Genomic DNA, 45025 nt, shown 5'->3' with positions numbered 1-45025 from the left:
AAGGATTATGTTATGTTTTCATAAGTTTAAGTTTAAAGGTTTTGAAAATGAAATAGCGGCTCAAGCTTCTTAGCTTGAACCGCAAATATTATTATTTTCTTCATCAACACTATTTGACAAAGAGCCGTATTAGTTTCCACTAATTTTAATAGTCGGTTTGTGTTTTTAAATAAATATTTCTGGTTCTTTTCTTTTTGCATTATCTATTTTAAATTTTTCATAACCTATTTTGTATTGTTCCATATGGTAAGTCCTAGAACCAGTTGGGCAATTGTAAATACAGGCTGTGCAATTAATACATTTGTCTTTATCGGTTTCTCTTGGATTATTTTTTGAAATAGCTTCTACAGGACAAATTCTCACACATTTACCACAGTTTATACATAATTCATCTCCTGTTGGCATTAACGGCTTCTTATTTCCTTCCTTGTAAGGTCTATTTCCCTTAATTTCTAATTCATTTATTTCTAGACTTTCTAATTTATTCTTACATTTATTGGCAAAATCTTTTATTTTAATTTCATCTTCTTCGTCTGGTCTATTTTCCGCTACTTCTGGAAAAATTGAATGTCTTGTTATAAAAGCTGCTGCTCCTAAGATTTTAAAGCCTTGCTCTTTTAAAATATCTGACAGTTCCAGTAATGCATCGTCATAGTCCCTATTGCCATAAGCTACAAGAGCAATAGCCGGTGTGTTATTTCCTTTAAATTTTTTTAATTTATTTACGCATATTTTTGGAATTCTACCGGCATAAACTGGTAGTGTTACAATTAACAAGTCTTCTTCCCCAAGGTTTTGATTCTTAATTTCATCTTTTAAGAAAAAATCAAATGTTTTTTTATTACCATTAAAATTATCTACAAATAGTTCCGATAATTTCTTTGTCCTACCACTTGGACTAAAATATATTTCTCTTATATTTTTATTCATAATTTCCCCCTGTAATTAATTTAAATAAAAAAGCCCTTTATGATAATATTTATATCATAAAAAGCTATTTTATCATAATGAATAATCTAAATTTCTACTTGAAATCCAACCATCATAGGAATTACCTGTAACTGAGCTAGTTATAATTGCTCTACACCAAGTTCTTCCAATGTCTTCAACAGTATCATAAATATATACAGAAGAGCCTTTCGATACATAAGTTATAATAGAGGCATTTATACTAGGACCTGAACGAATATTTGCTTTGTTACTTGTAACATAGTATAGGTTTCTATAGTCTGGGTTTGCCGCTAAATTTTGTTTACTTATTCTTGTTACTTCTTTCATTAATTCTTCCAATTCAGCCTTTGCTAAAGCTAATTCTTCTTTTTCCTTTTGTTCCTCTTGTACCTTTTCTTCCTCTTCTTTATTTTTTGTAATTTTTTCTTTATAGGTTAATACTGTTTCTTCATCTAATATGTCTTTATATTCTGCTAATTTACTTTCAGCATTTTCAAAGTCCAAATCTTCTATAGTAGACTCTATTTCAGAAATATATATTTCCTTTATGCTTTTAATTCTATCCTTTGCAGCCTTGTAATTGTCCTTATCCTCTTCTAATACTTCAGAATAGGAAAGTATTGCCTTACTATAATTACTGTTTTTATATTGTTTTTCTCCCTCTTGAAAACTTTCATCAGATTTTTTTAATTTTTTTGCTAAATCTAGTTTTTCAATGTACTCAACATCATCTCTTTTAAGAATAAGTTTATTATAGGTAGCAATAGCATTCTCATAATCACCTATTTCTATATATTTTTCAGCAGTTTTTTCCATTTTGCTAATTTTGAAATGCTTCTGTCCAAAAACAAAGGCAATAATACCAACAATAATTACCGCTATTAAAACGATGCCTATTATTATTTTTTTATTATTATTCTTCTCCATACTTCCTCCCATATAGAATAATTATATTAAATAAGTTTCATTCTTTCAAATTTATAATATAACTTTTCTTAATGATAGATTGTAAAATTAAATGCAACACCTAAAATAAAAAAACTCATAACAAATTCCGATATTTGTGTAAAATGTTAATAACCACAAAAACACACAGGTCGGAGAATGTTATGAGTCATAAACATCTTACCATGGATGATAGAAATAAAATAGAAGTTCTTAAAAAAGAAAACTATTCTGACAGGAGAATTGCTACACTATTAGACTTTATCAATTCGACAATAAGCAGAGAAGTAAAGAGATGTAAGGGTGAAAATTCAGCAAAAATAGCTCAAAATGATTATGAAGAAAAATCTAAAATAAAATATCCTGTTTTTTTATAAACGTTTTTGAAAAAATAAAAGTTTTGCCTCATATAAATAAAAAAATAGGTGAATTTTATAAATAGTATTCACCTATTTTCTGGGTAATCTTTTTCACGAAAAATTTAATAGAAAAAAATTAATATTACATTTTTTAAATATTTTATTTTTTCCTTCTTCTTAAATAAAAACTAAACAACAATACAAATATAGATAAGGCTGCAAAAAATATCATAGATTGAATAAAGGGTACAAAGTTATAACTTTCTCCTAACCAAACTTTATGAAAATCCTGGGCTACATAGTAATAGGGAATTGAATAGGCTATATTTTGCAAAAACCTAGGAAAAATATTTACTTGCAGTCCCATAAGTCCAGCTAGAGTTTGAGTTAAGAAAAAAACCGTCATACTAACTGCAAAAGTAGATCCGAATTTTTGAAATATATTGGCAATTCCATGACTAAGTAAAAAAATAATAATTGCTAATAAATATAGTGAAACATAATAGACTATTGCTCCAGTAACTGTTGGTGTTTTAATTTCTATTAAAGTGAACATGGCTAAGGAATAAATAAAAAATCCCAATGTTAAAATAATAAACTGAGATATTAATTTCCCTAAAATAACAGTTTTTTCAGAAAATCCAAATAATTTTAACCTTAATATTGCTTTTTCAGATAATTCCACACTAAAGTTTGCCCCGTAACCAATAAGAATTATTGCGTTACAAATAATTAATGGCATGCCTGTATATAGTACAGTGCCAAAGGTTGAATGTATTTCTTTTGGCATATCCTTAATTCCACCTATATATATTAAATATCCCATAAAAATTGGAAATATTATACCAAAGAACAATTGCATAAAATTACTAAGGGAGTTTCTCAATTCATATTTTATTAAATTTATAGACAATCCTTTTTCCATTACTGTAAACTCCTTTTCTTAAAACTCTCTTTTGCATTAATAGATAAAAGCTCAATGTCCTTACTACTTCTTTTAAAATCGATGTTTTGGTTAATTAATAAATCTACCACTTTCTTTTCTTCTTCTTTGTTCTTTGTACTAACGGCTATGGAATGTTCCGGTGAGAGAATTTTTCTAAACTTATTGGTAACTTCTTTATTTTTTTCATTGTTTGCCAATATTATTAAATTATTACCACAGTACTTTTTAAATAATTTTTCAGTATAATCAAAGGCTACAACCTTACCTTGGTCAAGTATTAAAAGCTTATCTACTAGATTTTCCAGTTCGTCATAATAATGGGAAACCATACAAATTGTAGTGTCCTTATGTCTATACCATTGTTCTATTTTCTCTACTAATCTTTCCCTTGTAACAAAGTCAAGTCCTGTTGTAACCTCATCAAAAAACACCAAAGGCACATCTTGGTACATAACCAAAATCAAGGTAAGCCTTTGTTTTTGTCCTCCTGAAAGATTTTGAAATCTCTTATTTAAACTGTCTTGAAATTCAAAAAAATCAATTAATTCCAATAATTTCTTGTCACTTTTTATTTTTGTATTACATATCATCTCTATAATATATTTTATTTTCATGGTATTTACATAGTTATTAAATTGAAGATGAACTGCCATTTGATTATGGGAAATATCTGTATCAATAATTCCTTTAAAGGGTGCTAGTCCTAAAATAGCATTTACCAAAGTTGTTTTACCAGCACCATTTGAGCCAATAATTCCAATTCTTTCCCTACTCTTAATTACTATTTCTTCATCTATAGAAAGTACTGTCTTATTTTTATAAGTTACAGACATATTTTTTATTTTTATCATATTATTTCCTCCTACTAATATAATAAATTAACCATATGTATTTCATATGAATTTATAATGAGGATTTAATATACTTACCGGAAAAATTAATTTCTGCAAGTACCCCATTATCTATATTTCTTACAAGTAAATTAAATCCTAGTAATTCAGAATAATACAAGGCTAAGTAAAGCCCTAAACCATGTCCTTTCCCCTGATTATTTGAACTTACAAAAGGTTCAAATATGCTGGCTTCCAATTCCTTTGGAATAAAGGTATTTGTATTTGTCACCTTTAGGCTATTGTTTTCTATTTCAAATATAATGTCGGCCTTATTTGGTGAAAATTTAATAGCATTTCCAATTAAATTATCTAGAATCTTATACAGTATTTCATAGTCTGTAAATATAATCTTATCTGTAGTTAAAGGTCTTATATTTAAATTCCTCTGCTCTATAATAACGGAATATTTATCTAAAATAGTACTTATAAGTAGAGTCAAAGAAATATTATTAAACTCTAAATTCTCATTAATATGATTTAAGTCCAATATTTCTAAAATAATATTATTCATTTCCAATAATTGTTTTTTCACCTCAAGTAAATACCTATCCCTATCCTTATATTTTCCAATATTGTCTATCATTCCATTAGTTAATAGTAAGGCAGAAGCAACCGGTGTTTTTAGCTGATGGGAGGAAGCTCTCATAAATATTTCCTTCCTTTTATTTTCATCCCTTAGCTTTTCATAATTTTCCCTTAACTGTTGGTGAAGTTCATTAAGTCTTTCTGATAGTTGTTCAATTTCATCATTGGTTTTTATTTCCAAGGGTTTAATATTCCAACTTTCGCTCTCCTTTATATGTTCTGATATTTTTAATATAGGGTTTACTATTTTTCTTGAAAAATATCTTGAAGTAAAAAAGGCTACAAGCAATATAATAAGAACAATCATGGGAATACTTGTATATATTGCTGATTGAATATCGGTAATTAAAGGAGTTAATAAGGAGAAAAACGACAGATACATTCCGTCATCTCCCTTAGTAATAATCATATAATTTGTATAGGCATTTTTATCTATATCGGATTTGTTAATTAATAGAAAGGTATTTTCTCCTAGGCTTTTAACTTCATTATAGCTTTCAATATTATTAAAATAATTCCTTGCAAATTCTGAAGTTTTTAAATTTACATGTGCATAACTGTCTAAATTTTCATTTATTTCATCTACTACTTTTTTAGGAATTTTAAATTCTTTAGTATTTTTGTTAATTTCTTCAAATTTAAAGTCCTTTGAATATAATTTATTTCTAAAATCATCAATTTCTTTTTTTAATTTCTCATCTTTAATACTAATGTCACCTTCAAAGAAAAAATTATTAAATTCAAATTTATAGCTATTTTCCTTTAAAAATAAACTTAGGGAATTAATAGGATTATTTCCTAGTTCATCTATATATTTTTTATTTTCAAGATAATCAAAATGAACTTTTAAAATATCCCTTTCATTTTTCCTACTGTTCTCCTCTACATAAAGAGAAGGCAACATTAAAAGCATATAGCCTAAAAATAGAGTTATTATTATAATTGAAAGAACAAGACTGTATACAAAGGTCTTTCTATTGAGTTTCATCTTCTTCCTCCTTAAAGGAATATCCTATACCAATAACTGTCCTTATGTAGTTCCTTGGTAATTTCTTTCTTAAGTTCTTTATATGGGTATCAATTACCCTATCGTTACCTATGTAGTCCTCATTGAAAATCTTATAAATCAACTGTTCCCTAGAAAACACCCTTTCAGGATATTCATATAAACAATCTAAAATTAAAAACTCTGTTAAGGTAAGTTCTAGGGATTTTTCGTTGTAGTAGGCTTGGTATTTATCCTTATTAATATATAACCCATTTTTATAATCCTCTTTTGCTTTATTGTAATTTAATCTTCTTAAAAGAGTCTCTATTCTTTTAAGTAATAAAATAGGCGAAATAGGCTTAACTATATAATCATCGGCATAGTTATTAAAGGCTTCTAATTGAGTTTTTTCATCACCAAGTGCCGTTAACATAATAATTCCTATTTCAATATTTTTTTCTTTTATATAATTTAAAACCTCAAGACCTGAAATTTTAGGAACCATAATATCTAAAATAGCAATATCAAACATATCTGTATTTAATTTTTCCATGGCCTCTTCTCCACTTTCCACTGCTACGACTTCCATTCCTGCCATATTCATATATTCAGATAAAACTTCTCTAATATTTAGTTCATCTTCCATAAACAAAATCTTTGCTTTCATATACTCACCCCACTATGTAAATTATACAATTAAAGTATGTATTTAATATGAATAATTATTTTAAAAGCCTATTAAAAAATAAAATATTACAATAAACTATAAAATTAAGGGTAATATAATAAATATAGGTTACTAAAATAAATTAGGAGTTTACTATGTGGACAAGGAATGAATTAAAGTTTGATGCAAAAGTTTTTCTAAGGAAAAACATAAAAAATGCTATACTAGCATGTTTAATATTTCTTCTATTGGCAAATATTTTTTCATGGTATGAAACCTCTGTTAATGTAATAACAAAAAACAGTATTTTACAATTTGATGAAGATATTATAGTTGAAGATTTTTACAATAATGATTTTTTATACAATACAGAAAATGAAAGATTATTCTATGAAACCTTAAAGGAAAATGATGAAGTACTTACTATAAACCTATGGAGTAGTTTATATTTTTTTAATTTAGACGGTAATTTTTTTAACAATAATTTATATATAGATTTTACCAATGGTAACTTTAACTTTAAAATGCCCTCTGTAATAATTTCAGGAATAGTTTCATTGTTTTTCATTTTAAATATATTTTTTATTCAACCTCTTAATATAGGAGTTAATAAATATTTTTTAAGAGCATATAATAATGAAAACAAACTTTCCACTATGTTTTTACCTTTTAAAGATGGTACCTGGTTAAAACTTTCCGGGAAAATTTTTTTAATGAATCTTTATTTAATGTTGTGGAGCTTTTTATTCATAATTCCGGGAATTATAAAATATTTTCAATACTTTTATGTAGAATATATTCTTGCAGATAACCCTACTATGTCCCTTTCGGAAGCTATAAAACTAAGTAAAGAAATGACAGATGGGGAAAAGTTTGAAATTTTCATTTTACAACTTTCCTTTATTGGCTGGGAAATATTGTCCTTATTAGCCTTTTCCTTGGGGCATTTGCTATTAATTCCTTACACTAAGGCAACTTACGTTAGATTATACCTGTTTAAAAAAGAACAATTTCAAACGAAAGTTACAAATGACTATTTTGAAGAAATAAAGAATTAGATTAAAAAAGCTGTACTAAAAACAATTGTTTTTAATACAGCTTTTCTTATTAAGTTTATGCAGTAACTAAATTGTCTAGAAACCCATCTAAACCCATTTTGTTTAAATCCATATTTCCTTGTGTGTATAGGTTATAATAGTAACCTTTTTTCTTCATTAATTCCTTATGATTACCTTGCTCAACAATTCCATCTTCAGTAAGTACAATAATCTTATCTGCATTTTGTATTGTAGTTAGTCTGTGGGCAATTGTTAAAGTAGTTCTTCCCTTAGCAAGTTTTTCTAAAGATTTTTGAATAATCTTTTCACTTCTATTATCTAAGGCTGATGTTGCTTCGTCTAAAATTAATATTGGTGGATTTTTCAAAAATACCCTTGCTATTGAAATTCTTTGTTTTTGTCCTCCTGAAAGTTTTACTCCCCTTTCACCAACATAGGTGTCAAAACCTTTAGGAAGTCCCATTATAAAATCATAAGCTCCTGCAAGTTTTGCCGCTTCTATTATATCTTCTTTACTTGCTCCCGGCTTACCATATTCAATATTGTCAAAAACAGTACCTGAGAAAAGATAAACATCTTGTTGTACCATTCCTATATTAGAACGTAAACTTTTAAGAGTTAAGCCTCTTATGTCCTTTCCATCTATAGTAATTCTACCTTCATTAACATCATAAAATCTTGGAATTAAATTACATAAGGTGGTTTTTCCCCCACCGGATGGTCCCACTAAAGCAACATTTGAGCCACTCTTTATATCTAAGGTTAGATCATTTAATATAATGTCGTCATTGTCATGGTATTTAAAAGTTACATGGTCTACTAAAATATCACCTTTTACATCTTTTAATTCTACTGCATCAGGTTCATCAAATATTTCAATATCTTGGTCCATTAACTCTATAAATCTTTCAATACCTGTCATTCCTCTTTGGAATTGTTCTGCAAATTCAACAATCCTTCTTACTGTTGCCAGTAGAGTATTAACAAATAATACATAGGCTACTAGGTCCCCTGGAAGTAAGCTTCCTCTCATCATAAAAATCCCACCAAATACTATAACAGCTAAATACATTAAGCCATCAAATATTTTTGTTATCATTTGATAACCTGCCATGTGAGTATAGGTTTCTTTTTTAATATCTAAAAATTCTTGATTTCCTTCTTCAAATTTTTTAATTTCCTGTGCTTCATTAGCAAAGGACTTTACAACTTTTACCCCTAAAAGGCTGTCTTCTATTTGTGAATTAATTTCACCAATATGATTTCTTTGAGCCTTAAAGCTCTTTCTCATTCTTTTTCTATATTTTCCTGAAGCAATAATCATCATTGGAATTATTGCAAATATAATTAAAGTTAAAGGAACATTAATATTAATTAAAAGAACAAAGGAAACAATAATTTTTATTGCACCTATAAAATATTCCTCAGGACAATGATGGGCAAATTCCGTTACATCAAAAAGGTCATTGGTTATTCTTGTCATAATTTGACCTACTTTTGTATCATTAAAATAACTGTCAGATAATTTATGAAGATGGTTAAATACATCTTTTCTCATATCTGTTTCAATTTTAGCCCCCATTATATGTCCGGTTTTTTGCATATAATAACCTGAAAGTACATCAATAACCTTTAAAACAAAAAATAAAGCACCTAATTTCCCTATAGTACTTAAAGTAATTAAACTTACGTCCTCCATTCCAGTATTGGTTAAATATCGTAAAATTAAAGGAAGTACCATTTCATTAACAGTAGTTAAACTTGCACAAAATAAATCAAAAAATAAAATTGACTTATAATTACTAAAATATGGAACAAACCTTTTAATTAACGTCATATTAGAATGAGTCTTAACATTACTACTATCATATGCCATTATCTCTTACCTCCTTTTTCGCATTATTACAGTCTATCACATATTTGTAATGATATCAAATAACAAGAATTAAGTTAACGTCTAGTTTATTTTAGACGTTTTCCTTATTTCCTTAGGCTTAAAATTATTGTCAACTGAAACCATTACAAATGTTCCTGATGTAATTAAAATATTATCTCTTTCTTTTATTCTATTTTCCACATAAACTTCCATAGATGTTCTTCCTACCTTTATAATTTCACCTTGAGATATTATAGTTTCACCTAAATAAGAAGAATTATGATACACTACTTCTTTTGCTGCTTTCGTTACGGTTTTTCCATTAACAAATTCCCTACTAATATAACCTGCCGTAGAGTCCATAATTTTAAAAGCCTCTCCACCATGTAGTAAGTCATAATAATTTAACATATTTTCACTTATTTTCTTTTCAAATTTATTATTACTTATTCTATTCATACTTCACCTATTTTTTTAAACTAATTCATATTTTATTATAATATAAAAACTTAAATATTTTATAGGACCTAGGCAACTTTTCAAAAATTTTTCTTAAAATAAAAAAAGGAGATAAACCATCTCCCTTAAGGTAAATCTATTTCATGAAAATCTGCCAATTTTTTAATAGCTTCTTCAAAGGTTTTAACATCTTGTTTTCCAGAAGCTCCGTACCTTTTATCAAAAAGGAAAAAAGGTATAGACTGGACTTGATATTGGAAGGCATCGTATTTATCCTGGGCTACATCATCACTAAAATCCTTTGAATCAATAATTTTTTTTGCTTCTTCCCTATTTAATCCCACTTCTTCAATAATCTTTAAAAGTTCTTCTTCCTTATTTAAGTTTAGACCTTTAGTAAAATAAGCTTCAAAAACCTTATTAATAAATTCTTCTTCCTTACCCTTAGTTTTAGCATATTTTGCTAATCTATGGGCTGTATTTGTATTTCCCGTAAGCATAATATCGTAGTTTAAATCAAGTCCTAAATCTTTTCCTTGGTCAATTACCTCTCTTGTTTCTGCCATAATAAGTCCCAATGGTTTGTTAGGCTCTTGTTCCTGCATATAGTCATATTTTAATACAGAGCTATTTTTTGAAGCATTTTCATCTAATTCATAGGCCCTGTAATTAATTTCTACAATATCCTTAGCATTTAAATTATTTATTGCATCATATAAATTTTTCTTTCCCATGTAACAAAAAGGACATGTAAAGTCAGAAAAAATATCTACTGTAATTTTTTTATTTTCCATAATATCACCTTTCTTCGCTGTATCTATATACCCTTTTAATTTATAAATAAGCATTTCATATTTTCCACCATTTTTAATATTTTTTAATATTTAATCGTAAAAAAAGTCCTGTGTCCTTGAATTAATAAAATATTAGAGTTAACATTTTATTGTAGTTATTACACAACTATCTCCTCCTGACTTTTAAATGCCAGTGAGATATTTAAAGAAAAAGGAGAATAAAATGAAATACGATTTAATTATTATTGGAGCAGGACCTGCAGGTGTTAGTTCTGCCTTATACGCTACTAGTAGAGGTTTAAAAACCCTAGTTTTAGAAAAAGATGAAAATCCAGGTGGAACCTTAAAAAAGGTTTCAAATATTACACATTTTACAGGCTTTAATACTGGAGAAGCCGGAACTGTATTTTCAAAAACATTAAATTCACAACTAGAACAATGTGGTGCTAAAGTTTTACAAGGAAAAGTTACAGCTGCTTCTTTAAAAGGAGAAGAAAAAGAAATAATCTGTAATGGAGAAAAATTTACTTCAAAAACAGTAATTATTGCTGCCGGAACTAGTCAAAATATTCCTGATTTTGAAATACTAGAAGAATTAAAAAACAAGCATTTACTTAACGATGCTAGAAAATATTATAAGAATTATGAAAATGTTATTGTAATTGGTGGCTCTGATGGAGCTGCAAAAGAAGCTTTGTTCTTCTCCCAAAATAATAAACACGTTGACTTAATTATTAGGGAGGAAAAACTTGCTGCTGTTCCAGAATTTTCCCAACCTATTTTAAATGCAAAAAATATTAGCATTCACTATAATTCAGTTATTTCTAAAGTAAACGGAAATGAAAATATTGAAGAAGTTCTACTTGAAAATACCACTACTAAGGAAAAAGAAACCTTAAAATTTAATAATTGTGGAATTTTCTACTATATTGGCTCAAGTCCAAATACTGAAATTTTCAAAGAAGTAGAATTAAATAAGGGCTATATTCTTGTAGATGAAAAAATGAAAACCAATATTGAAGGCGTTTACGCCGTTGGTGATATTAGGGTAAAGGAAGTACGCCAAATTTCTACAGCAGTTTCTGATGGTGCTATAGCTGCCATAGATGCAGCAAAATATATTAATGCAAAAAAATAAAACCTCCTTTGAGGTTTTATTTTAATTTTATGGTAAATGGCTCTCCTATATTTTCGATTTTTCCATCTTCTCCTTTATCAATTTTATAAAATTGTAATTTAAGCTCATCAACTTTTTTATAAAAATCCTCATCTTTTAATTGAGTTTCAGTATTTGTAAAGTGATATTCTTTTCTAAAATAGCCGTTTTCAAATGCAGTATATGCATAATTTTCTACACCGTAATCATCGATTAGTTTAAAAGAATAGTAATACTTCTCTTTATCTTCTTTGTTTTTGTATTTTAATTTACCACTTATATTTATATTAATTGGATTTACTATAATATTTTTTACCTTAAATATAAATTCATCAGTTTCTAAAGACTCATTTACTTTATATTCTTTTTGTTTAGAATAAAGTTTATTTGTATCTACTACTGTATTAAATTTTACTGTTTCATCTATGGAACTTTCAATATTATCTTTAACAAGTCCATCTAAACCAATATATTCTATTTCTAAATCTATTTTACCCTTTGGAAGCTTTTTTTCTAGTTCGATTTCGTAATATACAACATAATAATTTTCCATTTTATTATTTGTTTGTGATACTGTAGAAAAATTCTCTATATAGTCAAATTTTTTTCCATTTATCTTTAATTTTATATCTTTAAATGCAGGTATTTCGTCTTCTTTTTCATTATATCCCTCAGGTAGTTGAATCAATGTATTGAGACTTATTTTCTTATCGTATAATAAAACATCTATTAACCTAACTTCTGCTATTCCAAACTCTACTGTATCATCTACTTTGTTGGCATATTTTGCTACTTTTGGAGCACTATATATTTCAGATTCCATTATAAATACATTTTCCAAATATAGTTTAGCCTTAGCATAAACCTCTTTCCCTATATTTGTCTGACCAAAAACCACAAGGCCAAATACTGCTGCAATCGCTACAGTGGTAACTTTTTTCCATATATTTTTCTTTTTACCTTTTATGCTATTAAGAATCTTCTTCTTTTCTATATCGTTTATTTTAAAATTTTCTTTGTCTTTTGAAGATATTTCATAGTCTTCTAAATTTACTATCATCTTATTAAATTTTTTATAATCACTCATTCTTCCTACCTCCTTGCTCTAAATATTCTCTAATCTTTTTCTTCCCTCTCAAAACCCTATTATAAACTGCACCTTTTGATAAGTTCATTTTTTGAGAAATAATATCATATGAAATTTCGTCATAGAATCTATTTCTAAAAATTTCCTTATCTTCCTCATTTAAAGGAGAAATCAAATCTTCAAATTCTTCTATTAATTCTATTTCCATTTTTTCTGGCTCTACTGAAATATTCAGTTCCTCTATATTTTCAGTTTTGGACTTTTCCAAATATTTTCTTAAGTAGTCTATTGACTTATATTTTGCAATAACACAAATCCAATTTGTAAAACTAGAAATTTCTGAATCAAAATCTTCAATATTTTCCCATATTGCTAAAAACACTTCGTTTAAACAATCCTCTTTATAGTTTTCTAAATAAAAAAGATGTTTGTTTATGATTTTCTTAATTAAATAACCATAGTTGTCCATAACAAATATAAGAGCTTGTTCATCTTTATTTATTAGTTTTTTAATAAAATTCTTTTCATTTATTTTCATTTCAACCTCCTAACTTTCTGTTATAAGATACTACGTAACGGCAATCATGTTTCTAACCGAAACAAAAAATAATAAGTTCTTTCTACATTTTATATTATATTGAAAATAAAATTTACGTATAATTACTTTAAAATGTTCAAATTCTGCTTTTAGATTTTCATTAAATACTTTTACTTTAAATTGGAAGTCGTATTTTACAACAAAAAACCGACCTTTTATTATTAGATTTTTAGTCTAACCTTCCAAGGCCGGCATAACTCCATCACACAATATATTCTATTTTAATTTTATGGTAAATGGCTCACCTATATTTTCATCTCTTACTATTATATCTGAATCTAGTTTCTCTCTCTCCTTAATTTCTTTTTCTAATTCCTTTCTAAGTCTTTCGTTCCGCTCATCAATAGGCAAATTATTTAAACCTAATGCCTCCGCTTCCTCATCACCATATTTATTTAATACCATATTTACAGTCTTCTTTATCTCTTCTTCAGAAAGATTACTAATAAGTTCACTTTCTACTATATTAAAGTTCAAGGTAATTTCTTTAGCATTCTTTAATTCCTCCATGGATACGATACCATTCCTACCCTCATATTGATACATATCAATTTCAAAAACAATTTTATTTGTCGTTTGATAATTTTCATCTACAGTATAGTATCCATTAAAAGAAACTTTTTTACCATTATCTAACTTTCCATCTAATGATATCTCCCTAGAATTTAATCTATAAGACTCATTGTCTATATTTTTAATATCTTCATCTGATTCTGCATATATTTTTGTTTTATAAGGATTATACTCATATCCTGTTATTCTATAATTAACATTATTTTCTTCATCTTTTAACTTTATATCTAAATCTATTTTATTTGACTCTTCTTTAAGATTTTCCAAATCCACTTCATCTAAGACTAACTCAAACTTTTCTCCATGTGCTTCCGGTACTCCATTTACTTTTAAAACCAATCCATCTCCACTTAAAGTAATTTTTTTACTATCTTCTAAAAGCTTAGCTTCTTCATTTTTTAAAATATATTCAAAAACTTCATATTTCACCTTAGGATTTTCTTCTATTGGACCGCCGCCACCACCTCTTTTAGTAATGTCAATATCCTTGTCTCCAATTTTCATTCCAGTCATCCATAAACCTTGAATATAATGGTTTTCGTTTTGCTCTTTATCATATTCAATTAAAAAGGTTATATTTAATTCATTACCATATAACATAACTGAGTTGACTTTTATTTTATAATCTTCTCCATAAATGGTTTTATCTATATGTTGGGCATATTTATCTAAATCGACCTTACTATCAAATGCTTCCTCCTGTTTAAAATTAAAGGTTTCAAGTACAAATTCTTTTGTTTTAGCATAAACCTCTTTTCCCATATTGGTCTGTCCAAAAACCACAAGGCCAAATACAGCTGCAACAGCTACTGTGGTAACTTTTTTCCATATATTTTTCTTTTTACCTTTTATGCTATTAAGAATCTTCTTCTTTTCTATATCGTTTATTTTAAAATTTTCTTTATCTTCAGGAGTTATGTTAAATTCGTTTAAATCAATATCTATATCGTTAAATTTATCGTATTTATTCATTTTTATATCCTCCATTTTCCACATATTCCTTAATTTTACCCTTTCCTCTTGAAACTCTTTTATATACAGCTTGTTTGGACATATTAAACTCCCTAGCTGTGTCTTCATAGGAAATATCGTCATAGAATATTTTTCTAAAAATAGCCTTGTCCTTTTCTTTTAATGGAGATATTAATTCTTCAAACTCCTCTTTTATTTCCAACTCCAATTTTTTTGGTTCTTCTGAAATATTTAACTCATCTATATCTTCGGTTTTAGACTTTTCCAAATATTTTCTTAAGTAGTCTATTGACTTATATTTTGCTATAACACAAATCCAATTTTGAAAAGTTGAACGATTTTCATCAAAGGATTCAATATTATTCCAAATTGATAAAAATACTTCATTTAAACAATCTTCCTTATAATCTTCTAAATTGAAGAGATATTTGTTAATAATTTTCTTTAAAAGCCAGCCATAGTTATCGATAACATATATAAGAGCTTTTTCATCTTTTTTTCTAAGCTTTTTTATAAAATTTTTCTCATTTACTTTCAATTTTTTCCTCCCTTATTTTATTACCGGTTAATATATACTACGTAAGGCTATATGATTTTTTGACATAAAATTTATTTTTTCATAATTTTACTATAAAGCAAAAAATTAGAAAAGCCTTTTATAGCCTTTCTAATTTAAAACAATTTATATGTTAACTATCTATAAAAATCTCATAGCCTATAAGAAAAACTCCCAATAAAATAAACATTATAGTTATATCTTTTCTGTTTTTTAGTACCATATTACTTGGTCTGTCCTTCTCATAAACTATATCAACTATATCTCCTACTTCCTTATTCATTGAAACTTGAATTGATTTGTCAGAAATATAGGTTTTTCCTTTTACATTTATTTCCACTGTTGCAAATTTACTGTTATTTTTCTTGGTTTCTTCCTTAATGGTTATGTCTATTTTTGTAATTCTTCCTTTTACAGTTTTGGGATTCTTAATTTTTATTTTTTCTAACATTCCATAATATATACCAATGGCAATAAATATTAAGCCTAATAAAATAGTAAAAATTCTTTTTGGATTATTCATTTCACGTTCCTTTAAAATTCCTTATTTTTAAATATTTTAATTGATACTATCATAGACAAAATATATAAAAATAGTCCTATTCCAATACTTAAAAATATTACTCCAGTTTCATTTATTGAATTAAATCTATAGAAAATATTTTGAAACATTTCTTTTACTAAGGGCAACTTATTGTATAAAAATAAAATTGTTAACACCATTACCCCAATAAAAATAAATAACATAATTGTAGATTTCTCCATACCATATTTAATTGCAATTAAAATATATAGGGAAAAGAATATTAAATTTAAGCCTATTACCATTGCTACTATTGATAAGGTATTAATATTAATTGAAAAATTATTAAAGAGCATTAAACATATTAGACCTATTAAAATAGATACTATAATCGTGAAAAATGTTAATAGGTATTTACTCATTACTATTTCACTTTTATTTATAGGCATGGTTAAAGAGTATTTATTCCAGTTGTTTTTTTCTTCCTCATAAATTGTCTGTATTGACATTACCCCATTTATGTAACTTATCATTAAAAGAGATGCAAAATAATTGGATTTTGTCATAAAATTCAAAACCCAAAGTCCCATAAATACTATTAAAGCATTTTTCATACTCTTTAAATAATACAAATCCTTTAATATTAAACCTTTCATTTAATACTCCTTATTTTTTGTAAATATATAGGACAAAACCATAGAAGCTAACATGTAAATTATAAAAATAATTGTAGCAACAACTAAACTCAAGTATGGTTTATTTTCAATTAAAATATTTATACTACTTAATATATTGGGAAAAATTTCTTTTATTCCAAAGTATAAGGCAAATATTACTATTACACCTGAAAAAAGATACACTTGAGATTTCCTAAATCCAACTATTAGGGTAATTGTTAAATAGTAATTTAGCATAAACAATATTATTATTGTACTTTTACTTCCTAAAAAAATATTATTAAAATTCAATGATTTAGATAATACCCCAAATACAAATGAAGTTACAAAATATGTTAATAGGGTTAAAATATTTAGTACTAAATATTTTTCTACTATAATATTTTTTCTACTAATTGGACTTATTTTAAAATACTTCTTCCAACTTCCTCTTTCTTCTTCTAAGGTTGTTGAAACTATATTCATACCTACTAGAAAAGGCAACATAAATTCAATTACTCCTGTAAAGCTTGAATCTTGTTTCAAGGATAAGACTCCCCAAAGTATTGTAAAGGGTATTAAAATCTTCAAATTGTTTTTAATATAATATAAATCCTTTAATATTAAACCTTTCATTTAATACTCCTTTCTATTTATTGTCTTGATGGATAAAAAGTAAAATAATAAGATAAGTAAAACTGCTATAAGAGCAAAAACTATTCCTACTATTGTCATATTAAGTTTAGGAATTAATTCTATAGATTTATTTATTACTTCCGGAAATATTTTTTGAATACCAAATACTATTACAGCTATTCCGGCTATTATTCCAAAAATATAAATCATGGCTTTTTCAGCTCCAAATTTTATTCCTATAAATATATTTAAATTCAAAAATACCAATACTGCTAAGAGAAACAGAAATGATTCTATTAGTAAATTAATTTCAAATTTCTTTAAAATAGTAATGGAAATTCCAAAAGTAAGTAAAAATGTTAAGCTACATAATCCATTTATAAATAGGAACTTCTCCTGTACTAAATTATTTCTACTTAAAGGCATAGTTAAAGCATACTTATTCCAGTTGTTTTTTTCGTCTACAGTAATAATTCCCAAGGTCATAAAGCCCATTAGCATAGTCATAACTGCAGGAAAAAACATAAAGTTTTCTTTATTCATAAACATTATCCCATAAAGTAAAAATAACCCAGCTAATAACTTAAGATTGTTTTTCATATAATATAAATTTTTAAGTAGTAAACCCTTCATAATAATCTCCTAAACTATATATTTTCACCATTGGTAAATATAACCATGTAATCATCTATATTCATTTTCTCTGTTACAAGATTTGGATACTCTTTTCTAAATTCCTCAATATTTTCTATTATTACATCTATATAATTTGAGTTTTTTAAGTATTTTACTACATATTTTCTGTCTATTTCATATAAATCCTTTAAGGTGCATTTGCAAATTCCATAGGAATAAATAAAGTCATCTTTCTCCTTTGAAAATATTATTTCTCCGTCATCTATAAAGGTTATATAATCTGCAATTTTTTCTAAATCCGTTGTTATATGACTGGAAATTAAAATTGAATTTCTTTCATCCTGTATAAAGTCTAAAAACATTTCCAAAATTTCATTTCTAAAAACAGGATCCAGTCCACTTGTTGGCTCGTCTAATATTAGTAATCTTGGGTTATGGGAAACTGCTATGGCAAAGGATAATTTCATTTGCATTCCCCTTGAAAAATCCTTAATTAACTTGTCATCAGGAAGTCCCATTTTATTTAAATATCCTAAATATTTTCCACTGTCCCAATTTTTGTAGATGTTTTTTAAAATATTTCCTATTTGCTTTGCATTGTACTGTTCGCTAAAAAAACCATCATCAAAAACTATTCCAATATTTTCCTTTGCTTCCTTATTTAAGGCTCCACCAAAAACTTTAATTTCCCCGCTATCTATTTTTATTAAATCCATTATGGACTTTATTATTGTTGTTTTCCCTGCTCCATTTCTTCCAACGAGTCCCATAATTGCCCCTTCTTCTAAATTAAAGGACACATCTTTTAGTTGAAATTTGTCATATTTTTTATTTAAATTATTTATTTCTAATATTTTAGTCATATTAATCACCCTTGTATAAAATCTCCAGTATTTCTTTTAGCTCCTCTAAGGATATTTTTGATATTGTAGCTATTTCTATTATTTCTTCAAACTTCTCTTCTATAATCTTTAACTTTTCTTCCCTTACAAGTTCTAAATTTTTACTTGCAACATAACTTCCCTTTCCTACAATTGTTTCAATAAAACCCTCTTGTTCTAAGTCATTGTAGGCTCTTTTTGTTGTTATTACCGAAACTTTCAAATCCTTTGCCAAGGCTCTCATACTTGGAAGGGCGTCCCCTTCTTTTAATTCTCCTTTAAGAATTTGATTTTTAATTTGTTGTGTAATTTGCTCATAAATAGGCAAATTACTTGAGTTACTTATTATAATATTCATTTTATACCTCTTCTAGAATAGTGTATATGCTGTTTATATACACTATATACCCTTATATACACTTTGTCAACAAAAAAATAGCCTTGAAATAGAAAATCTATTTCAAAGCTATTTTTTTTCGTAAATTTCTATATATTCATTACTAAATTCAGATAGTTTATATCCGCTTTCTAAATATTTTTCCTTAATTAAAATTTCTTTTTCCTCATATAATTCACTTGGTATTACTAGATAATCAATTTCTTTATCTACTTCTAAATTATTATGGTATTGTAAATCATATAGTTCAAAAATATTTTTACTTAAATAGCTTGTATACAATGTTTGGCTTAATACTTTTGAATTATGAGGAATTCTATCTAGAGAATTTTCAATTTCCTCATATTTTTCTCTATTTTTTAAATCTACAATTCCATCGGATTTATTATAATCAATATTAAAAACTATGACAGTTGAAAAAATAAATGCGGCTAAAAGTAATACTTTAAAATTCCTATTTGTTTTCATTTTATTTTTTGTTTTTTCTTCAAAATAATTTATTGATAGTAATAACATTATTATTAACAATACAGAAGTTCCATAGTTATATTGGAAAACCAAAGAATGTTGGTAATGATAGTCCGATAATAAATTTACAATTATTAAGGGACAAAGTAAAAAATAATTATACCATCTACCTTGTAATACTGGTAGAAAAGCCATTGAGCCTAACACTACTAGTAAATAGTAAACCTTATTTGTTTTAAATATTAAGGAAATATAGTAGCTAAAATTCTGTAAAAAACTAATTATAATTCCCATAATCCCCATATTTTCATAGGCCGATAGATTTGCATACCTATTAAGCATTGCTCCATCACCAAAATTATTTAAATAATTTATTAAAATAAAAAACACTATTATAGGAATAATAATTAATACTATTAAATTGAAAATTTTATCCTTTACTCTTTTTTTCTCATTATCCCTAAATAAAAAATATAAGCCAATAAAAACTATATAAAGTCCTGCATCTTCTTTTACAGCCAAGGTTAAAACTGTAAATAAAATAATTAATAGTTTCTTATTTTTTAATCCTGCGTAAAATAGCCATAATAATAATGGTGCTAAAAAACAATTTTCATGTAAATCATACATACTGCTTCCGTTTAAAGAAGGTAATACTAAATACAGACCAATTATTAAAAGGGACAAACTTTTATTAACTTTTAATTCCTTAGCTATTTTATATAGTGGTATTATTCCGGAAACCACTATAATAATTTGTAATATTTGTAATGTAATTGCTGAAGGCCATATTTTAAATATTGGTAACATTAAGTAATAAATTGGTGAAACATGAACTTTAAAATGGGATAATAAACCATCCCTTTCTACAGTTGTTACTGGACCTAACCCTTTGTCCATATTATGAAACATCTGTGTAAAAATACCCATATCATATGTAGGTATTTTAAAGGTTAAAACTCTACTTACCATTATAGTTGTTAAATATAATACCTGAGCTACTCCTATTAAAATCACAAAAACCAATATGTATTTAAAAATCCTATCTTCATTTTTCCAGAATTTTTTTCTTAAAGTTAAACATAAGAAGGAAAAAATTAATACTGCTATTATTCCTAATAAAATATAGTTAGAATTTTCATAATTTAAAAAATCTATATTAAAATAATCATTTACAATATTATCAGTAAATTTACTCTTATCTGTTACAAAAAACATAAAGACAATTTTAATAATTGACAATATTATCACTACTATAGTTGAGTGTCTAACAAAGGTCTTGTTAATTTCCCCTTTTATGAAAAATAAAACTACTCCAATAATAAAAACCAAGCCTAAACTTATTATTGGAATATTAACCTTTAACATAAAAATTGTTAAATAAACAAGTAGGGTTATGTAAAATATAGTCCAAGAGATTTTTACTTCATTTACTCTAATAGCAATTATTATAAATAACATAAATAAAAATATTGATATCCCTTGCATTATTAAAGAATTTAAGGATAAATTTAAGGTATAAAGATTCTCTACCGGATTATTTAAAACATATATAATCTGAAAAAAGAAAAAGGCGGTAAAAAAAATTGGTGCTATTTCATTTTCTATTGTTTTTAAAAATTTATTCATATTACCACCTATTACAATATTTATAAATTAAACTTAATCCATTTTTCCTCATACTCTTTGTTATTTAATAACTTTAAATCATTTATAGAAAAAACTTTGTTTTCTTGGCATAAGTCAATATATTTAAAAATCCAGCTTTCACATTCTTCCTCGTAGATATAAACCTTATTTATTCCTTTTTCTAACAAAACAAATAGTCTACTGTGACCATCTAGGATATAATAATTTCCCTTTACTTTTTTTACAGGTATATAGACTATTTCATTATTAATCCTTTTTGAAATATTCTTTATTTTTCTTTTATTTAAATATAATTGACTAGGATATAAATCTAAAATTTCTTTTTTTATAAACTCTTTTTTAGGAAATTCCGCCAAAATCTTTCCTGATTTACTATATATTTTATCAACAAATCCATTATAAAATTTAAATTCACTAATAACATCTTCAATATATTTTTCATTAGTAAATTCTAGTTGTGCATGGGTTTCATTAATACGAAATACGTATTTGAAAATTTCCTCTTCATTTTCTACAATAAAGCCTAGGTTTTTATTTATAGTATCTGTATCAAATAAGTCCTTGTATTTATCTCTTACTCTTATTACTTCCATTTACTTTGTCTTTCTTCCCAACTACTTATTAGCATTAGATAGATCTACTTTCTTTCCCTAATTGTAACCTTTATTGTGTCGCCAGCTTGTTTATTAATTTTCTTTCTTATATCTTTTCTTATACCTATAATATGATTAACGGTTTTCATTCTAACAAGGCTACCATCATATGGTTCTCCATCAAAAGTAGCATGAACCTTTACTCTTCCTTTTCCAAATTCTTCTTTTACATTATAGGGAAATTCTACATATGCACCGTCAATATCCGGTACTTTTTGTATTATAGCTTGAAATTCATATATTTTATCCACAATATTTATCCTCTTAAATCGTATATTTAAAGCTTTCTTACTGATTATACAATATCTACAAAATATTTTACACTTTTAAGCATTAAATAATCCTGTCTATTAAAGTGGATTATTATTAAATGCTTAAAAATTGTAGCTATTATTTCCAAAAATAATGAAGATATAGGTAAAAGGGACTTTCGAATTTTATTTAAAAGCCCTTCTATACCATTTATATTTTTGTTTTTTAATTCTATTTCTAAAGATAATATATATAGTTACAAGTATAAAATAATACCTAATATAGATTCTACTATATAGGTCGGTAGCAATCTTGTAAATTATTGTTTCATAAATTAAATAAAATCTTCCCTCATTGCCAAAAAATAAAAAAACCTAGGACTTATTACTAACTCCTAGACTTTTCCAACGTATCCTTACTTACTGTATTAATAATTAGTATGTGTTTTACCTTGAACTAGACTAATAATTATATTACAGAATACTAAAAAACTAATATTTATTTAATTAATGCCTATTCTAGCACCACTATAAAAACCAAGCCTACTTATGAAAGATTATTTTTTTAATAATCTTCCTAAGTCCTCTTTTAGTCTAACATGAAAACAACTATCCCAGTTTCTTGGATGTACTAGTAATAAACTCCTTCTATAGTCGTTTTTTAAAATTTCTCTTGGATTACCTCCTACCCATTTAGTTGGATATGGATTATCCATTATTCTAAAATCTAAATTGTCCTCTATACTATAAGCTTCAATAATCTTAAATTTTTTTAATAGATTATCATCTACTAGTTCTAAATTTCTAATATTTAATTCCCTATTTTTCCAATCACCATGGGAGGAAATTGTTCTTACTTCTATTCCTAAATCTTTAAAGTATGAAAGATTTCTTTCAAACTCCTTGACTATATTGTCTAGATTAGAATAGACCTCCTCCTTAGTTTTTAATTTGTTTTTTTTAGCAAATGTAGCTATTTCTTCAAAATGATAACCTACTTCTATATCTTTTTTATTAAGATATTTCATAAAATCTATATCTATAGTTTTTAACCTAAAGTAATATGTAGACTTTATATTGTATTTATCCTCTATTTCAAACATTTCTTTTGCAATTTTTAAATCACTATCAATATCATGACGTAAAATTATTATTTTATCTTCAGTATTAAATCTATTATTATAATAATCATCTATTGTTATGAATTTAAAATCATTGTTTATAAATTCTTCTAACATATTATTATACTCATCTAATCTACTAGGCATAAAATAATCTGCATATATTCTATTTTTTATTGATTTTAAGTTCATTTTCTCTCCTACTGAATTATATAAAGTTTCTTTAATTTGTTTTTTATTCTTCTCTTATTTAAAAACAAGTATATTATTATATTTCCTGTTATATTTAATATATAATCATCTATATCCATAAAGCCTGTCATTGTTAAAATTTGCAAAAATTCTACAAAAATTATAATTATAGACATAGTTAAAAAATAGTTTTTAAACTTTTTCATACTATCAAATAATATATACATAAAAAATCCGAAGGGCATAAATATTATTAAATTACCAAATATATTATAGAACATAATTGAAAAATTTATAGTACCCTTACTAAATCCTAAAAGATAGTATTTAATAATTGCAAAAGGCTTTAAATTATAGTTGTTTTTTATGTACAAAATAAAGTCGTCTGTATCATAAAATACTCCCATGCCCTTTTTTAAAAATATGGCTATAGTTAATATTAACAAATACTGTATAAATAACAATATTATATTTTGTCTTACAATCCTTAACTTACCTGCCCTACTATCCATATCTTTTATATAGGACCAAGAGGATATTATAGTAAGAGAACCACTAATTAATCCAATTAAAATAAGGTTTTTAAATTCTACAATATATTCAAAACCACTTATTATTATTTTAAAAATTAAAAGAAATGTTAACAATATTAATCCGATAATTAATATTCTAAATAATTTTCCTATTTGTTTATTCATTATGCTACCTTGTTATTTTTTAGTTTAGTATTACAACTATCTCTTATTGTAACAGAAAACCTCAATAGTAAGACTATTAAGGTTTTATATGTTTATTCAACAGCTTTTAATGCTTCAACCATATTTATATTCTTAAGCTTTCTATGAACTACAAGCATTACTACTACAGCAAATAATATTGTAATTACACCTGAAGTAATGAAGTTTGTTAAATATAAATGAGGATCTAACATAGCTGTATCTGGTATTAAATTATTTATTATTATATAGTGCATTAAAAAACCTATTAAATATCCTGCAAAAATACCGAATATTGTTAATATAAATGTTTCCCTATAAACATAGGCTGTTACTTCTTTATCGTAAAAACCTAAAACTTTTATAGTTGAAAGTTCCCTAATCCTTTCCGACACATTTATATTAGTTAAATTATACAGAACTACAAAGGCCAATATACAGGAACAACTTATTATTACAAAAACCAGTACATCTAATGTTCCTAGTAGATTGTCTATCATATTCTTTAATTGGTTGTTGTTATAAACACTAAGAACTGCATCGTTGTTATTTATCTCTTCAGTAATTTCGCTTTTCTCTTCTTCTTTGTTGGTGTTAAATTGAAGTATATTTCCATTGACTTCATAATCTTTATTAAATATATTTTCATAGTATCCCGATGTCATATACAAATAATGACCTGCATAATTTTCTGTTATATCTACAATTCTAATTTTAAACTTATCCCCATTTTCGTCTTTAACAGAAATTTCCTCACCGGCCTTTATATCTAATAAGTCAGCTAATTTTTCAGAAATTACAGCTCCCTTATCTGTTAATTTGATTTTCTTTTGGTTCTTTCTTCCTCTTAACTTTATAAATTCATCTAGTTTATTGGATTCCTTAGGTGTTATTAAGGTAACGGAATTATCGGGACCAACTTTTGAATCCACCGTTAAAATATTTAAATTAACAGGAGTTTCTTTTTTAATTTTTTTCTTATTAGCTATAATCTTTTCATATTTTTCAAAACCTGAAGGACTAAAATCTTCGTTATAAACAGAAATAATATCGTAATTAAATATTTGATGATACTGTTTATTTTCCATACTGGTTATTGAATCCTTAATTCCAAATCCCATAAAAATTAGTCCAGTACAGCCGGAAATACCAATTATAGTCATGAACATTCTTCTTTTGTATCGGAATAAATTTCTCATAGTAACTTTATGCATAAAGCTTAGACGTTTCCATATAACTGTTATTCTTTCTAAAAATATTCTGGTACCACTTCTTGGAGGTTTTCCTCTCATTAAAATTGCAGCATTGTCCCTTAAACTATCTCTAGAAGCTATAGCTCCTGCAACTGCTGTACATAAAACCCCTATTAAAAACGCCAGTAGACTATATTTAAAATTAAATGGAATATTAACTGTATCAAAAACATAATTAGAGGCATAGGCTGTAAATATTAAAGGTGATATTAGTTTATGTCCTAAAAATATACCTAAAATAGAACCTAATACCGAGGCCACTCCACCATATATGAAATATTTTTTCATAATTTGGGAATTTGAATAGCCTAAAGCCTTTAATGTACCTATTTCTAGTCTTTGTTCATCAACCATTCTGGTCATAGTAGTTAACGATACAAGTAAGGCAATAAAAAAGAAAAATACCGGAAACACATTACTAATTATTCCAAGTCTTTCTGCTTCATCATAAAAAGTGTATATATTTGAATTACTTTCTCTAGAATCTACTGTATATCTTGGTGCCATTAAAGCATTTAGGGCTCTTCTTGCCTCATTTAACTTTTCTTCTGCTTCTGCAATCTCTTTTTCAGCCTTTTCTTTTTCCCCTTTAAAAAGTTCCTCGTTTTCCTCTAATAGCTTTTCATTTTTCTCTAACTCACTAAGTCCTTCTTCTAGCTTTAATTCTCCCTTAGACTGCTCTTCATCTAATGACACGTAAGCCGAGTCTATTTGAGCCTGAGCCTCAATTAAAGCTTTTTCTCCTGCTTGAAACTCCCTTTTACCTGCTTCAAACTCAGCTTTTTTAGCTTCAAACTCCTTTTTACCTTCAACAAAGGTTTTTTCCTGTTGTTCTAGTAAGGATTTAACAGGTTTTAATTCATCTAAAGATTTTCTAAAATCCTCTATTTTTTCTTGTTCTTTCTTTATTAAAGATTTTAATTCTTCTATTCTACTATTATTTACACCAGGTAAATTAGAAATACCATCTAATAGTTCTTGAATATTATTATTTATTCTTTCTATTTCCCCATTACTAATGGCTATAAGACTATTTAAATTATCTACCTGACTGTTGTATATTTCCCAAGCAGAATCCAATTGTACCCTTCCAGAATCAATTTCCGCCTGAGCCTTTAATATTTCCGTTTCACCATAAGTTAGCTCTGCTCTTTTACTTTCAAGTTCTGTCTTGTTTTTCGTAATCTCAGATTGAGCAGCAATTAAATCCTGTTTAGCTTTGGATATTGAAGAAATTAACTCTAATTTTCCTTTATTATATTCAGAATAACCATCTTCAATTTTTTTCTTGGCATCCTTTAATTCTTTTTCTGTATCTGAAATTTTGTTTTTTGCATCGAGGATTTCATTTTCCCCTTCTTTAATTTTTTCAGATACTTCTGCCTTTTTATCATCAAAGGCTTCTCTTTTTCTTGAAGATAATGCATCTTCTAAATTATTTTTATGCTCCTTAGCAATTTTTTTATAGTTCTCATTACTGAAATTTAAATTCTTTAAATCCTTAAAAGTTATTTTAGCTACAGAATAATTATCTAAATTAAAATTATCTTCATTAATAAATCCTAAACCCTTTATTATTCCATCACCAATTAAACTATTACCTAAATTTATACTGTCAACATAGTCAGGACTTGTAGCAAAACCGACAATTTTATATTTATAGTTTTCTAAAGAATATTCTTCATCCTCTTCTACATATTCTTTAGCAAAAGATATATAGTCTCCAATTGAATATTCATCCTTTAAATCATCATTTAGAACTATTTCCTCATTTGATTTAGGTAATTTACCCTCTGTGATTTTTATTGTATTTATTTTTTTAGTAATGGAGTTTAGTCTAATTAATTTCTCTTTGTCCTTAGTTTCTACATCATAATTATAGGCCGTTTCAATATTATCTATATTAGAAGAGTTTTTAATTATTTCAATATCCTCATCTTCTAAACCATATGTAGATGAAACAATAATATCTACTCCATTTGTTTCCCTAAAATAATCATCTGCTCTTTCAGCCATAATAGGACTTGTTATTTTAAGTCCTACAAAAATTAAAACACCAATTGAAACCATTAGCAGTATGGATATAACCCTTCCCTTGCTCTTTCTTATTTCCCTAAGAATATCTTTATTTAAAGCTTTCATACTACCACTCTATTTCATCAATTGAAACTGGATTTTCATTTATGGTAATATTTCTCACAACAGCATCATTGATTTCTATAACTCTATTAGCTATTGGAGCAATAGCCTTATTATGGGTGATTATTACAACTGTAGTACCTGTTTCTATACATGTTTGTTGTAATAATTTCAATACTGACTTACCTGTTTTATAGTCTAGTGCACCAGTTGGTTCATCACATAAAAGCAATTTAGGGTTCTTAGCTATAGCCCTGGCAATTGCAACCCTTTGTTGTTCTCCACCGGATAATTGAGCAGGGAAATTATTAAGTCTATTACCAAGGCCAACATCTATTAAAACGCTTTCGGCATCTTTAGCATTTTCAACTATTTGTGAGGCTAACTCTACATTTTCTAAAGAAGTTAAATTTGGAACTAAATTATAAAATTGAAAAACAAAACCTATTTCATAACGGCGGTACTTTGTTAACTGTTTATCGTTATAACCTGAAATATCCTTACCATCTACTATTACCTGGCCCTTGTCGTTTTTATCCATTCCGCCTAATATATTCAACACAGTGGATTTTCCAGCACCACTAGGACCAACTATTATTGCTAATTCACCTTTTTCAATAGTAAAATTAATCCCCTTATTAGCATATATAGTTGTATCTCCCATTTTATAAGTTTTATAACTGTCTATCATTTCAACAAAACTCATATTTTCACATCCAAACATATTTTTTCATACTATTAAAATTATACACCATATGACTGAAAATAATCCTAATATAAATATATTCTCTACATATTAAATATTTTATATACTATAATATTTTCTCCTTTATTTAAATAATTAAATAAAATTAGCTACAGTATAATATAAAAAACCAGAGCAAAATTTCCGCTCTGGAAAAAGTTCAACTTTTTATAGTCACCTTAGTTTACTACATTCTAATTATTTTTTATTTACAAATAGACTAAAACAGGCTCTAGTAGTATAATGTTAAGGAAATGAAAGAAGGTTTTTATGGCAAATACTTTAACTTACACAAGTATTCGAAAACTTAATAGCAAAATACTTATAGATGTACGAAGTCCTTTGGAATTCCAAGAGGGAACAATTCCTAACTCAATAAATATTCCGGTTTTATTAAATGAAGAAAGAAAAGAAGTTGGTACTTTATATTCTAAAGGTAAAATAGACGAGGCTAAATTATTAGCAGTAGAATCTATTTCAAAAAGACTACCGGATATTTTTAGTAATTTTTTAGAACTGAAAAATAAATTTGAAAATATTGTTATTTTTTGTGCTAGAGGTGGTTACAGAAGCAAGTCACTTTCCAGTTTTTTAAATTCCCTTGATATTTCCAATACTCGTATTGAAGGTGGATATAAAAGCTATAGAAATTATGTTATCAACAATATGAACTATTTTATATCTAAAATTACACCTATTGTATTATATGGGAATACAGGTTGTGGCAAAACTGAAATTTTACAAAATTTAAAATTAAAGGGCTACCCTGTAATTGATTTAGAAAATTTAGCTGGTCATAGAGGCTCTATTCTTGGAGCAGTAGGATTAAAAGAACAACCTAAACAAAAAATGTTCGAGTCCTTACTTTTTGAAGAAATTTCCAAATATGAAAACAAATATGTTTTTATAGAAGGAGAATCAAAGAGAATTGGTAAAATTTCCATTCCTGAACTACTTTATAAAAAAATGGCAACTTCCATAAATATAAAAATAGATGCCCCTATTGAAGAAAGAGTAAAAAGATTAGTTAAGGAATATGCTTTACCACAAAACAAAGAGGATATAAAAAACTCTATAGACTATATGAGAAAATATATTTCAAACAAGGCTGCTAACAGTCTACTAGAAGCTTTAGATAGAAATGAATATGATTATATTGCAAAAGAGCTTTGTATTAATTACTATGACAAAAAATATAGAAATAGAGTAAGTAACTTTGATTTTCAATTTACAAATAATAATGCCAAAGAAGTTACAGAGGAAATTATAGAAAAAACTAAATACTTATTTAAATGATTTAATAGATTATATAGCAATATTGGGAGATTATTTTTTAATAAACTTCAGATATTGCTTTTTATTTGTCATCCTTATTTACTTCTATAAAATCTCTTATATTCAAATTTTATTCATAAAAATTAATTATTCCAATATTTGTATCATTTTTACTATATACTTAAAATAAATGTCACAAAAAGTACTTTTTACCAGTTTATATTCATAAGGAGGGTAAATATGATATTATTTCTGCTTAATCTTATTGAAGATAATATTAAAAAATTTAATAAACTATATAAAATATACGAGAATTATGTTTTTGTCATATGTAATAACATTTTAAAAGATACTAATCTGTCAGAAGATGCATTACAGGAAACATTCCTAGCTGTCCACAATAATCTAAAGAATATAGACGACTATAATTCCAATAGAACAAAGGGCTATATTGCTATTATTGCAAGAAATAAATCAATAGATATTCATAATAAGAACAAGAATATTACCTTTGTTGAAGATGAATTTTTCCAAAACAATAGTATTGAGATTAATCCTTTAGAAGATATGTATTATGAAAACTTGCTTAATTTAATTAGAAACTTAAAAATTGAATACAGTAATATTTTAATGTTACGTTATGTTCATAATATGGAATATAAGGATATAGCAGAAACTTTGGATATTTCCGAATCAAATGCTCGAAAAAGAGTTGAAAGAGCAAAAAAAACTTTAAGGGATAAATTAGAAGGTGAAAATTATGACTAATAAATTTGACGAAATATTAAAAAAGGCCTTAAATGAATACGAAAGAGAAATTGTTGAAAATACAGAGCAGATTTCCCAAAAAAATAATAGGCTACCTTTAAAAAAGAATTTTAGAAAATATGTAGCAGCTGCCGCTGTTATAATAATATTGATTCCTTCTATCTTTGTTGGTTCAAATATCTATAACAGCCAAAATAAAGTTTCTGAAAATGAAATACTATTTGAAGAAAAAAAAGAAATGGCTAAAAGTGATGAGTTAGAAGGAGCATATATAGATAATTTAAATATAACTTCTGAAACCTTGGATTTTAATAAGACCATAAAGGACACTGAAAAACTAATTACAAAATATAAGGGTAAAGTAGAAAATCAGGATATTAGCAATTTAAAAACTGAAAATACAGGAAGATATGCTACCTATTTCATAAAAATTCCAGATGAAGAAGTAAATAAATTTATAGACGATTTTGAAGAATTAAATATTAATATAATCAGTACAAATAAATCATCCTATAATGTAACAGATGAAGTTGAAAATGTTGAAGATAATTTAAATATTGTTAATACAAAATTAGAAAGACTTAAGGAACTTCTAAAAGAAGCTAAAACTCTAAGTGAAATTACAGAAATTGAAGGAAAAATACAGGAAGCAGAAGCTGAGAAAAAATCCTATGAAGACAATTTAGAATATCTTGGTAAAGAAGTAGACTATACTACTGTAGTTTTAAATATAAATGAAGTTACAAAATATTCCGGTACTGAAAATATTAACGAAGGATTTAGCAAAAGAATAACAAATGCCTTTAAAAATTCAAAAATCATATTTTTAAGAACAATTCAAAATATTATTTTAGGATTTATAACCCTACTTCCTTTTATAGTAATAATATCTGTAATACTTATAATAGTCTTTGTATTTTTTAGAAGAAGAAAGTAAACTACTATGAACCTACCCTTAATTTAATAAGGGTGGGTTCTCTTTAAGTAGATACCTTTTTTTTAACCAATGGTTCTTAAATATATAACAGAAATAATAAAATTTATTCTAAGTTCTTACTAGGCTTTGCATAAAATTTTACAATCTGTCATTTTATAAATATAAAGTATATTTTAATCAACTCCTTGACTATTACAGCCTTTTAGCTTATAATAATAGTCTGTAACATGGAGAATTGTCCGAGCTGGCTGAAGGAGCACGATTGGAAATCGTGTAGGCGTGATGAGCGTCTCAAGGGTTCAAATCCCTTATTCTCCGCCATGCACTAGACGGGGAACTAGCGATGCCCTGTAACCTGCAATCGCTACAGCAGGGTTGAATTCCCAGCCTAGGCGTAATAAATCTTAAGCCTGCCCTAAAAAAGTGGTGTTGACAAATGGGTCTTGCGCAACAGGAACCTATGAACCTGGTCAGATCAGGAATGAAGCAGCCATAAGTAGTCATTCTTGTGTGCCGCGAGGAAGCCTGTTTCGAGCTAACTATTTAGGTAACGTTAAGGTTTGTTATGACAAAGCTGGGTGTGCTTACATAGTAAAAAACCTTTGAGATTAATCTCAATGGTTTTTTTATTATTGTTATTGTGAAATTTTTCCCTAAAAGATAATTTCATATAATTGATTTATTCCTGTAATATCTTTAAGCAATATCTGTACATACTTGGATTATTTAATATATTAATATAAATTTTATTTTTTGCCCTTGTTGCTATTTGGTAAGCCATTTGAATTGGATTATAATACGGTCGCCTTCCCGGACTTGTATATTTCAAATTTCCTTTATGATCATACTTAAAATTCTCATCAATATTTAAGTATATGTTTTCAAATTCCTGACCTATAATACTATGAGCTGATTTTTCCGATTCTATATTTAATTTTGAAAGTGGGTCTTTTTCAGAGTATGTTGTATAAGAAATAGCTTCGCAATTCCTCTTATCTTTTAAATATTTGCAATAATCCAACATTTCTTCCAAGTGATTAAAATAATTTACAATTATATTTTCAAATTTTGTATTTTCTTTTTTGTGTTTTTTATTATTGAATAGTACTTTTATAAACTCCTCTATTTCCATATTACTACGTATGTTAGTTGTTAAAATTCCTTCCCTATAATTAGGATTAATATCTTTTATTTTTTTAACAATATATTCCAATATATTTTTTTCTGAAGTATTAGTTTTTTCCATAGTCTGCTTTGGATCCATAGAAAATATACAGTTTACTTTATTTCTTTCACTATATTCAATAATTTTATCAACTTCTTCCTTTTCTAATCGTTGAGATTCATCTATAATTAATACATCATACTTGAAATTTAAAACCTGCTCCAAGTCTGTAATTTTTCTAATATTCCAATTTTTTTCTATTAATTTAATATGGCCATTGTTTAATTGCCCTGTATGAATAATGCAATATAATTTATTTATTTTCCTTAGAGATTTTACTATGTCATATACTAATAGAGATTTTCCCGTTCCTGAACTTCCTTCGATATATGAATAAGTGTATTTTTTTATTAATATGTCCCTTAAGATAATTTTCTTAATATAATCTTGATGATTTGTTAAAAAATAATTACCTTCTAAAAATTTATCTGTAGAATTAAATGGTGATACTAAATAATTTGATGGATTAAAAAATATATTAATATCCTTAAATAAAATGTCATCTAAATTTATCTTTAAAATATTTCTTAATTCCGCTAAATCAGTTTCTATTAATTCTTTATTTTCCAGTTTGTACAATTTATTAGTTTTCTTTACATAGGAAAACAAGTATGAATCTTTTGTTAGAAAGCTTAAATAATATTCATTTTGTAAGAATTGTTTATATATTCTTTCTTTTGTAGCTTTCGTTTTAAGTTCAATATTAACAACTCTATTTTTTTCAATTCGTAAAAGATCAAACTCCTTTGCTATTTGTGGAATAGTATAAGATATATGAAACCCCTCTAAATATCTGTGAGATAATTTTAATTTTCCCACTAGAGATTTTATACTTTCAATTTCTACTTTTTTTATTTTAGGTGTTGCATTTAATTTTACAATCTATCAATTATTAAAACTTATCTTTCTAATTTATTTAGCCCTATCACTTATGTTTTATCTAAATATCAATATCTTTATTTTCTTATACCCAAAACCAAAAACATATATAAATTCTATGTTATAAAATAAAATTCATTGCTATATTTATTTATATATGATATTTCTTTTACTGCTAATATACGTTGCTATAAAATATAAAATATAAATTCCCCCATAAATTAATAAAGAACCTAGAAAAAATGATATTACTGGTATTTTTAACCCTGTATAATATATAAAATTATCACTTAAATAAATAATTAGGCCTCCACTTATAAGTACTGAGGTTATAAATGGTAATGAATAATAGTATCCTATTTGCTTAAATATTATTTTTTTTAATTCCTTACTATTCATTCCTAATTTATTTAATAAATTATAACTGTATTTATATTTGTTAAACTCACTTAACTGTTGAGTTGAAAGTATTGCCAAGGCTACAATTGAATATACTATTCCTATATACAATAATGGAAAAATAACAAAGGATACAAAGCCTTTCATTTGACTTATTTCCACTTCCTTAACTGCTCTTCCTTTCAATCCACCACTTAAGATCATTTCTGAACCTAATCCCCTACCTTCATAATATTCTTTTTCATATTCATCCCATTCATCGTCAGTTTTTATTTCAGGTTCTTCTAATTTTTTAAGTTTATTTAAATCCTTTTCATCGCTACTTACCATAACTAAAGAGTAATAAGGCGTTAAATTCTCTATAATTTTATCGGAAACAACTATAATATAGTCCGCTCCATTAAAGCCTCCTTGTTGAAAAGGCTCTGTTTTATAACCTGCAAGCCGAACTTTTTTATTTGAAATATTCACTTCAATATTTTTAAAGGATTCAATATAATTATCTAGCTGTTCCTTTATATGAATATAATATTCATCATCATTTAAATTAATCTCAGCATAACCTAGCATATTTCTTAAATAATTATAGTCAGATAATTTCATATATGTATCATATTTAAAATAAGCTTCCTCATATGCTCCCGGAAAGTTCTCAAGACATATTTGGTTAAATTGATCCTTTCCGTTTTTATATATTTTATATTCATGTACATCTGAAATTTCTATGGTATCTTTAATTTTATTTATTTGTTCTGTAAAATCATATTCAGGATTTTTATTATAAATTCCAATATCAAAAACAAATTTCTCTTCCACATACCTTTTTTGTAATTCATTTATCATAAATCCACAGGAAGAACCTATTAATGCAACAGAAAAAATTACTGCTAAGGTTCCTAATGTAAATTCCATAGTTCTTATTTTAGATGAAAACTGCCTTAATAAAAATATGTTGGAACCCTTCCATATTTTCCTACCTCCCCTTTTTAAATATTTCACTAAAAAAGAGGAAATTCCCATATATAGAAAATACATGGATAATATAAAACCAAATGTTAAAATCCAAATATTTATTATATTTATCTTTCCTAAAAATAAGAGTGAATAAAATACAACAAAAAATATTATGGCTAGGTAAAAGAAAACACTTCTCCAAGTTTTATTGGAGTTTCTCTTTTCCTCCCCCTTTCTTTCTAAATTCATCATGTTTAAAATATCCAGTTTCCTTATTTTTCTTCCTGTTCTATACAATCCAATAATATAGGATATAAAAAATATTCCAAAAGTTAAAAAAAGATTTTCAATTTTAATATTAAAGGCAAATTTATATTCCATATCCAGAAAACTATATAGTAAAATATATAACATTTGCTGTATAAATACTCCTATAATAACTCCTAAAATAAAAGAAATAATTCCTAGTGATATATTCTCAATAAAAAATATCTTTATTATTTTATTTTTCTTAAATCCAATTAAGGAATAAATTGAAAATTCCTGACTTCTTTTCTCAAATATAAATCTAATCATATAATTAATAAGCCAGATAAATATTATTACAATAAAAAAAGTTGCAACCCCTATCATTGCAGCAATAAAAGATGGTTCTTCTATAATTATTTTCAATTTATCATCAAATATCATAGAGTTAAATGAAAACATTAAAGAAACAATAAATACCATTGTAAAAATATAGACAAAATAATCTCCTATAGAACGTCTAACATTTCTTAATGCCAATTTTTTAAACATCTATATCACCTCCTGTTAAGGATAGAACGTCCAATATTTCATTTAAAAAATCCCTTCGATTTTTCTCCCCCTTATATAGTTCATGAAAAATCTTTCCATCTTTTAAAAATAAAATTTTATTACAATAACTTGCTGAAAATGAATCATGGGTAACCATTAATATTGTCGCCTTCATTTCAACATTCATCTTAGTAAAAGTGTCTAAAAGCACTCTAGCCGACTTTGAATCCAAAGCTCCCGTTGGCTCATCTGCAAAAATTATTTTAGGCTTGTTAATTATAGCTCTTGCACAAGCACATCTTTGTCTTTGACCACCGGAAACCTCATAGGGAAATCTATCCTTTATACTTGATATTTCTAGTATTTTCATTATTTCATTCGTTCTTTTATTTATTTCATGTTTGTTTTTATTAGATAAAGTCATTGCTAAAAAAATATTTTCCTTAATTGTTAAAGTATCTAATAAATTAAATTCCTGAAATACAAAACCTAAATTTTCCTTTCTAAAATCTGCTCTTTCATCATCAGTAAACTTTGTAATATTCTTACCTTCATAATAAATATGACCTGCTGTTACTGAATCTATAGTAGCAAGCATATTTAATAAAGTTGACTTTCCTGAACCACTTGCTCCCATTATTCCTAAAAATTCTCCCTTATTTATAGAAAATTCTACTTTGTCTAAAGCCTTTACTATATTTGTTTCACTTCCATAATATTTTTCTAAACTCTCCGTATATATTAACTCAGTCATTTTTATTCCTTTCTAAAATTTATTATTAATATTTAATTTCATTTAAATTATTTTCTTTTTTCATGAAAATCACAGCATACATAATCATTAAAAGATAACCTACCATTGCAAAAATTGAAACCTCAATTCCAAATTCTCCACCAGTTAAAATAAGATTTACATCTTCTAAAAGATAATATGAAATAGCATAAGAATCTTTCACTATTCCAAAATTACATATACCACCTATTATTATCATATTCCAAACAGAATGGACCAAGGCACTAAACCAAATGGAATTACTATAATATGTTAGTAGTGAAAACATAATTCCCACAGTTGTTCCACCTAATATTAGTAAAACCATACTAAAAAAATCTATTTGCCCATTAAAAATATGAAGAAGTCCAAATAATAAAGATGGTATGATTATAGCTATTTTAATATTGTATCTATCCTCTAGAATTTTCATAATTATTCCTCTGAAAATTATTTCTTCTGTAACTCCTGCAGATATTCCTATGGTAAAAATTCCTTGTAAAATAATGGATATATTCTTTGTTGCAGAATAACCATTATAATAAAACTTTCCCGGAATAAATATATAGATACATGCTACAACAAAAATAGGCAATATTATAGAGACTATAATCCATTTTAAACTAATATTAAATTTTCCAATCCTAAAACATTCTAGTTTTTCTTTTAAAATTTTTTCAACAAATAATTTTAATAGTAAATATACCAGTCCTATATTCGTAAACATAAAAAATATATTTTCCATGCCATATAGATCCAAATAATACCAAAAGCTTGCTATAACTTGGCATAAAACTAAAATTAAAATGCTAAAAAAATAAATCCCTATTATTTTCAATAGGGACATTTTACTATTCATAATATTTTCATTCCCCTCTTGTGATTTTCTATATTTATAGATTATCACAGGGGATTTCTTTATCATATAAACCTTATTTACATTAGTCTTACATTTATGAAAGATTACCTTGAAAAATGTTCACTTCCATCCGGAAACTCAATTATTACGCGGGTGTAGGAATCTTTCTTTGATTGAATATCCATAAAAATACCAAGCTTTCTACTTAACTTTTTGGATAAATACAGTCCTATTCCTGTGGAATTACTATTATTTCTTCCATTTGTTCCTGTAAATCCCTTATTAAATACTCGGCTTAACTCCGACTTTTCTATTCCTAAACCATTATCTTCAATTATTAACTTAGTTTTACTTTTTTCTCTTTTAGCATAAAAATCTATTTTTGGATTTTTGATATTTTTGTATTTTACAGAGTTTAATATTAATTGTGTTAAAATAAACTCAATCCATTTGTCGTCTGTATAAACATATTCCTCATTAATATCAATATTAATATTCATATTATTAGAAATTAAAAAGTTTCTATTTCTTTGGATAACATTTAAAACCATGTTCTTCAAATTAATTTTTCGTATAATATAATCCTTGTAGACATTATCCGATCTTGAATAAAACAAAGCTTTTTCCACATCATTTTCAATATTTGCCAGTTCATATTTTATTTTTCTTGTTATATTTGATTTATTATTATCACAAATTAAATTAATTGCTGTTATTGGTAGTTTTACTTCATGAATCCAACTTTCTATAAATTCCTTATACTCCTCTTTATCTTTTTTAAAATAGTTAATTTCATCTATTACTGATTTATTTGAAATCTTTAAAATATCCCTATTTAAATTATCCTCAAGGTTATAGGATTTTGGCATTATTTCAGAAATTAAATATGATTTATCCAAATCTTTTAAAATTTCATATATTTTATTAAAATATTTTCTCCTTTTTATCCAATTAACAAAAAGATACAAGAATAAAACAAAGATCCAGATTACTAAATAAATTAAGATTTCATTTTTAGAGACATTACAAAAATATAAGTACACTCCAGATAAAATCATCAATCCTATATTCAAGATAATAATTAATAATTTATCTTCTAAATAATCTTTTAATTTCATATTTTATATCCAATCCCCCTTTTAGTTTTTATTAAATCCTCTACTCCTATATCCTTTAATTTTCCTCTAATTCGAGTAATATTAACTGAAAGGGTATTATCATCTATGAACATTTCATTATCCCATAAATCTTCTATAATATACTCTCTTGGAACAATTTGTCCACATTTAGAAAAAAGATTATAACAAATTCTAAGTTCATTTTTAGTAAGTTCTGTACTTTGTCCATTATATGAAATAGTAGAATCCAATAAATTCAATTTACACCCTTTGCAGATATAACTTGTATTATTTTTTCCTTTACCGTATCGTTTTAAAACCGATGTTATTCTAGCCAGTAAAACAGCAGCATTGTATGGTTTTGTAATATAATCATCTCCACCAATTAAAATTGCATTTAATTCTGATTCCGTTGTAGCTTTACTAGTTACAAATATTATCGGAGTATCATTTTTTTGTCGTATTTCTCTACAAATATCTATCCCATTTATATTCGGCAATATTATATCCAATAAAATTAAATCCGGACTGACTTCTTCAACTTTTTTTAAAATATTTGCAAAATCCGTAACAGCTACTACTTCATACAAATTATTTTCTAACAAGACAACTAACTCGTCTCTAATTGAGGAACTATCCTCTACTATTAGTATTTTATACACTATATTTCCTTTCATTTTGTTTTCTATATTTTAAGTTTTAATTACTATTATTTCCTACAATTACTCCTATAATTATATAGAATAATTTAAAAGTCATATCATAATTAAGCATTAATAGTTTAGAGAAAATTTCCGGAAGATATATAAAGGCTCTAGTAAAAAATAAAATGGAAATTACAAAAAATATTAAAAACTTTATAAGGTCTAAGATTTTTAAATTTTTTATTTTTTTATATCCAAATATTAAATATCCGTATATAAAATATATAAGACCCATAAAAATGGGATAGTATCCCATTTTAAACGTTTTACCTACATGCTCACTATATTTAAAATCTATTTGAGCCAATATCAAAATACCTATTATTGCAATTACATAATGCAATAGTTTTTTTGCTTTTGACATATACTACACCTCCTAATGTATCTTCTTCTTAATTTCATCTTTTATAGTATCCAAATAATATACCTGTTAAAAGATAAAATATTTTAAAGAGTTTATCCATATCTAATATTGTTGAAAAGGATGGATAAATAAATCCTTTAACTATAATAAATAATGATACAATGTAAAAAATTCCAAATCTAATAACCCCTATAGTTTCTATACTGTTAATTTTTTTATACCCGAAAACTAAGAAACCATAAATAAAATATAATAAGCCTATAATTGCAAAATAAAATCCTGAATTTATACCATTTAATACTTTAATATTCCATTTAGCATCTATCCATAGCACTATTAGTAAACCTAATATTACTACTAAATAATGTAGTAGAGGATTGCTTTTCTTTATTTTTTTATTCTTTTTTCTTTTTTTCATAATTTTCACCATAATTAATTTAAAAGGTTATAAACAATATGCTTATAACCTTAAATTTTACCAATTTTCTATTGTTGCACCACTTATATTTCTAACTACTTCACATACTAATTTAAGGGCGTTTTTATAGTCATTAATATTTGCATAGCAGTGGTGTGTATGAACATATCGTACTGGAATTCCTACTATTAGGCAAGGAATACCTTGTTCTACTAAATGAATATTTCCTGCATTTGTTCCACCACTTGTTCTTACTGCAGTCTGATATGGAATATTGTTTTTTTCTGCAATTTTTCTTGCAAAATCTACAAATTTATAACTAGTAATATAGGAATTGTCCCTGTATCTTAATTGTGGTCCTCTATTTAATCCACTTTGTATTTTATACTCTTCACTAAAGTTGTCATCTCCCGGACTTCCTTCTATAATTATTGCTAAATCAGGCTTAACTGTTTGTGCTGTTACTTTTGCACCTCGTAGTCCAACTTCTTCTTGAACCGCTAATGCACCTACAAGATTTACGTCTAAATCCTCTTTAGATAATTTTTTCATCGCCTCAATAACACAGGCTGTCCCAAGTCTATTGTCAAAGGCCTTTCCTAGCATTGTTCCATTTCTTTCATTATATTCAAAATTAACAAAAGGTGTGATTGGATTTCCAACTTCAATTTTAAAATCATTTATAACTTCTTCTCTTGAGTTTGCTCCAACATCTATAGATAAATCTTCAATAGTTAATTTTTTCTTTCTTTCCTCTTCTGACATAAAATGTGGTGGTTTTGAAGATACAACTCCTTTAATGTATTCTCCTTGGGAATTTTTTATAACTACTAGCTGAGCTGGAATATTTTCAACTACCCATCCACCTATTGGAATAAATTTAATTAAACCTTTTTCATCAATAAATTGAACCATAAATCCTACTTCATCTAGGTGACCATCTAACATAATTGTGATTTTATTAGGGTCTTTTTTATTGTTTTTTAAGTATGTATTAAATAATTTGTCTGTAGTTACTTCTAAATCCCCTGCGTATTTTTTTACAATATTTGTAATTTCGTCCTCATAGCCTGAAATTCCATACGCATTTGAAAGTTCTTCAATTAATTTTAACATTTTGCCTCCTTGAATAATTAAAATATAGTTTTATAAGAAAAAAGCAGTAGACTTGCTTTTATACTTACATTATCGTATTTTAAAATAAAAATCTACTGCTTTATATTTAATTTTTTATATATGTTGAAAAATTATTATTTCCTTAATATTTTATCTAAGGACTTTCCTTTAGCTAATTCATCAATTAATTTATCTAAATAGCGAATTTTTTGTGTAATATCGTCTTCTATATTTTCCACTCTAATTCCACAAACTACTCCTTTTATTAAGGAAATATTTTCATTGATTCTTGGAGCATTTTTAAAGAAATTTTCAAAATCCACATCTTGGTTTACCTGTTCTTGTAAGGTTTTTTCATTATAACCGGTCATCCAAAATATTATTTCGTCGACTTCAGCCTTTGTACGCCCTTTTTTCTCAGCTTTTTGTATATAAAGTGGATATACTTTATTAAATTTCATTGTATATATTTTTGGTTTTTCCATGTTTTCCTACTTTAATTAAAATTTTTTATAATTTTTATTTACTAAAATTATTCCCGTAATTGTAAGCAAAGTTTTAGAACTTATTATGTTAAGATATATTAACCCTGTTTTTCAAAATTATCTTTCAATATTCAATAATAATTTCCTCTTATTTTAACCTATATTATTAGAATTTCTTTACATCATTATTCTTATATTTTAAAAACCTATACTTTATGCCGTTATACTCATGTTCTTGAGATTCTGCTACGACCTCCCAATTATCTTTTTCATCTAAATTCGGATAGAATGTATCTGCATTTAAATCTTTGTCTATTTTCGTAACTAAACTATAGTCCATATAATCTAACATTTGTTCAAATATTTTTCCACCGCCGATATTATAGACTTTGTCAGAATCATGTTTTTTTAACTCTTTAAGTAATTCCTCTACTGAATGAACTACAATTAAATTTTCCATTTCTATTTCCTTGGAAGTTAATACTATATTTACTCTATTTTTTAAAGGCTTACCTCCAGGAAGTGAATCTAAGGTATTTTTTCCCATAAAAACTATATTTCCTACTGTTACTTCTTTAAAGAATTTAGTATCTTTTGGAATTCTAATTAATAAATCATTGTTTTTCCCTATACCCCATTTACTATCAACAGCTACTAAGTCAAACATTGAAAACCTCCCTAATTAAACCACTATTCGAAAATATAGTAATTATTTTATTCATAGATTTACCTTTAAAAATATTCTTTTTTCATATATTTAAAATTTATTTCTTATACATAACATCTTCATCTTCCGGATGTTTTTCAAAATATTTAACAGTATATGAGCAAACAGGATTAACTTTTAAACCTTCTTTTCTAGCATAGTCTATAACATACTTAGTTATATAGCCTGCTAAACCTTGCCCTCTTTTTTCAGGATCTACCTGAGTACTTTTTACATTAATGCCTTTTTTCCCTATACTATAATGTATTTTAGCGTCAGGATTTTCTTCATTTCCTATATAAAACATCTGTCCATTATTTTTTACTTCCATAATATCCTCCTGTTAATCTTTAATTTATTTGAAGCAATAATTTTTCCCTCATGTGTAGTTGTATATAACACTAATTCATCATTTGTAAAACTATTATGTCCTAATTCCTTAAAAAAACTTATATCTAATTGAAAGTCTGTATTCTGAAAAGAATAGTAGTTATTTTCTACTATAAATGGTCCATTTTTCTTCAAAAGATTATAAGCTTCTTTAGAAAAACTTATTTTTACTATTCTTGCTTTTTCTTCAGACATAGTTCCTGGCCAACTATTACTATATTCATCTAATAATATATCTTTTTTAAAATTATTAATATAATCATTAAATTTATTCTTTAATTCCCTATTCCAATATGAATAAGTATTATCTGCAAGTATAAAGTAATCACAATATTCGTACAGAGATTTTAATATTTTATTATAGTATTTGTTTTGTTTTTCCAAAGAAATTTCCACATTATTTTCACTATCTAAAAACATTTTACATCTATATTTTTATAAATTAAAAATTTATAATCTATTCCTTCATAATTATATTTTTCCGATTCTTCTATTAATTCCCAGTTACTTTTTTCATCTAAATTGGGAAAAAATGCGTCTGCTTCAAAAGTTTTATTAATTTTTGTCACAATACATTTTTCACAATATGGTAAAAGTTGTTTATAAACCGATTCACCGCCAATAACAAAAACATCTTCTTCGTTAAATTTCTTGCTTTCCTCTAGGGCTTCTTTAATTGATGAAAGCAGAATAATATCCTTGTCTATTTTTTCTTTCCTACTTATAACAATATTTTTTCGTCCCTTTAAGGGATTTCCTCCAGGAAAAGAATCTAATGTATTTTTACCCATTATTACAATTTTATTCCTTGTGTATTTTACAAAATGTTTCATATCATCTGGAATTGAAATTAATAATTCATTATTTTTTCCTATTCCCCAATTATTATCAACTGCTACAATAGCCTTCATAAACCCTCCTAAGCCTTAACCCTTATTTCTCTAAGTTCTTGTGGAATTAAAGCATCTTCCTCATCTTCATTATCGATATTTCTTTTAATATTTTTTAAGGCTAATTTCTCAGCTCTTTTAGATGGTATATTAATTGAATTATACAATTCGTTACGACTTGTAATAAGTTTTTCCATTTTCTTTTGAATAATATCTTGATTTTCTAAATTATATGTAATATCAAATAAAATAGATATTGCTTCTTCTTTTAAACATTCAATGTTTAAAGCATCTTTATAGCTAATAGAATTTAATTTATAATTAGAAAAAGTATTATCTAATATTGACAACATTAATGGCACCACTGCAAATACAGATGTGAAAATCCTTAACATACTTGCATCTATAAAAATTGATAGGATTATACCAACTAAGGTTAAAGATGTAAAAATTATCTTACATGCCTTTACTGCCTTTATTTTCCCTATATAAATTTCCCCTTGTTTAATTTGTACTTCATAATTCCATTGTAGTTCTTGAACAATTTTTTTCACTTCATTATGTTGTTTTAATTGTATTTTTTCTTCCATAATTCACCTCATACTAATATCCAATTAATAAAAAACCGGGTAATTAATAATTACCCAGTTTTTAATAATTCAATATAATTACAAGCAAAACCCTACAATTACATTATTGACCTTTAATTTCCCTTAGCTATTTTTTCAATTTTTTCGTCATAAATACCTATAATAGCTTCTTCAGTTGTAGTATAAAGTAAACATATATTATTTTTATTGTAAAAAGCAATATCTGCTTGACTTTCTAAATTATCAAACAAAAACCCACCTTTTTTAGCCCTAAAGAAGAATTTTTGTTCCCTCATAAAATCAAATAGTTCTTTACTTGCCTTAATTTTATACATATTTGAATCATCCGGTCCTTTAGGTGTACCTGCCCATCTCATAACAGATGATTTTTCAATAATATTATCATAGATTACATTGAAAAAACGAGTATCATATTCACTTTCTCTTCCTTCATATTTAAAATTAACAAGTTCTATATATTCAGTATTTTCTTCTAAATAATCAACAATACTTTTATAATTATCCCTTAAATTCCTATATTCATTTTCGCAATCGTCGTCATATCTATTAATTACAATCACAATATTCACCTCACTTATATTATTATATCCAAAAAAAACAATTTAAAACTAATTAGTATTATTTTTATTTCTAAACCAATTTATTATTCCAAAAATTGAAAATAATATTAATATAATCCCTAATATAAGCATTATTACATATGCAATTCCTTCATTTTTCCTAGTAAAAAATAAATATACCCAAATAATTCCTAAAATTAAATACAAAACATAATTTATAATGTTTTTGTTAAACATAAGAACCCCTGATACTAAAAATATAAGAAAAGGATATATTTTTCAATATCCTCTTAACTGTCTATATTGCTACAGGAATATTTTTTATTTGTCGTCCATATTCATAATTTTCCAATTTAAAATCGTCTACTGTAAAATCATAAAAGTTTTTTATATCTTTATTTATAATAAACTTTGGTG

At 26.0% G+C, this 45025-nt stretch carries 49 protein-coding genes, 1 tRNA gene and 1 other RNA gene; 8 read left to right on the top strand and 43 right to left on the bottom strand.

Annotated features, from left to right (window positions below):
* Positions 1-165: 165 nt before the first annotated feature.
* Together WAO56_RS02890 and WAO56_RS02885 are read right to left on the bottom strand one after the other, a co-directional pair.
* Positions 166-930, bottom strand: coding sequence for an EFR1 family ferrodoxin (locus WAO56_RS02890; RefSeq protein ID WP_422143851.1), 765 nt, complete (start codon positions 928-930; stop codon positions 166-168).
* A gap of 72 nt (positions 931-1002) precedes the next feature.
* Complete coding sequence (locus WAO56_RS02885; protein WP_422143850.1) at positions 1003-1878, bottom strand: SH3 domain-containing protein; 876 nt, start codon at positions 1876-1878, stop codon at positions 1003-1005.
* A gap of 182 nt (positions 1879-2060) precedes the next feature.
* Between WAO56_RS02885 and WAO56_RS02880 the strand changes: the two genes are divergently transcribed.
* The gene (locus tag WAO56_RS02880; protein WP_422143849.1) at positions 2061-2273 is read left to right on the top strand and encodes a helix-turn-helix domain-containing protein; all 213 of its coding nucleotides are present in this window, start codon (positions 2061-2063) and stop codon (positions 2271-2273) included.
* Positions 2274-2415: 142 nt separating this feature from the next.
* On the opposite strand, the gene WAO56_RS02875 is transcribed toward WAO56_RS02880, so the two are convergent.
* From WAO56_RS02875 to WAO56_RS02860, 4 genes are read right to left on the bottom strand one after another with little or no spacing between them, the layout of a single operon-like run.
* Positions 2416-3180, bottom strand: coding sequence for a hypothetical protein (locus WAO56_RS02875; protein WP_422143848.1), 765 nt, complete (start codon positions 3178-3180; stop codon positions 2416-2418).
* Positions 3180-4052: an ATP-binding cassette domain-containing protein gene (locus WAO56_RS02870; protein WP_422143847.1), complete on the bottom strand. Its 873-nt coding sequence runs from the start codon at positions 4050-4052 to the stop codon at positions 3180-3182. Before WAO56_RS02870 ends, WAO56_RS02875 begins: the two co-directional genes overlap by 1 nt.
* A 52-nt stretch (positions 4053-4104) precedes the next feature.
* Entirely contained in the window at positions 4105-5667 is a 1563-nt protein-coding gene (locus tag WAO56_RS02865) for a HAMP domain-containing sensor histidine kinase (RefSeq protein ID WP_422143846.1), read from the bottom strand.
* The gene (locus tag WAO56_RS02860) at positions 5654-6334 is read right to left on the bottom strand and encodes a response regulator transcription factor (protein ID WP_422143845.1); all 681 of its coding nucleotides are present in this window, start codon (positions 6332-6334) and stop codon (positions 5654-5656) included. The genes WAO56_RS02865 and WAO56_RS02860 overlap by 14 nt, the downstream gene beginning before the upstream one ends.
* Before the next feature lie 155 nt (positions 6335-6489).
* Between WAO56_RS02860 and WAO56_RS02855 the strand changes: the two genes are divergently transcribed.
* Positions 6490-7392, top strand: a complete 903-nt coding sequence (locus WAO56_RS02855) for a DUF975 family protein (RefSeq protein WP_422146244.1) — start codon at positions 6490-6492, stop codon at positions 7390-7392.
* Positions 7393-7447: 55 nt separating this feature from the next.
* Here the strand turns inward: WAO56_RS02855 and WAO56_RS02850 are convergent, their stop codons facing one another.
* The 3 genes from WAO56_RS02850 to WAO56_RS02840 all read right to left on the bottom strand — a co-directional run bounded on the left by WAO56_RS02850 (position 7448) and on the right by WAO56_RS02840 (position 10521).
* Positions 7448-9268, bottom strand: coding sequence for an ABC transporter ATP-binding protein (locus tag WAO56_RS02850; RefSeq protein ID WP_422143843.1), 1821 nt, complete (start codon positions 9266-9268; stop codon positions 7448-7450).
* An 81-nt stretch (positions 9269-9349) separates the two neighbouring features.
* Positions 9350-9727, bottom strand: a complete 378-nt coding sequence (locus WAO56_RS02845) for an acyl-CoA thioesterase (protein WP_422143842.1) — start codon at positions 9725-9727, stop codon at positions 9350-9352.
* A 125-nt stretch (positions 9728-9852) separates the two neighbouring features.
* Positions 9853-10521 carry a DsbA family oxidoreductase gene (locus WAO56_RS02840; protein ID WP_422143840.1) on the bottom strand — a complete coding sequence of 223 codons (669 nt, stop codon included), beginning with the start codon at positions 10519-10521 and terminating at the stop codon, positions 9853-9855.
* A gap of 187 nt (positions 10522-10708) precedes the next feature.
* Between WAO56_RS02840 and WAO56_RS02835 the strand changes: the two genes are divergently transcribed.
* On the top strand, positions 10709-11659 hold the full coding sequence (locus tag WAO56_RS02835) for an NAD(P)/FAD-dependent oxidoreductase (RefSeq protein ID WP_422143839.1): 951 nt from the start codon (positions 10709-10711) through the stop codon (positions 11657-11659).
* 16 nt (positions 11660-11675) lie between these two features.
* On the opposite strand, the gene WAO56_RS02830 is transcribed toward WAO56_RS02835, so the two are convergent.
* From WAO56_RS02830 to WAO56_RS02750, 17 genes are all read right to left on the bottom strand, one after another.
* Positions 11676-12764: a hypothetical protein gene (locus tag WAO56_RS02830; protein WP_422143838.1), complete on the bottom strand. Its 1089-nt coding sequence runs from the start codon at positions 12762-12764 to the stop codon at positions 11676-11678.
* Entirely contained in the window at positions 12757-13302 is a 546-nt protein-coding gene (locus tag WAO56_RS02825) for a sigma-70 family RNA polymerase sigma factor (protein ID WP_422143837.1), read from the bottom strand. Before WAO56_RS02825 ends, WAO56_RS02830 begins: the two co-directional genes overlap by 8 nt.
* A 276-nt stretch (positions 13303-13578) precedes the next feature.
* Positions 13579-14907, bottom strand: coding sequence for a DUF4179 domain-containing protein (locus tag WAO56_RS02820; protein ID WP_422143836.1), 1329 nt, complete (start codon positions 14905-14907; stop codon positions 13579-13581).
* Positions 14900-15445 (bottom strand): sigma-70 family RNA polymerase sigma factor, encoded by a 546-nt coding sequence (locus tag WAO56_RS02815; RefSeq protein WP_422143835.1) that lies wholly within the window; start codon positions 15443-15445, stop codon positions 14900-14902. Before WAO56_RS02815 ends, WAO56_RS02820 begins: the two co-directional genes overlap by 8 nt.
* A gap of 151 nt (positions 15446-15596) precedes the next feature.
* Positions 15597-15986, bottom strand: a complete 390-nt coding sequence (locus WAO56_RS02810; protein WP_422143834.1) for a hypothetical protein — start codon at positions 15984-15986, stop codon at positions 15597-15599.
* Positions 15987-15997: 11 nt separating this feature from the next.
* Positions 15998-16642 (bottom strand): ABC-2 transporter permease, encoded by a 645-nt coding sequence (locus WAO56_RS02805; protein ID WP_422143833.1) that lies wholly within the window; start codon positions 16640-16642, stop codon positions 15998-16000.
* Entirely contained in the window at positions 16643-17278 is a 636-nt protein-coding gene (locus WAO56_RS02800) for an ABC-2 transporter permease (RefSeq protein ID WP_422143832.1), read from the bottom strand.
* Positions 17279-17911: an ABC-2 transporter permease gene (locus WAO56_RS02795; protein ID WP_422143831.1), complete on the bottom strand. Its 633-nt coding sequence runs from the start codon at positions 17909-17911 to the stop codon at positions 17279-17281.
* 14 nt (positions 17912-17925) lie between these two features.
* A complete protein-coding gene (locus WAO56_RS02790; RefSeq protein WP_422143830.1) occupies positions 17926-18777 on the bottom strand; it encodes an ABC transporter ATP-binding protein in 852 nt (283 codons plus the stop codon).
* A gap of 1 nt (position 18778) precedes the next feature.
* Positions 18779-19153, bottom strand: coding sequence for a GntR family transcriptional regulator (locus tag WAO56_RS02785; RefSeq protein ID WP_422143829.1), 375 nt, complete (start codon positions 19151-19153; stop codon positions 18779-18781).
* Between the two features lie 108 nt (positions 19154-19261).
* Complete coding sequence (locus tag WAO56_RS02780; RefSeq protein WP_422143828.1) at positions 19262-21289, bottom strand: DUF2079 domain-containing protein; 2028 nt, start codon at positions 21287-21289, stop codon at positions 19262-19264.
* Positions 21290-21309: 20 nt separating this feature from the next.
* Positions 21310-21903 (bottom strand): hypothetical protein, encoded by a 594-nt coding sequence (locus WAO56_RS02775; RefSeq protein ID WP_422143827.1) that lies wholly within the window; start codon positions 21901-21903, stop codon positions 21310-21312.
* Positions 21904-21947: 44 nt separating this feature from the next.
* Positions 21948-22214 carry a DUF1905 domain-containing protein gene (locus WAO56_RS02770; RefSeq protein WP_422143826.1) on the bottom strand — a complete coding sequence of 89 codons (267 nt, stop codon included), beginning with the start codon at positions 22212-22214 and terminating at the stop codon, positions 21948-21950.
* A 557-nt stretch (positions 22215-22771) separates the two neighbouring features.
* Positions 22772-23527 (bottom strand): hypothetical protein, encoded by a 756-nt coding sequence (locus tag WAO56_RS02765; RefSeq protein WP_422143825.1) that lies wholly within the window; start codon positions 23525-23527, stop codon positions 22772-22774.
* 8 nt (positions 23528-23535) lie between these two features.
* Positions 23536-24225, bottom strand: coding sequence for a VanZ family protein (locus WAO56_RS02760; protein WP_422143824.1), 690 nt, complete (start codon positions 24223-24225; stop codon positions 23536-23538).
* A gap of 92 nt (positions 24226-24317) precedes the next feature.
* Positions 24318-27638, bottom strand: a complete 3321-nt coding sequence (locus WAO56_RS02755; protein WP_422143823.1) for an FtsX-like permease family protein — start codon at positions 27636-27638, stop codon at positions 24318-24320.
* Position 27639: 1 nt separating this feature from the next.
* The gene (locus tag WAO56_RS02750; protein WP_422143822.1) at positions 27640-28341 is read right to left on the bottom strand and encodes an ABC transporter ATP-binding protein; all 702 of its coding nucleotides are present in this window, start codon (positions 28339-28341) and stop codon (positions 27640-27642) included.
* Positions 28342-28650: 309 nt separating this feature from the next.
* Here WAO56_RS02750 and mnmH point away from each other — a divergent pair, with 309 nt between their 5' ends.
* The 5 genes from mnmH (at position 28651) to ffs (ending at position 31946) form a co-directional block, all read left to right on the top strand.
* Complete coding sequence (gene mnmH / locus WAO56_RS02745) at positions 28651-29676, top strand: tRNA 2-selenouridine(34) synthase MnmH (RefSeq protein WP_422143821.1); 1026 nt, start codon at positions 28651-28653, stop codon at positions 29674-29676.
* Positions 29677-29895: 219 nt separating this feature from the next.
* On the top strand, positions 29896-30423 hold the full coding sequence (locus tag WAO56_RS02740; protein WP_422143820.1) for an RNA polymerase sigma factor: 528 nt from the start codon (positions 29896-29898) through the stop codon (positions 30421-30423).
* Complete coding sequence (locus WAO56_RS02735) at positions 30416-31360, top strand: DUF4349 domain-containing protein (RefSeq protein WP_422143819.1); 945 nt, start codon at positions 30416-30418, stop codon at positions 31358-31360. Before WAO56_RS02740 ends, WAO56_RS02735 begins: the two co-directional genes overlap by 8 nt.
* Positions 31361-31589: 229 nt before the next feature.
* A tRNA-Ser gene (locus tag WAO56_RS02730) sits at positions 31590-31681 on the top strand.
* An RNA gene (gene ffs, locus WAO56_RS02725) (signal recognition particle sRNA large type) lies at positions 31681-31946 on the top strand. Before WAO56_RS02730 ends, ffs begins: the two co-directional genes overlap by 1 nt.
* A gap of 93 nt (positions 31947-32039) precedes the next feature.
* Here the strand turns inward: ffs and WAO56_RS02720 are convergent.
* The 17 genes from WAO56_RS02720 to WAO56_RS02640 all read right to left on the bottom strand — a co-directional run bounded on the left by WAO56_RS02720 (position 32040) and on the right by WAO56_RS02640 (position 44845).
* Positions 32040-33404: a DNA/RNA helicase domain-containing protein gene (locus WAO56_RS02720; protein WP_422143818.1), complete on the bottom strand. Its 1365-nt coding sequence runs from the start codon at positions 33402-33404 to the stop codon at positions 32040-32042.
* A gap of 207 nt (positions 33405-33611) precedes the next feature.
* Positions 33612-35615, bottom strand: coding sequence for an FtsX-like permease family protein (locus WAO56_RS02715; RefSeq protein ID WP_422143817.1), 2004 nt, complete (start codon positions 35613-35615; stop codon positions 33612-33614).
* The gene (locus tag WAO56_RS02710) at positions 35608-36369 is read right to left on the bottom strand and encodes an ABC transporter ATP-binding protein (RefSeq protein WP_422143816.1); all 762 of its coding nucleotides are present in this window, start codon (positions 36367-36369) and stop codon (positions 35608-35610) included. The genes WAO56_RS02715 and WAO56_RS02710 overlap by 8 nt, the downstream gene beginning before the upstream one ends.
* 25 nt (positions 36370-36394) lie before the next feature.
* Complete coding sequence (locus WAO56_RS02705; protein WP_422146243.1) at positions 36395-37132, bottom strand: CPBP family intramembrane glutamic endopeptidase; 738 nt, start codon at positions 37130-37132, stop codon at positions 36395-36397.
* Between the two features lie 218 nt (positions 37133-37350).
* Positions 37351-38364, bottom strand: a complete 1014-nt coding sequence (locus tag WAO56_RS02700; protein WP_422143814.1) for a sensor histidine kinase — start codon at positions 38362-38364, stop codon at positions 37351-37353.
* A complete protein-coding gene (locus WAO56_RS02695; protein ID WP_422146242.1) occupies positions 38361-39041 on the bottom strand; it encodes a response regulator transcription factor in 681 nt (226 codons plus the stop codon). Before WAO56_RS02695 ends, WAO56_RS02700 begins: the two co-directional genes overlap by 4 nt.
* Before the next feature lie 22 nt (positions 39042-39063).
* Positions 39064-39432 (bottom strand): hypothetical protein, encoded by a 369-nt coding sequence (locus tag WAO56_RS02690; protein ID WP_422143812.1) that lies wholly within the window; start codon positions 39430-39432, stop codon positions 39064-39066.
* A gap of 34 nt (positions 39433-39466) precedes the next feature.
* Complete coding sequence (locus tag WAO56_RS02685) at positions 39467-39850, bottom strand: hypothetical protein (RefSeq protein WP_422143811.1); 384 nt, start codon at positions 39848-39850, stop codon at positions 39467-39469.
* Positions 39851-39907: 57 nt separating this feature from the next.
* Positions 39908-40966: a M42 family metallopeptidase gene (locus WAO56_RS02680; RefSeq protein WP_422143810.1), complete on the bottom strand. Its 1059-nt coding sequence runs from the start codon at positions 40964-40966 to the stop codon at positions 39908-39910.
* Between the two features lie 134 nt (positions 40967-41100).
* A complete protein-coding gene (locus tag WAO56_RS02675) occupies positions 41101-41427 on the bottom strand; it encodes a DUF2200 domain-containing protein (protein WP_422146241.1) in 327 nt (108 codons plus the stop codon).
* Between the two features lie 190 nt (positions 41428-41617).
* Positions 41618-42118, bottom strand: coding sequence for a dihydrofolate reductase (locus WAO56_RS02670; protein ID WP_422143808.1), 501 nt, complete (start codon positions 42116-42118; stop codon positions 41618-41620).
* A 97-nt stretch (positions 42119-42215) separates the two neighbouring features.
* Positions 42216-42488 carry a GNAT family N-acetyltransferase gene (locus WAO56_RS02665; RefSeq protein WP_422143807.1) on the bottom strand — a complete coding sequence of 91 codons (273 nt, stop codon included), beginning with the start codon at positions 42486-42488 and terminating at the stop codon, positions 42216-42218.
* A complete protein-coding gene (locus tag WAO56_RS02660; protein WP_422143806.1) occupies positions 42479-42967 on the bottom strand; it encodes a hypothetical protein in 489 nt (162 codons plus the stop codon). The genes WAO56_RS02665 and WAO56_RS02660 overlap by 10 nt, the downstream gene beginning before the upstream one ends.
* Complete coding sequence (locus WAO56_RS02655) at positions 42958-43458, bottom strand: dihydrofolate reductase (protein WP_422143805.1); 501 nt, start codon at positions 43456-43458, stop codon at positions 42958-42960. The genes WAO56_RS02660 and WAO56_RS02655 overlap by 10 nt, the downstream gene beginning before the upstream one ends.
* Positions 43459-43466: 8 nt before the next feature.
* The gene (locus WAO56_RS02650) at positions 43467-44027 is read right to left on the bottom strand and encodes a hypothetical protein (RefSeq protein ID WP_422143804.1); all 561 of its coding nucleotides are present in this window, start codon (positions 44025-44027) and stop codon (positions 43467-43469) included.
* 113 nt (positions 44028-44140) lie between these two features.
* Positions 44141-44608 (bottom strand): hypothetical protein, encoded by a 468-nt coding sequence (locus WAO56_RS02645; RefSeq protein WP_422143803.1) that lies wholly within the window; start codon positions 44606-44608, stop codon positions 44141-44143.
* 48 nt (positions 44609-44656) lie between these two features.
* Positions 44657-44845 carry a hypothetical protein gene (locus WAO56_RS02640; RefSeq protein WP_422143801.1) on the bottom strand — a complete coding sequence of 63 codons (189 nt, stop codon included), beginning with the start codon at positions 44843-44845 and terminating at the stop codon, positions 44657-44659.
* Between the last annotated feature and the right edge of the window lie 180 nt (positions 44846-45025).

The sequence above is a fragment of the Miniphocaeibacter sp. genome, assembly GCF_049276255.1.
In the GTDB taxonomy this organism is placed as follows: Bacteria; Bacillota; Clostridia; order Tissierellales; family Peptoniphilaceae; genus Miniphocaeibacter.
The sequence above is the reverse complement of the archived record's forward strand: the minus strand, read 5'-3'. Positions and strand labels throughout refer to the sequence as shown.

Excerpts from the sequence above, each read along its gene's own strand:
- WAO56_RS02820 (WP_422143836.1), bottom strand. The coding sequence starts at position 14,907 with ATGAATAAATACGATAAATTTAACGATATAGATATTGATTTAAACGAA.
- WAO56_RS02665 (WP_422143807.1), bottom strand. The coding sequence starts at position 42,488 with ATGGAAGTAAAAAATAATGGACAGATGTTTTATATAGGAAATGAAGAA.
- WAO56_RS02695 (WP_422146242.1), bottom strand. The coding sequence starts at position 39,041 with ATGAAAGGAAATATAGTGTATAAAATACTAATAGTAGAGGATAGTTCC.
- WAO56_RS02830 (WP_422143838.1), bottom strand. The coding sequence starts at position 12,764 with ATGAGTGATTATAAAAAATTTAATAAGATGATAGTAAATTTAGAAGAC.
- WAO56_RS02655 (WP_422143805.1), bottom strand. The coding sequence starts at position 43,458 with ATGAAGGCTATTGTAGCAGTTGATAATAATTGGGGAATAGGAAAAAAT.
- WAO56_RS02650 (WP_422143804.1), bottom strand. The coding sequence starts at position 44,027 with ATGGAAGAAAAAATACAATTAAAACAACATAATGAAGTGAAAAAAATT.
- WAO56_RS02705 (WP_422146243.1), bottom strand. The coding sequence starts at position 37,132 with ATGGAAAATATATTTTTTATGTTTACGAATATAGGACTGGTATATTTA.
- WAO56_RS02870 (WP_422143847.1), bottom strand. The coding sequence starts at position 4,052 with ATGATAAAAATAAAAAATATGTCTGTAACTTATAAAAATAAGACAGTA.
- WAO56_RS02740 (WP_422143820.1), top strand. The coding sequence starts at position 29,896 with ATGATATTATTTCTGCTTAATCTTATTGAAGATAATATTAAAAAATTT.
- WAO56_RS02680 (WP_422143810.1), bottom strand. The coding sequence starts at position 40,966 with ATGTTAAAATTAATTGAAGAACTTTCAAATGCGTATGGAATTTCAGGC.
- WAO56_RS02685 (WP_422143811.1), bottom strand. The coding sequence starts at position 39,850 with ATGAAAAAAAGAAAAAAGAATAAAAAAATAAAGAAAAGCAATCCTCTA.
- mnmH (WP_422143821.1), top strand. The coding sequence starts at position 28,651 with ATGGCAAATACTTTAACTTACACAAGTATTCGAAAACTTAATAGCAAA.
- WAO56_RS02835 (WP_422143839.1), top strand. The coding sequence starts at position 10,709 with ATGCCAGTGAGATATTTAAAGAAAAAGGAGAATAAAATGAAATACGAT.
- WAO56_RS02700 (WP_422143814.1), bottom strand. The coding sequence starts at position 38,364 with ATGAAATTAAAAGATTATTTAGAAGATAAATTATTAATTATTATCTTG.
- WAO56_RS02800 (WP_422143832.1), bottom strand. The coding sequence starts at position 17,278 with ATGAAAGGTTTAATATTAAAGGATTTATATTATATTAAAAACAATTTG.
- WAO56_RS02715 (WP_422143817.1), bottom strand. The coding sequence starts at position 35,615 with ATGTTTAAAAAATTGGCATTAAGAAATGTTAGACGTTCTATAGGAGAT.
- WAO56_RS02845 (WP_422143842.1), bottom strand. The coding sequence starts at position 9,727 with ATGAATAGAATAAGTAATAATAAATTTGAAAAGAAAATAAGTGAAAAT.
- WAO56_RS02825 (WP_422143837.1), bottom strand. The coding sequence starts at position 13,302 with ATGAAAATAAATGAAAAGAATTTTATTAAAAAACTAATAAATAAAGAT.
- WAO56_RS02735 (WP_422143819.1), top strand. The coding sequence starts at position 30,416 with ATGACTAATAAATTTGACGAAATATTAAAAAAGGCCTTAAATGAATAC.
- WAO56_RS02760 (WP_422143824.1), bottom strand. The coding sequence starts at position 24,225 with ATGAATAAACAAATAGGAAAATTATTTAGAATATTAATTATCGGATTA.
- WAO56_RS02860 (WP_422143845.1), bottom strand. The coding sequence starts at position 6,334 with ATGAAAGCAAAGATTTTGTTTATGGAAGATGAACTAAATATTAGAGAA.
- WAO56_RS02670 (WP_422143808.1), bottom strand. The coding sequence starts at position 42,118 with ATGTTTGACTTAGTAGCTGTTGATAGTAAATGGGGTATAGGGAAAAAC.
- WAO56_RS02775 (WP_422143827.1), bottom strand. The coding sequence starts at position 21,903 with ATGGAAGTAATAAGAGTAAGAGATAAATACAAGGACTTATTTGATACA.
- WAO56_RS02850 (WP_422143843.1), bottom strand. The coding sequence starts at position 9,268 with ATGGCATATGATAGTAGTAATGTTAAGACTCATTCTAATATGACGTTA.
- WAO56_RS02805 (WP_422143833.1), bottom strand. The coding sequence starts at position 16,642 with ATGAAAGGTTTAATATTAAAGGATTTGTATTATTTAAAGAGTATGAAA.
- WAO56_RS02660 (WP_422143806.1), bottom strand. The coding sequence starts at position 42,967 with ATGTTTTTAGATAGTGAAAATAATGTGGAAATTTCTTTGGAAAAACAA.
- WAO56_RS02640 (WP_422143801.1), bottom strand. The coding sequence starts at position 44,845 with ATGTTTAACAAAAACATTATAAATTATGTTTTGTATTTAATTTTAGGA.
- WAO56_RS02875 (WP_422143848.1), bottom strand. The coding sequence starts at position 3,180 with ATGGAAAAAGGATTGTCTATAAATTTAATAAAATATGAATTGAGAAAC.
- WAO56_RS02710 (WP_422143816.1), bottom strand. The coding sequence starts at position 36,369 with ATGACTGAGTTAATATATACGGAGAGTTTAGAAAAATATTATGGAAGT.
- WAO56_RS02675 (WP_422146241.1), bottom strand. The coding sequence starts at position 41,427 with ATGAAATTTAATAAAGTATATCCACTTTATATACAAAAAGCTGAGAAA.
- WAO56_RS02865 (WP_422143846.1), bottom strand. The coding sequence starts at position 5,667 with ATGAAACTCAATAGAAAGACCTTTGTATACAGTCTTGTTCTTTCAATT.
- WAO56_RS02840 (WP_422143840.1), bottom strand. The coding sequence starts at position 10,521 with ATGGAAAATAAAAAAATTACAGTAGATATTTTTTCTGACTTTACATGT.
- WAO56_RS02780 (WP_422143828.1), bottom strand. The coding sequence starts at position 21,289 with ATGAATAAATTTTTAAAAACAATAGAAAATGAAATAGCACCAATTTTT.
- WAO56_RS02785 (WP_422143829.1), bottom strand. The coding sequence starts at position 19,153 with ATGAATATTATAATAAGTAACTCAAGTAATTTGCCTATTTATGAGCAA.
- WAO56_RS02790 (WP_422143830.1), bottom strand. The coding sequence starts at position 18,777 with ATGACTAAAATATTAGAAATAAATAATTTAAATAAAAAATATGACAAA.
- WAO56_RS02765 (WP_422143825.1), bottom strand. The coding sequence starts at position 23,527 with ATGAACTTAAAATCAATAAAAAATAGAATATATGCAGATTATTTTATG.
- WAO56_RS02690 (WP_422143812.1), bottom strand. The coding sequence starts at position 39,432 with ATGTCAAAAGCAAAAAAACTATTGCATTATGTAATTGCAATAATAGGT.
- WAO56_RS02855 (WP_422146244.1), top strand. The coding sequence starts at position 6,490 with ATGTGGACAAGGAATGAATTAAAGTTTGATGCAAAAGTTTTTCTAAGG.
- WAO56_RS02885 (WP_422143850.1), bottom strand. The coding sequence starts at position 1,878 with ATGGAGAAGAATAATAATAAAAAAATAATAATAGGCATCGTTTTAATA.
- WAO56_RS02795 (WP_422143831.1), bottom strand. The coding sequence starts at position 17,911 with ATGAAGGGTTTACTACTTAAAAATTTATATTATATGAAAAACAATCTT.
- WAO56_RS02750 (WP_422143822.1), bottom strand. The coding sequence starts at position 28,341 with ATGAGTTTTGTTGAAATGATAGACAGTTATAAAACTTATAAAATGGGA.
- WAO56_RS02890 (WP_422143851.1), bottom strand. The coding sequence starts at position 930 with ATGAATAAAAATATAAGAGAAATATATTTTAGTCCAAGTGGTAGGACA.
- WAO56_RS02880 (WP_422143849.1), top strand. The coding sequence starts at position 2,061 with ATGAGTCATAAACATCTTACCATGGATGATAGAAATAAAATAGAAGTT.
- WAO56_RS02810 (WP_422143834.1), bottom strand. The coding sequence starts at position 15,986 with ATGAATAATCCAAAAAGAATTTTTACTATTTTATTAGGCTTAATATTT.
- WAO56_RS02755 (WP_422143823.1), bottom strand. The coding sequence starts at position 27,638 with ATGAAAGCTTTAAATAAAGATATTCTTAGGGAAATAAGAAAGAGCAAG.